General features: G+C 64.2%; 52 protein-coding genes and 1 rRNA gene (1 of these 53 running past the window's edge). 29 read left to right on the top strand and 24 right to left on the bottom strand.

All coding sequences use genetic code 11. From position 1 onward, the window contains the following. Positions 1–180 carry the 3' portion of a substrate-binding domain-containing protein gene (locus HWY05_RS30645; protein WP_176060672.1) on the top strand. Its footprint begins 603 nt before the window's first position, so 180 of the gene's 783 nt are visible here — the last part of the coding sequence; the start codon falls outside the window, past its left edge; its stop codon occupies positions 178–180. Positions 181–253: 73 nt separating this feature from the next. On the opposite strand, the gene HWY05_RS30640 is transcribed toward HWY05_RS30645, so the two are convergent. Both HWY05_RS30640 and HWY05_RS30635 read right to left on the bottom strand, forming a co-directional pair. Continuing rightward, positions 254–1,666, bottom strand: coding sequence for an FAD-binding oxidoreductase (locus tag HWY05_RS30640; RefSeq protein ID WP_176060671.1), 1,413 nt, complete (start codon positions 1,664–1,666; stop codon positions 254–256). Positions 1,667–1,687: 21 nt separating this feature from the next. Continuing rightward, on the bottom strand, positions 1,688–2,665 hold the full coding sequence (locus HWY05_RS30635) for a 2-oxoglutarate and iron-dependent oxygenase domain-containing protein (RefSeq protein WP_176060670.1): 978 nt from the start codon (positions 2,663–2,665) through the stop codon (positions 1,688–1,690). A 279-nt stretch (positions 2,666–2,944) separates the two neighbouring features. Here HWY05_RS30635 and HWY05_RS30630 point away from each other — a divergent pair, with 279 nt between their 5' ends. From HWY05_RS30630 to hutC (HWY05_RS30610), 5 genes are read left to right on the top strand one after another with little or no spacing between them, the layout of a single operon-like run. Next, complete coding sequence (locus HWY05_RS30630; protein ID WP_035556488.1) at positions 2,945–3,772, top strand: transporter substrate-binding domain-containing protein; 828 nt, start codon at positions 2,945–2,947, stop codon at positions 3,770–3,772. Positions 3,773–3,793: 21 nt separating this feature from the next. Next, positions 3,794–4,444: an amino acid ABC transporter permease gene (locus tag HWY05_RS30625; RefSeq protein WP_035556486.1), complete on the top strand. Its 651-nt coding sequence runs from the start codon at positions 3,794–3,796 to the stop codon at positions 4,442–4,444. Positions 4,445–4,463: 19 nt separating this feature from the next. Next, positions 4,464–5,126 carry an amino acid ABC transporter permease gene (locus HWY05_RS30620; RefSeq protein ID WP_176060669.1) on the top strand — a complete coding sequence of 221 codons (663 nt, stop codon included), beginning with the start codon at positions 4,464–4,466 and terminating at the stop codon, positions 5,124–5,126. Between the two features lie 19 nt (positions 5,127–5,145). Beyond that, the gene (locus HWY05_RS30615; RefSeq protein ID WP_279614187.1) at positions 5,146–6,015 is read left to right on the top strand and encodes an amino acid ABC transporter ATP-binding protein; all 870 of its coding nucleotides are present in this window, start codon (positions 5,146–5,148) and stop codon (positions 6,013–6,015) included. Next, on the top strand, positions 6,012–6,755 hold the full coding sequence (gene hutC, locus HWY05_RS30610; RefSeq protein ID WP_156126705.1) for a histidine utilization repressor: 744 nt from the start codon (positions 6,012–6,014) through the stop codon (positions 6,753–6,755). The genes HWY05_RS30615 and hutC (HWY05_RS30610) overlap by 4 nt, the downstream gene beginning before the upstream one ends. 67 nt (positions 6,756–6,822) lie before the next feature. On the opposite strand, the gene hutC (HWY05_RS30605) is transcribed toward hutC (HWY05_RS30610), so the two are convergent. From hutC (HWY05_RS30605) to HWY05_RS30570, 8 genes are all read right to left on the bottom strand, one after another. Then, positions 6,823–7,506, bottom strand: a complete 684-nt coding sequence (gene hutC / locus HWY05_RS30605; RefSeq protein ID WP_176060780.1) for a histidine utilization repressor — start codon at positions 7,504–7,506, stop codon at positions 6,823–6,825. Positions 7,507–7,604: 98 nt separating this feature from the next. Further along, positions 7,605–9,272, bottom strand: coding sequence for a histidine ammonia-lyase (hutH, locus tag HWY05_RS30600; protein WP_176060779.1), 1,668 nt, complete (start codon positions 9,270–9,272; stop codon positions 7,605–7,607). Between the two features lie 91 nt (positions 9,273–9,363). Continuing rightward, positions 9,364–10,155, bottom strand: coding sequence for an ATP-binding cassette domain-containing protein (locus HWY05_RS30595; protein WP_035556477.1), 792 nt, complete (start codon positions 10,153–10,155; stop codon positions 9,364–9,366). Between the two features lie 35 nt (positions 10,156–10,190). Further along, entirely contained in the window at positions 10,191–10,946 is a 756-nt protein-coding gene (locus tag HWY05_RS30590) for an ABC transporter permease subunit (protein WP_035556475.1), read from the bottom strand. Between the two features lie 14 nt (positions 10,947–10,960). Continuing rightward, positions 10,961–11,683: an ABC transporter permease gene (locus HWY05_RS30585; protein ID WP_035556473.1), complete on the bottom strand. Its 723-nt coding sequence runs from the start codon at positions 11,681–11,683 to the stop codon at positions 10,961–10,963. Positions 11,684–11,840: 157 nt separating this feature from the next. After that, positions 11,841–12,701, bottom strand: a complete 861-nt coding sequence (locus HWY05_RS30580) for a transporter substrate-binding domain-containing protein (RefSeq protein ID WP_035556471.1) — start codon at positions 12,699–12,701, stop codon at positions 11,841–11,843. A 333-nt stretch (positions 12,702–13,034) separates the two neighbouring features. After that, positions 13,035–13,715 (bottom strand): isoprenylcysteine carboxylmethyltransferase family protein, encoded by a 681-nt coding sequence (locus HWY05_RS30575; protein ID WP_176060668.1) that lies wholly within the window; start codon positions 13,713–13,715, stop codon positions 13,035–13,037. A gap of 12 nt (positions 13,716–13,727) precedes the next feature. Then, positions 13,728–14,564 carry an arylamine N-acetyltransferase gene (locus HWY05_RS30570; RefSeq protein WP_176060667.1) on the bottom strand — a complete coding sequence of 279 codons (837 nt, stop codon included), beginning with the start codon at positions 14,562–14,564 and terminating at the stop codon, positions 13,728–13,730. A gap of 409 nt (positions 14,565–14,973) precedes the next feature. Between HWY05_RS30570 and HWY05_RS30565 the strand changes: the two genes are divergently transcribed. From HWY05_RS30565 to HWY05_RS30540, 6 genes are all read left to right on the top strand, one after another. Continuing rightward, positions 14,974–16,497 (top strand): carbohydrate porin, encoded by a 1,524-nt coding sequence (locus HWY05_RS30565; protein WP_176060666.1) that lies wholly within the window; start codon positions 14,974–14,976, stop codon positions 16,495–16,497. A 100-nt stretch (positions 16,498–16,597) separates the two neighbouring features. Then, positions 16,598–17,737 (top strand): hypothetical protein, encoded by a 1,140-nt coding sequence (locus HWY05_RS30560; RefSeq protein WP_035556464.1) that lies wholly within the window; start codon positions 16,598–16,600, stop codon positions 17,735–17,737. A gap of 37 nt (positions 17,738–17,774) precedes the next feature. Further along, positions 17,775–19,175: a Dyp-type peroxidase gene (locus HWY05_RS30555; protein ID WP_035556462.1), complete on the top strand. Its 1,401-nt coding sequence runs from the start codon at positions 17,775–17,777 to the stop codon at positions 19,173–19,175. Positions 19,176–19,278: 103 nt separating this feature from the next. Next, the gene (locus HWY05_RS30550) at positions 19,279–20,310 is read left to right on the top strand and encodes an iron ABC transporter substrate-binding protein (RefSeq protein WP_035556459.1); all 1,032 of its coding nucleotides are present in this window, start codon (positions 19,279–19,281) and stop codon (positions 20,308–20,310) included. Next, positions 20,311–21,915, top strand: a complete 1,605-nt coding sequence (locus HWY05_RS30545; RefSeq protein ID WP_035556457.1) for an iron ABC transporter permease — start codon at positions 20,311–20,313, stop codon at positions 21,913–21,915. A gap of 47 nt (positions 21,916–21,962) precedes the next feature. Continuing rightward, positions 21,963–23,021 carry an ABC transporter ATP-binding protein gene (locus HWY05_RS30540; protein ID WP_111933523.1) on the top strand — a complete coding sequence of 353 codons (1,059 nt, stop codon included), beginning with the start codon at positions 21,963–21,965 and terminating at the stop codon, positions 23,019–23,021. Here the strand turns inward: HWY05_RS30540 and HWY05_RS30535 are convergent. Continuing rightward, complete coding sequence (locus HWY05_RS30535; protein WP_176060665.1) at positions 23,018–23,944, bottom strand: LysR substrate-binding domain-containing protein; 927 nt, start codon at positions 23,942–23,944, stop codon at positions 23,018–23,020. The two genes, HWY05_RS30540 and HWY05_RS30535, sit on opposite strands and share 4 nt — an antisense overlap. A gap of 103 nt (positions 23,945–24,047) precedes the next feature. Here HWY05_RS30535 and HWY05_RS30530 point away from each other — a divergent pair, with 103 nt between their 5' ends. After that, on the top strand, positions 24,048–24,968 hold the full coding sequence (locus HWY05_RS30530; protein WP_176060664.1) for a DMT family transporter: 921 nt from the start codon (positions 24,048–24,050) through the stop codon (positions 24,966–24,968). Positions 24,969–25,331: 363 nt separating this feature from the next. Further along, positions 25,332–27,470 (top strand): TonB-dependent siderophore receptor, encoded by a 2,139-nt coding sequence (locus HWY05_RS30525; RefSeq protein WP_176060663.1) that lies wholly within the window; start codon positions 25,332–25,334, stop codon positions 27,468–27,470. A gap of 105 nt (positions 27,471–27,575) precedes the next feature. Here HWY05_RS30525 and HWY05_RS30520 read toward each other — a convergent pair whose 3' ends face one another. Next, complete coding sequence (locus HWY05_RS30520) at positions 27,576–28,874, bottom strand: MFS transporter (RefSeq protein ID WP_176060778.1); 1,299 nt, start codon at positions 28,872–28,874, stop codon at positions 27,576–27,578. A 192-nt stretch (positions 28,875–29,066) separates the two neighbouring features. Here HWY05_RS30520 and HWY05_RS30515 point away from each other — a divergent pair, with 192 nt between their 5' ends. Genes HWY05_RS30515 through mdcH form a run of 8 tightly spaced genes read left to right on the top strand, consistent with a single transcriptional unit; the run spans position 29,067 to position 36,208 of the window. Then, complete coding sequence (locus tag HWY05_RS30515) at positions 29,067–29,840, top strand: GntR family transcriptional regulator (RefSeq protein ID WP_035556446.1); 774 nt, start codon at positions 29,067–29,069, stop codon at positions 29,838–29,840. An 8-nt stretch (positions 29,841–29,848) separates the two neighbouring features. Next, positions 29,849–31,534, top strand: coding sequence for a malonate decarboxylase subunit alpha (mdcA, locus tag HWY05_RS30510; RefSeq protein ID WP_035556444.1), 1,686 nt, complete (start codon positions 29,849–29,851; stop codon positions 31,532–31,534). 2 nt (positions 31,535–31,536) lie between these two features. Next, positions 31,537–32,562: a triphosphoribosyl-dephospho-CoA synthase gene (locus HWY05_RS30505; protein WP_176060662.1), complete on the top strand. Its 1,026-nt coding sequence runs from the start codon at positions 31,537–31,539 to the stop codon at positions 32,560–32,562. Continuing rightward, positions 32,550–32,873 carry a malonate decarboxylase subunit delta gene (locus HWY05_RS30500; RefSeq protein ID WP_035556439.1) on the top strand — a complete coding sequence of 108 codons (324 nt, stop codon included), beginning with the start codon at positions 32,550–32,552 and terminating at the stop codon, positions 32,871–32,873. Before HWY05_RS30505 ends, HWY05_RS30500 begins: the two co-directional genes overlap by 13 nt. Next, complete coding sequence (locus HWY05_RS30495; protein ID WP_176060661.1) at positions 32,870–33,754, top strand: biotin-independent malonate decarboxylase subunit beta; 885 nt, start codon at positions 32,870–32,872, stop codon at positions 33,752–33,754. The genes HWY05_RS30500 and HWY05_RS30495 overlap by 4 nt, the downstream gene beginning before the upstream one ends. Beyond that, complete coding sequence (mdcE, locus tag HWY05_RS30490) at positions 33,751–34,578, top strand: biotin-independent malonate decarboxylase subunit gamma (protein WP_176060660.1); 828 nt, start codon at positions 33,751–33,753, stop codon at positions 34,576–34,578. The genes HWY05_RS30495 and mdcE overlap by 4 nt, the downstream gene beginning before the upstream one ends. Continuing rightward, positions 34,578–35,276, top strand: a complete 699-nt coding sequence (locus HWY05_RS30485) for a malonate decarboxylase holo-ACP synthase (RefSeq protein ID WP_176060659.1) — start codon at positions 34,578–34,580, stop codon at positions 35,274–35,276. The genes mdcE and HWY05_RS30485 overlap by 1 nt, the downstream gene beginning before the upstream one ends. Beyond that, a complete protein-coding gene (gene mdcH, locus HWY05_RS30480) occupies positions 35,276–36,208 on the top strand; it encodes a malonate decarboxylase subunit epsilon (RefSeq protein WP_035556432.1) in 933 nt (310 codons plus the stop codon). The genes HWY05_RS30485 and mdcH overlap by 1 nt, the downstream gene beginning before the upstream one ends. A gap of 39 nt (positions 36,209–36,247) precedes the next feature. Here the strand turns inward: mdcH and HWY05_RS30475 are convergent, their stop codons facing one another. Continuing rightward, entirely contained in the window at positions 36,248–37,186 is a 939-nt protein-coding gene (locus HWY05_RS30475; RefSeq protein ID WP_176060658.1) for a LysR family transcriptional regulator, read from the bottom strand. A gap of 208 nt (positions 37,187–37,394) precedes the next feature. Here HWY05_RS30475 and HWY05_RS30470 point away from each other — a divergent pair, with 208 nt between their 5' ends. Both HWY05_RS30470 and HWY05_RS30465 read left to right on the top strand, forming a co-directional pair. After that, entirely contained in the window at positions 37,395–38,174 is a 780-nt protein-coding gene (locus HWY05_RS30470) for a putative hydro-lyase (RefSeq protein WP_176060657.1), read from the top strand. Between the two features lie 104 nt (positions 38,175–38,278). Next, the gene (locus HWY05_RS30465) at positions 38,279–39,580 is read left to right on the top strand and encodes an MFS transporter (protein ID WP_176060656.1); all 1,302 of its coding nucleotides are present in this window, start codon (positions 38,279–38,281) and stop codon (positions 39,578–39,580) included. Between the two features lies 1 nt (position 39,581). Here HWY05_RS30465 and yjfF read toward each other — a convergent pair whose 3' ends face one another. The 5 genes from yjfF to HWY05_RS30435 form a co-directional block, all read right to left on the bottom strand. Beyond that, complete coding sequence (gene yjfF / locus HWY05_RS30460; protein WP_035556425.1) at positions 39,582–40,682, bottom strand: galactofuranose ABC transporter, permease protein YjfF; 1,101 nt, start codon at positions 40,680–40,682, stop codon at positions 39,582–39,584. Beyond that, positions 40,679–41,722: an ABC transporter permease gene (locus HWY05_RS30455; protein WP_176060655.1), complete on the bottom strand. Its 1,044-nt coding sequence runs from the start codon at positions 41,720–41,722 to the stop codon at positions 40,679–40,681. Before HWY05_RS30455 ends, yjfF begins: the two co-directional genes overlap by 4 nt. Continuing rightward, on the bottom strand, positions 41,719–43,530 hold the full coding sequence (locus tag HWY05_RS38495) for a sugar ABC transporter ATP-binding protein (protein ID WP_244146739.1): 1,812 nt from the start codon (positions 43,528–43,530) through the stop codon (positions 41,719–41,721). Before HWY05_RS38495 ends, HWY05_RS30455 begins: the two co-directional genes overlap by 4 nt. Before the next feature lie 428 nt (positions 43,531–43,958). Beyond that, entirely contained in the window at positions 43,959–44,945 is a 987-nt protein-coding gene (locus HWY05_RS30440) for an ABC transporter substrate-binding protein (protein WP_035556420.1), read from the bottom strand. A gap of 294 nt (positions 44,946–45,239) precedes the next feature. Beyond that, positions 45,240–45,839 carry an alpha-ketoglutarate-dependent dioxygenase AlkB gene (locus tag HWY05_RS30435; RefSeq protein ID WP_176060654.1) on the bottom strand — a complete coding sequence of 200 codons (600 nt, stop codon included), beginning with the start codon at positions 45,837–45,839 and terminating at the stop codon, positions 45,240–45,242. Between the two features lie 197 nt (positions 45,840–46,036). Between HWY05_RS30435 and HWY05_RS30430 the strand changes: the two genes are divergently transcribed. Continuing rightward, positions 46,037–46,621 (top strand): malonic semialdehyde reductase, encoded by a 585-nt coding sequence (locus HWY05_RS30430; protein WP_035556416.1) that lies wholly within the window; start codon positions 46,037–46,039, stop codon positions 46,619–46,621. 22 nt (positions 46,622–46,643) lie between these two features. On the opposite strand, the gene HWY05_RS30425 is transcribed toward HWY05_RS30430, so the two are convergent. Further along, positions 46,644–46,973, bottom strand: a complete 330-nt coding sequence (locus HWY05_RS30425) for a hypothetical protein (protein ID WP_035556413.1) — start codon at positions 46,971–46,973, stop codon at positions 46,644–46,646. 389 nt (positions 46,974–47,362) lie between these two features. Here HWY05_RS30425 and HWY05_RS30420 point away from each other — a divergent pair, with 389 nt between their 5' ends. Continuing rightward, entirely contained in the window at positions 47,363–48,526 is a 1,164-nt protein-coding gene (locus HWY05_RS30420; protein ID WP_176060653.1) for a metallophosphoesterase, read from the top strand. Between the two features lie 15 nt (positions 48,527–48,541). On the opposite strand, the gene HWY05_RS30415 is transcribed toward HWY05_RS30420, so the two are convergent. Then, positions 48,542–49,066 (bottom strand): hypothetical protein, encoded by a 525-nt coding sequence (locus HWY05_RS30415; RefSeq protein WP_176060652.1) that lies wholly within the window; start codon positions 49,064–49,066, stop codon positions 48,542–48,544. A gap of 632 nt (positions 49,067–49,698) precedes the next feature. On the opposite strand from HWY05_RS30415, the gene HWY05_RS30410 reads away from it, so the two are divergent. Next, positions 49,699–50,406, top strand: a complete 708-nt coding sequence (locus HWY05_RS30410; RefSeq protein WP_035563008.1) for an MgtC/SapB family protein — start codon at positions 49,699–49,701, stop codon at positions 50,404–50,406. A gap of 174 nt (positions 50,407–50,580) precedes the next feature. Next, positions 50,581–50,835 (top strand): GlsB/YeaQ/YmgE family stress response membrane protein, encoded by a 255-nt coding sequence (locus HWY05_RS30405; RefSeq protein WP_007176844.1) that lies wholly within the window; start codon positions 50,581–50,583, stop codon positions 50,833–50,835. 90 nt (positions 50,836–50,925) lie between these two features. On the opposite strand, the gene HWY05_RS30400 is transcribed toward HWY05_RS30405, so the two are convergent. The 3 genes from HWY05_RS30400 to HWY05_RS30390 form a co-directional block, all read right to left on the bottom strand. After that, positions 50,926–52,440 (bottom strand): acetyl-CoA hydrolase/transferase family protein, encoded by a 1,515-nt coding sequence (locus tag HWY05_RS30400; RefSeq protein WP_176060651.1) that lies wholly within the window; start codon positions 52,438–52,440, stop codon positions 50,926–50,928. A 191-nt stretch (positions 52,441–52,631) separates the two neighbouring features. Further along, the gene (locus tag HWY05_RS30395) at positions 52,632–52,859 is read right to left on the bottom strand and encodes a hypothetical protein (RefSeq protein WP_176060650.1); all 228 of its coding nucleotides are present in this window, start codon (positions 52,857–52,859) and stop codon (positions 52,632–52,634) included. 260 nt (positions 52,860–53,119) lie between these two features. Beyond that, positions 53,120–55,294 carry an FUSC family protein gene (locus HWY05_RS30390; RefSeq protein WP_176060649.1) on the bottom strand — a complete coding sequence of 725 codons (2,175 nt, stop codon included), beginning with the start codon at positions 55,292–55,294 and terminating at the stop codon, positions 53,120–53,122. A 208-nt stretch (positions 55,295–55,502) separates the two neighbouring features. Here HWY05_RS30390 and HWY05_RS30385 point away from each other — a divergent pair, with 208 nt between their 5' ends. Beyond that, positions 55,503–56,495, top strand: a complete 993-nt coding sequence (locus HWY05_RS30385; RefSeq protein ID WP_176060648.1) for a LysR family transcriptional regulator — start codon at positions 55,503–55,505, stop codon at positions 56,493–56,495. Positions 56,496–56,740: 245 nt separating this feature from the next. On the opposite strand, the gene rrf is transcribed toward HWY05_RS30385, so the two are convergent. Further along, positions 56,741–56,852, bottom strand: a 5S ribosomal RNA gene (rrf, locus tag HWY05_RS30380); the annotation flags it as partial.

Here is a 56,852-nt window from a genome sequence, read left to right as displayed (position 1 = left end):
GGCGCCACGTTCGTCGGCAAGATTCCGGAATCGGTGCAATCCGTCACGCGCTATGCCGCGGGTATTCCTGTCGGCGCGCCGCATCCGCAGGAAGCGAAAGCGCTGCTCGAGTATCTGGCGTCGCCGGACGCGCAGGCGGCGGTCCGGTCGACCGGCATGGATTCGGTGCCCGCGCACTGAGGTCATTCCTGCCGCCACGGTGGGCCGGGGGCGCTCATTGCGCCCTCACCCACTCAACCCGCAACTTATCCCATCAAAACAGCTTGCCCGGATTCAGAATCCCGTGCGGGTCCAGCGCATGTTTGATCGCGGCCATGGCCGCCAGCTCCGCCGGCGAGCGCGAGATCGGCAAGAACTCGCGCTTGAGCAAACCGATTCCGTGTTCCGCCGACACCGAGCCGTGCAACGGCCCGAGCATCTCGTAGACGAACGCGTACACCGCATGATGCGTGACGCCGGGAATCGAATGACCGTCGACGGTCACATGCAGATTCGAATCGCCGATATGCCCGAAGAAATACGATTCATTGCCGGGCCAGCGCTGATCGAGCGCGGCGCGGCACCGGTCGACGAACGCGCCGATGCCGCCGATCGGCAGACTCACATCGAAATTGATCGCGTCGAGCCGCACCGGAAACTCCGCCGTGCATTCGCGGATCGCCCATAACGCGCGCACGTCGGCCACCGATTGCGCGATCACCGCATCGCGAATTGCGCCTTCATCGAGCGCTTCGGTCAGCACGGCGGCGAAACGCTCGCCGTCGTCGCCGGCATCGAAACTCGCATGCTCGATCAACGCATACAGCGGATGAGACTCGGCGAACGGCGAACGTGTACCCGTCAGCTTCACGCCGAAGTCGTAGAAATCCGGCCACATGATTTCGAACGCGCCGATGTCGTTGCCGAAACGCGTCGATAGACGGCGCAGCAGGCTCACCGCCGCGTCGTAATCGTCGAGCGCGACCAGCGCCGTATGACGCGCGGCGCGCGGCGGATGCAGCCGCAACACCGCGCGCGTGATCACACCGAGCGTGCCTTCCGAGCCGATAAACCAGTGCTTCAGGTCATAGCCGGTGTTGTTCTTCACCATCTTGCCGAGCGACGTCAGCACATCGCCATTGGCGAGCACGACCTCGAGCCCCAGCACCTGATCGCGTGCGGTGCCCGACTGGATCACGCGATTGCCGCCCGCATTCGTCGCGAGATTGCCGCCGATCTGGCACGAGCCGCGCGCGCCGAGATCGAGCGCGAGTTCGAAGCCGGCTTCCGCCGCGGCTTCCTGGGCCGTTTGCAACGTGGTGCCGGCGCGCACGGTCAGCGTGGCCGACGCGGCGTCGATTTCCTCGACACCGTTCAATCGTTCCAGCGACAACGCGATATCCGTGGCCCGCGCAATCGCCCCGCCCGCGAGGCCCGTCATGCCACCCTGCGGCACCACCGGCTGATGCGCCGCGTGGCAAATGGCCAGCGCGCGCGATACGTCTTCGGTAGTACGCGGCAGCAGCAACGCTGCCGGGCGCGTTGGGTCGTGACGCGTCCAGTCGGTCAATGCGCGATCGCCGATCTGCTCGCCCACGCGGACCGCGTCGTCGCCTAGCGCGGCGCGCAGTGCGTCGAGTGTCGACGCCAGCGGCGCCGAGTCGTTTGTCTTTCCGTTATCTGTCATGCAGGAGTTCCTTGCGCGCCTTCAGCTTTGCGCTTCTTCCGCGCGTTTCTTTCGATAGCCCATCGAATCGTTAATGCGCCCGAGAATATAGTCGCCCGCGGCGACCGGCTGATAGCCGATCTCGGCTTCGTTAGCGCCGAGTTCGCGCGGATCGACGCTCGCGCCGTAAGTCGGATCATAGAACGTTGCGATCGAATAGCGCTCGCGACCCGACGCATTGATCACGCGGTGCAAGGTGGAGCGAAAGCGGTCGTTGGTCCAGCGCGCCAGCAGATCGCCCACGTTCACCACGAAGCTCCCCTCCACCGGCGGCGCGTCGACCCACGTATCGTTGGCGATTTCGCGCACCTGCAGGCCGCCCACCTGATCCTGCCACAGCAACGTGATACAGCCGTAGTCGGTATGCGGCGCGACGCCGAACTGATCCGCGTCCGACTGGGGCGGTTGCGGCGGATAGTAGACCATCTGCGTGCGCTGCATCCGCTTGGTATAACGCGGCGCGAAGAAATGCTCGTCGACGCCGAGGCTCACCGCGACCGCGCGCAGCAGATCGGCGCCGCAGGCCGCAACCGACTCGTAGTAGCCGTACAACGCGGGACGCAGTTCAGGCATGAAGTCCGGCCAGTTATTCGGGCCACGCAGCGCCTGACCGGCGAGCACGTCGGGATCGTCCTCCGGCAGTTCGAGACCGATGCTGAAAAACTCCTTGTAATCGGGACGTTTGGCCTGGTACATGGTCGCATCGCCCAACGCATTGAACCCGCGATGCCGATGATTGACCGCCGCGCGCCGTTTGGTCTCCACGGGGAACGCGAAGAATTCGCGCGCCGCCTGTTCCGCGGCATCGATCGACGTTTGCGGCACGCCGTGATTGACGATGTAAAAGAAGCCGATCGTCGTACACGCCTCGTGAATTTCACCCGCCACGCGCTGCAAGGCCTGCGGGTCGCCCGCGCGAACGCCGGCAAGATCGATGATCGGAATGCGGGTCACAGGCATCGCGTGGCTCCCTGAAAGGCCGTTGCAATCTACTGACGAAAATACCGACGAAAAAGCGCCGCGCGCTTCGTGCATGTGCAGTTGTATATACCGCCAAAAGCACCCCCGCAAGTTGCGTTGCAATGCGCTGGGTTAGGGCTTTTCTCTAGTCGCCGGTTTATTTTTTTCGCGGGAAAAACGCGGTATATACTGCCTCGCATGACTCGCGCCGGGCTTGAACGCTGACCGCTCATCGCTCACCGATTTCGCGCGACACCGCTTTGCCCACCGGAGAATCCCATGAGTATCCTTGCAGGCTGGAAGTGTCGTCTGTTGATGTTGGCGTTGTGCGCGGCAAGCGTCACCGCGCACGCGGAAGATCAACTCGCCAAAGTGAAGAAAGCCGGCGAACTGGTGGTCGGCACCGAGATGCAGTTCGCGCCGTTCGACTTCCTCGAAAACGGTCAGCAATCCGGCTTCAATAAAGATCTGTTCGCCGAGGTCGGCAAGGAAATGGGCGTGAAGGTGCGCTTTATCGACCTGCCGTGGCCGAGCGTGCTGCCGGGTCTGGAAGCGGGAAAATTCGACATGGTGGGCGGCCCGCTGACGGTCACCAAGGCGCGCATGGAACGCTATACGTACACGCTGCCCATCGCCGACGCCACCGACGCGCTGCTCAAACGCGCGAACGACACCGCGCTCAAACAATCGTCGGATATCGCCGGCAAGACGGTCGGCGCGGGCAAGGGCTCGGCGCAGCTCGACCAGTTGAAGACCTACGTCGCGACGCTGCCGAAACCGCCTGAAATCCGCGAATACGTCGACAACAATCAGGCTTACGCCGACCTCGCCGCCGGCCGGATCGCAGCGGTCGCGAACTCCATGACCAACATTGCGTATGTGGCCAAGCAGCGCCCGGAGACGTTCGCCGTGGTGCAGCCGCCGTTCGGTGCAAAGGTGTACTTTGCCTACTGCCTGCGTAAAGACGCGGACAGCAAGCCGCTCGCCGACGCGTTCAACGCCGCGCTCGTGAAAATGCACAACGACGGCCGCCTCGCGGCGTTGCAGAAGAAATGGTTCGGCGTGGCGATGGATGCGCCGACCACGATGCCGATGCCGAACTATTGATCGCGTGAGAGTGCGACGCTTATGTTCAGCACGACCGTCTTCGTTCAGGGCTTGCCGCTGCTGTTGCACGCGGCGCTCGCCACCATCGGCATTTCGCTGACGGGGCTCCTGATCGGCTTCTTCGTCGCGATCGGCGTATGCGCCGCGCGACTCTCGCCGAAGCGCGCCGCCCGCCTGTTCGGCGGCGCCTACGTGTTCTTCTTTCGCGGCGTGCCGATGCTGGTGCAACTGCTGCTGGTGTACTACCTGCTGCCGTTCGCGGGCATCAACGTGTCGCCGATCGTCGCCGCGATCAGCGCCGTGTCGCTGTGCTCCGCGTCGTATATCGCCGAAATCCTGCGCGGCGGTTTCCTCAGTATTCCGCCCGGTCATCTCGAAGCCGCGCGCATGCTCGGCCTTTCGCCGTTCGACATGCTGCGGCGCATTCTCGTGCCGCAAGCCATTCGTTTGACGCTGCCTTCGCTCGTCAACGAAATGGTGCTGCTGATCAAGGCTTCGTCGCTGATCTCGGTGGTGGGTGTGGCTGAGTTGACGCGCACCGCGCAGAACATTGCCGCCAGCACGTACCGGCCGCTCGAAGCGTATCTGGCCGCCGGGCTGATCTACTTCGCGATCTGCGGCACGCTCGCGCTCGTCGCGCATGCCGCCGAATACCGGCTGCAACACGCCTGACCGACTCCGGACCCACGTCATGCAACAGTTCGATCCGACCGTCATCACGCACAACCTTCAGCCGATCGCCGCGGGTTTCGCGACGACGCTCGGCACGTGGATCGCGGGCGTCGTGCTCGGCCTGCTGATCGGCTTTCTGATCGCCGTGCTGCAACTCTTTTGCGGACGCTGGGTGCGCGGCGTATTGCGCTTCTATATCGAACTGTTTCGCGGCACGCCGTTTCTCGTGCAACTGTTTCTGCTCTACTACGGCGGCCCGTCGTTCGGCCTCACGCTCGAACCGATGACCGCCGGCGTACTGGGTCTCGGTCTCTACGGCAGCGCGTATTTCGCCGAGGCGTTCCGCTCCGGATTTCAGTCGGTGCCGCCCGGCCATCTCGAAGCGGCGTCGTGTCTCGGGCTCACGCGCTGGCAAGCGGTGCTGCGCATTCAGGCGCCGCAAATGCTGGTGCTGATCGTGCCCGCGCTGACCAACCTGATCATCGTGCTGAGCAAGGAGACGGCGGTGCTGTCCATCGTCACCGTGCCCGAACTCACCTTCGTGCTGACCGGCATCGGCTCGGCTACTTTCGCTTTCGTCGAAACCTTGCTGGCGCTGTGCGTGTGTTATCTCGCGCTGGTCGAGCTGACCTCGCGCGCGGGCATGTGGGCCGAGACCCGCGTCGCACGATTCATGGCATGAACGCATTCCGGACTCCCTGATGAACGCTATCGCCGACATGCCCTCCTCCGCGTCCACCGTCACCACGGCAACAAGCGCAGCCGCGCCGCTGATCGAAGTGCGCGACCTGCGCAAACGCTTCGGTGAAGTCGAGGTGCTGCGCGGCGTCGATCTCGAGATCGCGCGCTCCGAGGTGGTGTGCATCATCGGGCCTTCGGGTTCGGGCAAGAGCACGCTGCTGCGCTGCCTCGCCGCACTCGAGACTTACGATCAGGGCGACGTACGGATAGAAGGCGAATTGCTCGGCTATAGCGAGCGCAACGGCAAACGCGTGCGAGCCTCGCAAGGCGAGATCAATCGCGTGCGGCGCAACGTCGGCATGGTGTTTCAGCAGTTCAATCTGTGGCCGCACATGACGGCGCTCGGCAACGTGATGGAAGCGCTGCTGCGCGTTCGGCATCTATCGCGCGACGAAGCACGCCGCCGCGCCAATGCGATGCTCGACACCGTCGGCCTCGCGCATAAGGGCGACGCCTACCCGGCGAAACTCTCGGGCGGTCAGCAGCAACGCGTGGCGATTGCGCGCGCGCTGGCCATGGAGCCGCACATCATGTTGTTCGACGAGCCGACCTCGGCGCTCGATCCGGAGCTGGTGGGCGAAGTGCTGCAGGTGATGAAGCAGCTCGCGCGCGACGGTATGACGATGGCCGTGGTCACGCACGAAATGGGTTTTGCCGCCCAGGTCGCCGACAAGGTCATGTTCATCGACCAAGGCCGCATCGCCGTGCAGGGCGCGCCACGCGAAGTCTTTCACGACGCGGGCCAGCCGCGCTTGCGGCAGTTCCTGCAAAACTACTTCGACCGCAACGCGTTCTGGGCGCGCGGTCCCGACGACGCGCCGACGCCATGAACACGCGCGCCGCCACGGCGCCGGCCGCGCGCTACGAACAGGTCAAGCATCACATTCGCCGCATCATCGAATCGGGTGAGCGCCAGGCGGGCGACCGGCTGCCCTCCGAACTGGATCTGGTCGCGACGCTCAGCGTGTCGCGCATGACGGTGAATCGCGCGCTGCGCGAACTCGCCGACGAAGGGCTCGTGACGCGCGTATCCGGCGTCGGCACATTCGTCGCGCAAACCAAGCCGCAATCCACGCTGCTGATGATCGCCCATATCGGCGACGAAATCCGTTCACGGGGTCACGAATACCGCTACGACACGGTGCTGTCGCAACGCGAAACGGCGTCGGTGATGGTGTCGAACGCGCTGGGGCTCGCGCCTGGCGCGTCGGTGTTTCATGTGATCTGCGTGCACCGCGAGAACGGCTTGCCGGTGCAACTGGAAGACCGCTACGTGAATCCCGCGACCGCGCCCGAATTCTTGCAGCAGGATTTCGCCACGGTCAGGCCGTCCGAGTATCTGTATGCCGTGGTGCCGGCGCACGACGTCGAGCACGTTGTCGACGCGGGTCTGCCGACGCGTGCCGAAGCCGAACTGCTCGAAATGCGCGCCGAAGAGCCCTGTCTTACGCTAATGCGCCGAACGTGGACGAGCGGCGTGGCGGTGACCTTCGCGCGCTTCGTGCATCCGGGTTCGCGCTACCGGCTGGGTTGCCGGTTTTCGCCGGACCTGTCGCAGCGCCAAGGCTGATACCAGACACAACGCGCAAGGCGCAAGACGCCTAGGCGCTGAAAGCACTCAAAGCGCCCCAAGCGCGCTACACGTTCCCCGCCAGATGAAAACGCGACGCCGGGTGCCACAACTGCACCGACGTCGCGACATGGTCACCCACCCACGTCCGTCGCCATAGCTGCAAACACGGCTCGCCGATATCCATCATCAGATGACGGCGCACGTACGCGTCGGGCTTCTGCGCATAGATGCGGAATTCCGCGCGCTGGATCGGCGCGAGCCGCACCATGTAGTGATTCGGCGTCTCGACCGTGAAGTCCTGTTGCAGGTACTCGGGGAACACCTTCGGGTTGACGTAGCGGTCCTCGTACTGGATCGGTTCGCCCTCTTCGCTGTGCACGATGCACGAATGAAATGCGGGGCCGCCGGCGAGGCCGAGCGCTTCGAGCGCCTCCGGGTCGTCGCTCGGTTCGAGCGTCAGCACGCGCGCCGAATGACGATGCCCGCGTGCGGCGATTTCGTCGGCGATATTGCGGATCTCCAGCACGGTCGACTCGTAGCGCTGCGGCGCGACGAAAGTGCCGGAACCTTGCACGCGCGTCAGCACGCGTTCGGTGGTCAGTTCGCGCAGCGCGCGCGAGACCGTCATGCGCGCCACGCCGAATTCCTTGACGAGTTCGGTTTCGGACGGAATCAGGCCGCCCGGTTTCCAGTCGCCTTCGCTAATGCGCCGGATCACGTAGCGCTTGATCTGTTCATACGCGGGCATGGCCTTCGCCGGCGTCTCCTGACAGCGTTCCTGCGTCTCTGCGGGTTGCGCGTTTATCGTTGTGTTCACTGCGACCTCGTGGGTGGTACGCGGGTTGATCAAGCCGTACGCGCCCCGCCGTGCCCGTTGTCGAGCGACATGAGCGGGACGTTCGCAACGTTCGCGGCGGCGCGCACCTTGCCCGCCGCCGCCAGACTCGTGACGGTTGCAGGCGCAACCAGATTCGCGCCCTCCGCCGACGTGACCGGCCGAGGCCCAATGTTACCCGGGTTCGGCAGCGGTGGCGGCGTCTGATCGGCGATCAGGCGAAACGCAACGCTCATGTCGTGCGCGAGCGGCCGGTCGTCGCGATAGGTCGGCACGACGCGCCGCACGCGTTGCCATAGCGCCTCGGTGTGCGGCGCGCGCGGCGCGTCGATGCTTTGCAGGTCGTACGCTTGCGCGGCCGCCAGCAATTCGATCGCGACGATGCGCCCGGCGTTGTCGACGATTTCCAGCGCCTTCAGCGCGGCCGGCGTGGCGTGGCACAGGTGATCTTCCTGCAAGCCCGAGGTGATGCCGCCGTCGAGACTCGCCGGCAATGCCAGACGCCGGTTCTGCGCGACCAGCGAAGCCGCCGTGTACTGCGCGATCATGAAGCCGGAACACGAGCCGCCCGGCTGCGCGAGAAACGCCGGCAAGCCGCTCACCAGCGGATTGACGAGGCGGTCGAGGCGCCGCTCGGCCATGGCCGCGACTTGCGCGATCGCGGTGGCGAGGCTGTCCATGGCCAGCGCGATCGACGCACCCACCGCATGCGCCTGCGAATAGACGCGCGGCGCGTCCGGTGTCCCGGCGACGATCGGGTTATCGGTAATCGAAGCGAGCTCGCGATTGACCACGTCGGCGGTCGCGGCGAGCACGTCGCGCGCGGCGCCGTGCACGTGCGGAATGGTCCGCATGCTCAACGGGTCCTGGGTGCGCTGGCCGACCACCGCCGCCAGAATGCCGCTGTCGGCGAGCGCGATGCGCATCCGTTCGCCGACCTGGTTCAAACCCGGCGAAATGCGCAAGGCGAGCGAATCTTCATCGAACGCGGCGAGTTGGCCGCGCAGATTCTCGAAGCTCATCGCGGCGACCAGATCGGTCCAGTCGAGCAGACGCGCCGCGCGCGCCAGCGCCAACGCGGCCAGACCCGCGACGCACGGCGTGCCGTTGACGAGACTCAAGCCTTCTTTCGCTTCGAGCACCAGCGGTTCGAGCCCGAGCCGCTGCAACGCGTCGCGTCCCGTGAGCCGTTCGCCGCGATAGCGCACGTGTCCTTCACCAATGCAAACGAGCGCGATATGCGCCATATGACTCAGATAACCGACCGAGCCGAACGCCGGCACTTCCGGCAAACAATCGGCATTGAGCAGGGCCACCAGTTGATCCGCCACTTCGAGGCGAATGCCGGAGTGCCCATGCGCGAAGTTGTTGACGGCCGCGGCCATGATCGCGCGTGTCTCGGCGACACCGAGCGGCGCGCCGACGCCGACCGCGTGGCTCATCAGAATGTTGCGCGACAGGCTGCGCTGTTCGGCCGGCGAGACGATCACGTCGCACAACGCGCCCACACCCGTGTTCACGCCATACGCGCGAATGCCGCGCGCGACGATCTGCTCGACGAGCACGCGCGCCGCGGCGATGCGCGCGCGGGCGCCGGTGGCAAGTTCGAGCGGTTCGCCGGCGGCGACAGCCGCCACCTGAGCCCAGTCGAGAGGACGATCGGAACGGATCACGGCCATGGTAGTGCTCTGCTCAGTGGTGAGCCCGGCGACGCGGCCGGGCGAATACAGCATGCTCACGCAACCGGGCGACGCCGCCCGTCAATGCGGCTCAATTGGTAGTGCGGTCCTGATGGCTCGACACGAATTGCCGGAAGCGATCCGACTTGCACTCGACGAACACTTCGTCAGGCGTGCCGTCGGCTTCCACCTGGCCTTGATGCAGGAACATCACGCGATTCGATACGTGGCGCGCGAAACCCATTTCGTGCGTGACGACCAGCATGGTGCGGCCTTCTTCCGCGAGCGAACGCATCACGCGCAACACTTCGCCCACCAGTTCCGGATCGAGCGCCGAAGTCGGTTCGTCGAACAGCATCACTTTCGGATGCATGGCCAACGCGCGCGCAATCGCCACACGCTGCTGCTGACCGCCCGACAGATGCGCCGGATAGTGGCCGCGTTTTTCCGCGAGGCCGACTTTTGCGAGCAACGCTTCGGCCTCTTCGACCGATTCCGCGCGGCTGCGCTTTTGCACGCGCATCGGCCCTTCGATCAGATTCTCCAGCACGGTCATATGCGACCACAGGTTGAAGTTCTGAAACACCATGCCGAGTTGCGACCGCACGCGGTCCACCTGGCGGCGGTCGCTCGGTTGCAGCTTGCCGTCGCCGCGACGCTTCATTTTCAACTCTTCGCCGCCCAGCGCGACCGATCCGTCGTCGGGCGTTTCGAGCAGGTTCAGGCAGCGCAGAAACGTGCTCTTGCCCGAGCCGCTCGCGCCGAGAATCGAGATCACGTCGCCCTGATGCGCGTCGAGCGAAATGCCTTTGAGCACGTGGTGCTCGCCGAACGACTTATGAATGTTCTTGACCGACAGTGCGACGGGAGCCGTAGCGTTCATGGAATTCTCCAGATTCATTCGGGATGGCCGGCCGCTCAGGACGCGGCGCGACGTGCTTCGGATTTCGCGGACACCGCGCGATTCGGCGCGGCTTGCGCGGGCGCGGCGCGCAGATGGCGCGACAGACGCGTCTCCAGCATGCCGAGCAGGCGCACGATGACGAAGTTCAGGAACAGATAGATCAGCGCGGCGCAGATGAATACTTCGGTCGTGCGATAGGTTTGCTGGATGATCTGCTGCGCGACGCCGGTCACTTCCCACACGGTCACGAGGCTCGCGAGCGCGGTCGATTTGACGAGCAGCACGGCTTCGGTCGAATACGCCGGCAGACACTGGCGCAACGCGATCGGCCCGATCACGCGGCGCAACAGCGCGAAGCCCGACAGACCGATCGAATAGCCCGCCTCGATCTGTCCGACCGGCACGGCTATCAATCCGCCGCGAATGATTTCAGCGGTATAGCCGGCCGTACACAAAGCCAGCGATAAAACGGCGCACAGGTAAGGCTCGCGCAGCACCGGCCACAAAAAGCTCTCGCGGATCACGCCGAACTGACCCATGCCGTAGTACACGAGGAACATCTGGATCAGCAGCGGCGAACCGCGAAACACGAGGATATAAGCGCGCGCGAAACGGTTCGGCAGCCAGTGCGGCGACACCCGCATCGTGACGATCACGAGCGACAGCAGGCCGCCCAGAATCAGCGAACAGAAGAACAGCCCGAGCGTGGTCGGCACGGCGGCCAGCAGTTGCTTGAGCGTGTCGAACAGGAAGTCGAAATCGAAATGCATGATGACCGTCCTCGTCAGTTGCGCGCGAAGTTGCGCTTGAAGGACCGGCCCACGCGCGCTTCGGCGCGGTTGAAAACCCGGTTCGAGATGCTGGTCATGACCAGGTACAGCGCGCCGCCCACCACGAAGAACGTGAAGTACTGATGGGTGGAGCCCGCCGCCACCTGGCTGGTGCGCAGCAATTCGGCGAGTCCCGTGACGGAGATCAGCGCCGAATCCTTGAGGCTCAGTTGCCAGACATTGCCGATGCCCGGCAGCGCGAAACGCAGCACTTGCGGAATCAGAATGCGGCGCGCCATGGTCAGCGTCGGCATGCCGATCGAGCGCGCGGCTTCGAGTTCGCCACGCGACACGGCGAGCACCGCCGCGCGGTACACCTCGGCCTGGTACGCGCCGGAAATCATGCCGACCGCGAGCGCGCCGATCACGAACGGCGGCACGCCGACGAAGCCGTCCGCGCCGAACCACTGGCCGATGGTCGTCACCAGCGTGGAGCCGCCGAAATAGAACAGATAGATCACGAGCAGTTCGGGCACGCCGCGAAACACCGTGGTGTAGATATCGCCGATCACGCGCAACGTGCGAAACCGCGACAGCTTGGCCGTCGCGATCAGGCCGCCGAATACGGCGCCGACCGCGAGCGCGGCGAGCGTCAGCGCGACCGTCATCAAGGCCGCGAGCAATATCACGCCGCCCCAGCCATCCGGCCCGAAGCCGAGCATCTGTATCAGTGCCATTCCCTACCCCTCATCCATGACGTCGGATCGAATCCGTGGACGTGCGCGGCGCGTGGGTCACACACGCCGCGCAGGCCGTACTCGGAGAATCCCTTCGAAGGACCTTGCATCACTTCCGCGATGCAAGACCGGCGGGACTCACTGAGCGCTCAGCGAATCAAGGCGTGACGTCGGTCTTGAACCACTTGGCGGAGAGCTTCTTGACGGTGCCGTCGGCGAGCGCCGCGCTGATCGCGGTGTCGAACTTCGCTTTCAGATCGGCGTCCTGTTTGCGGAACGCGAGGCCTTCGCCCGGACCCCAGATCGGGCCGCCGATCTTCGGACCGGCCATCACGATCGACGCGGTTTCTTTCTTGTCGATGTTGGCGGCGTAGTACGTCACGTCGTCGAACGACGCGTCGATGCGGCCGTTGGCCAGATCCAGATCGCGCTCGGGCGAGGTCTTGTAGACGCGGATCGTGGCGACGTCCTTGAAGCCGTCGTTGATGAACTTGGTGTAGACCGTGCCCGACTGGATGCCGATGGTCTTACCCTTCAGTTGCTTGCGCAGTGCGTCGACGGTCGGCTGATCGGTTTTCGGATCGCCCGACAGTTTGACCACGCCCGCGCCCGGCGCTGCCTTGGGCAGCACCTTCGCGTCGGCCACCGCGAAGGTGGCCGGCGTGGCGGCGTACGGCTTCGAGAAGGCAATGATCTTTTCACGTTCCGGCGTGATCGAAATCGCGTCCATCAACACGTCGAACTTGCCCGCTTGCAGACCCGGAATCATGCCGTCCCAGTCTTGCGCCACGAGGTTGCATTGCAGCTTGATGCGCTCGCACAAATTCGCGACCAGCTCCGGTTCGAAGCCGCCCAGCTTGCCGCCCGGCAAGGTCAGGTTCCACGGCGCGTAACCGCCTTCCAGCGCGATGGTCACGGTCTTCCAGTCTTTAGCCTGCACCGGTGCCGCGAAAATTGTCGCCGCGCCGAGCACGGCGCCCATCAATGCTTTTGCTAACGTCGTGTGCTTCACTTTCACGTCGAAACTCCTTTGATTGAGGAAACCGTCGAACTGGATGTTCTAACCATCGCTGAATTTGTATAGACAAGTCTGCATGAGTCAAAAAGCCGTCGCAAGGGGTTCGGCGGGAAAATCCGCAGATCATCGGGTAAGCCCCTACCAATGCCTTCTGGCGGGGTTCTGCGAGACGGAACGTTGATTACAGAAGCGTCGTGACGCATGGAATGCGCGCGTCAGCGTGGTGCGCTTTGTCTAGACAGGTTGGTGCGTGATGAACCAAGGTGGGAGATGCGGACACGCGCGTGAGCCGCGCCTGACCTCACGCATCGAGCGACGACTCACGAGCCAGCGCTACCAGATGCGCGGTACGAAGCGGTATTTAACGCGGGAGGTGTAGGCGGGATAACCGTCGAGTTCGGCGTTCAGCAGGCGCTCTTCACGTACCGCGCGCCAGCCGATGCCGAGCACCATGATCGGCACGCAGGCAAGTCCCCACCACGAGCCGAGCAGCAAGGGCGTGCCGACGAACAGAAACAGCGCGGCGGCGTACATCGGATGACGCACGTACGCATAGGGACCGCTGTCGATCACCTTGTGGCCACGACTCGCCTGGATCTTCACGACGGGCGCGGCATAGCTGTTAGCGCGAAACACGGCGCGGCACATCACCAGACAAACGACGATGCACAGCGACCCGAGACTCACGAGCGCCACCGGTACCGGCGGCGACCAATGCAGGCGCACGGCGTCGACGCCCATCAGGACCAGCCACGCGCACCACACCAGCGACACGCTCACCATGAACACACGGTCCCAACGGCTTTGTTGCGCCTGCACGATCGGCGCGAGCCGTTCGGCCAGCAGCCCCGGATCGTGCCGCGCAAGCCACAGCCCGACCCACAGACTCAGCGCGCCCGTCTCGATCAGATACCACCACGCAGCGGGCCACGCGAGCGTGCCGGCCGCGCCGAACAGCAGCACGCCCATGGCGGCGAGCCAGAGCGTCGTTTGCAGAAGGAGACGCGTGATCATGCGGGCCAGTGTCTAAGCGCTGTGCGCCGGTGTGTGCACACGGTTGAACACCTCGACGAGATCGATGTCGCCGGTATTCAGGCCGAACTGATCGCGCAGGCAGGCCGCGAGTTCGTCCGCGCTGGCGAGTTGCCGTTCGCTGACGATCTCGCCGTCGGCGCCGCGTTCGTTCAACTGGTCGTTGCGCAGCGTGAGCCGGGTGTCGTCGAGCACGCGGCAAACAATCAGCGTGGTGGCAAAAATCGATTCCGGCGCCGTCGACGTGTACCAGTTCGAGGTTTCATAGTCGACCCACTCGACCGCGTGCAGATCGAAGCGATAGACGCGCGTCCAGCTTTCGTCGCGCGCCTGCACGTCGAGGTAAAGCGCGTTGTGCGCGGCATCGGCGAGGCGGAACGTGCCCAGCGGCGTGCGCTGCGCGAGGCCCGCGGCGAGACGCAACGGCGCGGTCAGCGTAACGCTGCCGAAACCGACGTCGACGATCCACGCCTCGTTCTCGAGGTCGATCCGCAGAACCATATGGGTGCGCGGCGGCACCTCGTCGGACTCACGGCCCCACAGTACGCGGGCGAGCAGCGGCGTGACCTTGAAGCCCAGTTGCATGAGCACGTTCGCGAGCAGCGCGTTCTGCTCGAAGCAGTAACCGCCGCGATGATTCGTGACGAGTTTGCGCTCGACCGATTCGAGGTCGAGCTTCACCGCGCGGCGCGTGAACGGATTCAGGTTCTCGAACGGAATGGCGCGCGGATGCAGCCGGTGCAGCGCCTGCAGCACCTCCAGCGTGGCCGCGCGCGGGCCGTCGTAGCCGATACGGGTGAAGTAATGGTCCAGATTCACGGTGTTTGACATCGGCATGGTCCCGGTTAGGTCTGAGGCGCTGAACGCTGATCGATTTTGTGCCGCGAGGCGGCTTCGGAAAAAGATCATAACGGTTGAGCAATCGCAACGCTTAAGCACGCCGACCTGTGTTATTGCAAACGCATTCGATAAGACCACAACCCTACGTTTTAATTACGTTTTAATTCTCTTTTCATTACGCGCAAATAGCCATTAATAGCAGTCCGTAAAGATCAAAGTTACATGTCAGTAATATTGATGCGAATCGTTCTCATTTGTGTTGACGCACCCATTTCGCATGCGTACGATCTCGCCATCTGCTGTGCCCGGCGTCGCGACCCGTCACAGCAAATCGCAGTCGTGACAGCAACGTCATACCGCGGTGATCAATTCAGTCGATACAACACAAACAAGGATTTCGATGAAGTTCGCCCAACTCAACGGACCCGCTGTTCAAGCGCGTCCGCTTCGCGATTCCGCCAGGCGTGCCGGCGTTATCAGCCGCTCGCGTCTGCCCTCCTTGCGGCGCGCCGCGCTCTTCACGGCATTGGCCTGGGCCTCGATGACAGCCGGCGTTGCCATGGCTGAAACCAATCCCGACGCGACCCCGGAAGCCCCTGAGGCCGACCTGAACATTCAGGCCACCCAGACCAATCAGTGGACGGGTGTCTGGAATCGCGCGACGCTGCTCGGCGATATCGGCGGTCTGCGTCCGTGGCTCGGCAAATACGGCGTGACCCTGCAGCTCACGGAAACCAGCGAAGTGCTGGCCAACGTGCGCGGCGGTCTCTCGAAAGGCGCGGACTACGACGGCCTGACGACCGCCACCGTGCAGATGGATACGCAGAAGGCCTTCGGTCTGCCGGGCGGTCTGTTCAACGTGAGCGCGCTGCAGATTCACGGCGCCAATCTGAGCGCCAACAAGCTCGGCACGCTGAACACGGCGAGCGGTATCGAAGCGCAGGACACCACCCGCCTGTGGGAGTTGTGGTATCAGCAGTCGTTCCTGAACAAGCGTATCGACGTGAAGATCGGTCAGCAAAGTATCGACCAGGAATTCATCACCAGCACGAACTCGGCGCTGTTCGTCAACACGATGTTCGGCTGGCCCGCGCTGCCTTCGTACGACATGCCGTCGGGCGGCCCGGCTTATCCGCTGGCCGATCTCGGCGTGCGCGTGCGCGGCCAGATCACGCCTTCGTTGACGGCGCTCGCCGGTGTCTTCGACGGCGACCCGCTCGGCAATAGCCCGAACAACAAGAGCGGCACCAACTTCAACCTGCACAACGGCACGCTGTTCATCGGCGAGTTGCAGTACGCGATCAACCAGCCGTCTGACGGCGAAATGGTCGGCGCGGGCGGCGGCGGCTTGCCGGGTACCTACAAGCTCGGCCTCTGGTACAACAACCAGAGCTTCGCCGACCAGCGTTTCGACAACACCGGTCTGTCGCTCGCGAATCCGGCCTCCAGCGGCATCGCCCAGAATCATCATGGCGACTACAGCTTCTACGCGGTCGCCGACCAGATGATCTGGCGCCCGGATCCGGACGAACCGCGCAGCCTGAACGTGTTTGCCCGCGTGATGGGCGCGCCCGGTGACCGCAATCTGGTCAGCGTGGCCGCGAACCTGGGTGTCGTGCTGAAGGCACCGTTCGCCGGCCGCGACAACGACAGCGCCGGCATCGCGCTGACGTACATCAAGATCGGCAACCACGTGAACGGTCTCGATCAGGACAGTCAGGCGTTCAGCGGCGGCCCGTACGGCGTGCGCACCAGCGAAACCACGCTCGAAGCCACCTATCAGTATCAGGTCAATCCGTGGTGGCAACTGCAGGCGGATGCACAATACACGTTCAACGCCGGCGCCGGCCAGAATCCGAGCGACCCGACGCAGCCGCTGCGCAACACGTTCGTCATCGGCGTGCGGACCAACATCACGTTCTGATGCCGCGCTCGCCTAACTTACACGCTACCGACAAATCGAATCCCATGCTTTCGATCATGACCGCAATCAACGCTTTGTGCGCCCGCACGGAGATCCAATCATGAACCAACCCACGCGCAAGTTCTCGCCGCGCGCCGCGCGGGCCCTGATCGCCGCCGCCGCTCTGACAACCGCCGCCGGCGCCTATGCCGAGCCGCAAGGTTTCCTGGAAACCATCAAGCACCACACCACGCTGATCAACACCGTGCCGGGCAACGGCGACCAGAACCCGTACGCGGTCGTGGTCGCGCCGGTCAGCGTCGGCACCGTCAAGAAGGGCGACGTGCTGGTGGGCAACTTCAACAACTCGACCAACCTGCAAGGCACCGGCAGCACGATCATCAACTACCATCCGGACACCAAAGAGATGACGGTGTTCGCGACGGTGCCGCGCGATCTGAAGGCGTGCCCCGGCGGCATCGGCCTGTCCACGGCGATGACCATGCTGAAGTCCGGCTACGTGATCGTCGGCAGCACGCCGAGCAATGACGGCACCACCGGCACCAAGGGCGCCGGCTGCCTGATCGTGATCGATCCGCAGGGCAAGGTCGCCTCGACCATCACGAGCCCGAACATCAACGACCCGTGGGGCAACATGGCGGTCGTCGACAACGGCTCGACCGCCACGCTGTTCGTCAGCAACGCCGGCTTCGGCGTGGGTAGCGCGGCGGGCGAACCGCCGGTGTTCAAGCAGGCCACCGTGTTGCGTCTGGACCTCGACGTGCCGGCCGACAAACCGCCGGTCGTGAAGAAGGAAACCGTGGTGGGCAGCGGCTTCGGCGCGCAGGCGGACAAGGGCGTGTTCCTCGTCGGTCCGACTGGCCTCGCGCTCTCGGGCGACCAGAAACTGCTGTACGTGTCCGACGCGATCGGCAACCGCGTGACGGAAATCGACGAACCGATGACGCGCGACACCAGCGCCGGCGTGGGCCGCCAACTGACCGCCGACGGCCTGCTGCACCGCCCGCTCGCGATGCTCACCGCGCCTAACGGCCACCTGCTGGTCACGAACGCGCTGAACGGTCAGATCGTCGAGATCGACCCGGCCACCGGCAAGCAGATTTACGCTCGCTGGATCGACACGGACAAGGCACAATCGCCCCCGGGCAACGGCGACCTGTTCGGTCTCGCGTTGACGCCCGAAGGCGACGGTTTCTACTACGTGCAGGACGACGTGAACACGCTGGTTCTCGCGAAGTAAGCAAAACACCCCACAGCGTAATGAAGGTGAAGTAGCCATGGCACACGATCAACCCCCGCGGCCCTCACGGCGCGGATTTCTGAAGGCGGGCGGCGCCGCGGTCGCCGCCGGCGCGAGTCTCGGTGCGGCGCAGGTCGCTCAGGCCGCGCTCGCCAGAACACCGGCGCACAGCGCCGATCCGCAACTGGCCGTCGAGCCGTTTTACGGTTTGCATCAGGGCGGCGTCGTCACGGCGCAGCAGAGTCACACGTACGTCGCCGCGCTCGATCTGACGACCGAGAAACGCGACGACGTGATCGCGCTGCTGCGCGCCTGGACCGACGCAGCCGCGCGTTTGACGCAAGGCAACACGGCCGCCCCGCTGTCGACCACCTCGACGGCCAAAGCCGCGCAGGCCGACGGCATGGTCGAAAACACGGCCAACAGCGCGTCCAACGGCAAATCCGGCGCTAAAGACGACGGCAGCGCCTACAGCCCGGTCAACGCGAAAGCCGCGCCCGATTCCGGCGACGTGCTCGGTCTCGGCCCTTGCGGCCTGACGATCACGTTCGGCTTCGGCCCGGGCCTGTTCACGAAAGACGGCAAGGACCGCTACGGCCTCGCCGCGCGCCGCCCCGCCGCGCTCGTCGATCTGCCGCGTTTCAACGGCGATCAACTGATCGAGCAGAAAACCGGCGGCGACCTGTTCATCCAGGCGTGCGCGAACGATCAGCAGGTCGCGTTTCACGCGGTCCGCCAATTGGCGCGCCTCGCGTACGGCACCGCCGCCATGCGTTGGGGTCAGGCGGGTTTCCTGTCGGGTCCGCGCGGTCAGACGCCGCGCAATCTGATGGGCTTCAAGGACGGCACCAACAACCCGTCCACCGCAAAGCCGCAGTTGATGAACGAGTTCGTGTGGGCCGGCGCCACCGCGGACGCGCCGTGGATGGAAGGCGGCACTTACACCGTCGTGCGACGAATCCGTATCACGCTGGAACACTGGGACAACACCGAGGTGGACTTCCAGGAACAGGTGTTCGGCCGTCACAAGTACAGCGGTGCGCCGATCGGCAAGAAGAGCGAGTTCGACGCGGTCGACCTGAAGGAAGAAGACAAGGACGGCAATCCGGTGATTCCGGAGAACTCGCACGTGCGTCTGTCGAATCAGGCCAGCAACAACGGTGCGCAGATTCTGCGCCGCTCGTATTCGTACAACGACAGCACGGATTTCTACATCGAGCGCTGGCCGCCATGGCGTCAGGAAACGGAGTACGACGCGGGGCTGATTTTTGTCGCTCACCAGAGCGACCCGCGTAAGGGCTTCATTCCGATCAACGACAGGCTCGCCAAGTTCGACATGATGAACCAGTTCACGACCCACGTAGGCAGCGCGGTGTTCGCGGTGCCGCCGGGCGCGAAGCCGGGTTCGTATATCGGCGCCGGGCTGTTCGAGGCGTAATAAAGGCCGGGTAGCATGCCGTGCCGGCGGACCGCCGGCACGGCGAACAAGCAAGCGACGCATCGAAAGATCAACAACAACATCACCAACGGAACACAGGATCATGGCTCAATCATGGTTTGGCACCCGCGTGCGCCTTATCAGCAGCGCAGCAGCGCTCACGCTCGCGGCTTTCGCGACGGTGCCTTCGGCGGCGCAAGCTGCGTCGATCACGGTCTATAACGCGCAGCACGAACAGGTCGTCAACCTGCTCGCCAAAGACTTCGAAAAACAGTCGGGCATCTCGGTCAAGATCCGCAACGGCGAAGGCCCGGCCATGGCCGCGCAGATCCTCGCGGAAGGCCCGGCCACGCCGGCCGACGTGTACTTCACGGAAAACTCGCCCGAGCTGATGCTGCTCGAAGAGAAGGGCCTGCTGAACAAGGTGGACAGCGCCACGCTCGCCACCGTGCCGGCACGCTTCAGCTCGCCCACAGGCTCATGGGTTGCGGTCACCGCGCGTGAAAACGTGCTGGCTTACAACACCACCAAGCTGCAACCGTCGCAACTGCCGCAATCGCTGTTCGATCTCGCCAAGCCGGAATGGAAAGGCAAGGTCGGTATCGCACCGAGCGACGGCGACTTCCTGCCGCTGGTGAGCGCCGTGCTCGCGCTGAAGGGTGAAGCGCAAACCGTGCAATGGCTCAAGGGCCTGAAAGCCAACGCGCAACTTTTCGACGACGACGAAGGCGTGGTGGCCGCCGTCAATCGCGGCGGTGTCGCGACCGGTCTGATCAACAACTACTACTGGGCTCGCCTGCACGCTGAAATCGGCGACGGCAAGACCCGCAGCGCGATCTATCACTTCAGCAACGGCGACGCCGGTGCAGCGGTGAACGTGTCGGGCGCGGCGGTGTTGAAGTCCGCGCACAACGCGGACGGCGCACAGAAGTTCCTCGCGTATCTGGTCAGCGATCGCGCGCAACAACTGATGGCGAATAGCCACGTGATGTTCGAATATCCGCTGCGCGCAGGTGTCGCGTCGGACCCGATCCTCAAGCCGTTCACCGAACTGAAGCCGCCGGCGCTGACCATCGAGCAGCTCGGCGACGACAGCCAGGCCGGCAAACTGTTGCGTCAGGCAGGCCTGCTGTAAATGAGTGAAGCCTTGTCAGCCGGTCCACCGGCTGTATCTACCGTCACGGCGCGCGCCCGTTCGCGCGCGCCGCGCGGTTTGTTCGCGGCAGCAGCAATCAGCGCTTTGCTGGTTCTGCTGCCGATTGCGTTTACGTTCTGGCGCGCCGCGAGCTTCGGCGCGGGTGAAGCGGTCGATCTGATCTTCCGCCCGCTGGTCGGCGAACTGCTGGTCAACACCGTGCTGATCACCGTCTCGACCACGCTGGTGTCCGCGGTGCTCGGCACGGCGGCCGCGTGGTTCGTCGAGCGCACGCATGTGCCTGGCCGTCGCGTGTGGGCCGTGCTCACCGCCGCGCCGCTCGCCATGCCCGCGTTCATCTCGAGCTATGCATGGGTGTCGTTGAGCCAGGATTTGCAGGACTTCAACGGTGCGCTGCTGGTATTGACCTGTGGATATTTCCCGCTCGTCTATCTGCCGGTGGCCGCCGCGCTGCGCAGCATGGACCCGGCGCTCGAAGAAAGCGCGCGCGCGCTCGGCTGCAGCCGCTGGAGCAGCTTCGTGCGGGTGGTGCTGCCGCAACTGCGGCCGGCGCTACTTGGCGGCATGCTGCTGGTGGCGCTCGGCGTGCTGTCGGAATTCGGCGCGTTCACGCTGCTGCGCTTTCACACCTTCACAACACAGATCTACGCGGAATTCCGCACCAGTTTCGACGGCGGCGGCGCCTCGCTGCTCGCCTGCCTGCTGATCGTGATCTGCCTGATCGTGCTCGCGTTCGAGTTTCGTGTGCGCGGCGCGGCGCGTTATGAACGCGTCGATCGCGGCACACGTCGCGCGGTGCTGCGCTACGACCTCGGCGCGTGGCGCTGGATCGTCGTCGCCGGCTTTGCGCTGCTGACGATGACCACGCTCGGCGTGCCGCTCGGCATGATCGGCTACTGGCTCACGCAGCCGGGTGCAGCGGCCGTCACACCGGCCGACGTGTCGCCCGAACTGCTGTTCAACGCAACCTTGTCGTCGGTCGGCTTCGGCCTCGCCGCGGCCGCGCTGACCACCTTGCTGGTGATCCCGCTCGCGTTCCTGCTGGTGCGCTACCCGACCCGTTTCGCAACGCTGTTCGAGCGCACCGTGTTTCTCGCGCAAGGCGTGCCGGGCCTGGTGATCGCGCTGGCGATCGTGTCGCTCGCGGTGCATGCGCTGCAGCCGCTCTATCAAAGCGCAACGCTGCTGGTGGTCGCCTACGCAATGCTGTTCATGCCGGTCGCGCTGGTCAGCGTGCGCGCCGCCTTCATGCAGGCACAGCCGCGCCTCGAAGAAACCGCGCGTGCGCTCGGCCTGAACTGGTCGCAGACGCTGTTCCGCGTGGTGCTGCCGTTGGCGGGTCCGGGACTCGGGGCCGCCGCGTCGATGGTGTTCATTTCGGTCGTCACCGAGCTGAACGCAACGCTGTTGCTCTCCCCCCTCGACACGCAGACGCTCGCCACCCAGGTCTGGGCCGACACGTCGACCATGGCGTTCGCCGCCGCCGCGCCTTATGCTGCGCTGCTCACCGGCATTTCGCTGTTCGCGTCGGGCCTGCTGTTCGCGCTGCTCGGCAAATCGGCGCTGCTCGGCGAACGCGGCTGATTCCATGCTGATGCCCATGCTCTACCTGCTTTAATCATCGGATTTTCATGAGCGAACTTCGTATCCGCGGACTGCAAAAATCGTTCGACGGTCACCCGGTGCTGCACGGCATCGATCTCTCGGTCGAGCGCGGCACCCTGCTCGCGCTGCTGGGCCCGTCCGGCAGCGGCAAGACCACGCTGCTGCGTCTGTTGTGCGGCTTCGAACGCGCGGATGGCGGCAGCGTCGAAATCGACGGCCGCAGCGTGGTCGGCGATAACCTGCATGTGCCGTCGGAACAGCGCCGCATTGGTTATGTGCCGCAGGAAGGCGCGCTGTTTCCGCATCTGTCGGTGGCGGACAACATCGTGTTCGGCTTGCCGCGTACGCAGCGGCGCGCGCGTCATCGCGTGGCCGAGTTGCTGGAACTGGTCGGCTTGCCGGCGGACTTCGGCACGCGTGCGCCGCAGCAGTTGTCGGGCGGTCAGCAGCAGCGCGTCGCGCTGGCCCGCGCGCTCGCGCCGTCGCCTACGTTGGTGATGCTCGACGAACCGTTTTCCTCGCTCGACGCTGCGTTGCGGCTCGAAACCCGCCAGGCGGTGGCGAGCGCGCTGGCCGCGACCGGCGCCACGGCGGTGCTGGTCACGCACGATCAATCCGAGGCTTTGTCGCTGGGCCACGAGGTCGCGGTGCTGTGGAACGGTCGCCTGATTCAGACGGCGACGCCGCAGACCTTGTACCGGCTGCCGGTCACGCGCGAGCTGGCTTCGTTTGTCGGCGAAGCGGTATTGCTGCCGGGCACGGTCACGCAGGATCGGGTGAGTTGCGAACTCGGCGATCTGCCGTTGTCCACGCCGATCGGCCAGGGCGCCGTGGACGTGATGGTGCGGCCCGAGCAGATCCGCCTGTTTCGCGACGAAGATCGGCTGGTCAACGACACCCGGGCTTACGACGCTATCGTCACCGAAGTGACGTTCCAGGGGCAGGACGCCGGTGTTGCGCTGCAAATGCAGTCCGGCACGCGAACCATGGTGCGCGCCCGCGTGCCGGGCTACCTGTCGCCGCAACCGGGCGAACGCGTGCGGCTGTCGGTGGACGGCGAAGTGACGGCCTACCCGCGCGCTTAAGCCTGCGCCGCGGTCGAACCCTTCGAGCGCGACTGCGAAGGGTTCGGCGCCGGCGATTGCGTCTGTGACCCCAGCGACAAATCCTGCATCATCTGCGCGGCCAGATAATCGCAGGTCGGCCGATCCGATTTGGCGCTGCGGGCCACCACGATTTCCAGCGGCGCGATCTTCGGCAAGCCTTGCGCTTCCCCGAGAATCGCCAGCCGCGACGGCACGCTGCAACGCGTGACCGCGATCACCGACAAACCCGCATCCACGGTCGCCACCAGCCCCATCAAACTCGCGCTGCTGAACGCCGCGCGATAGCGGATTCGCGCGCCGTCGAGCGCGGCCAGCGTATGCTGCCGCGCCACACAGCCGGGCTCGTACAGCCCCACCGGTAACGGCGACGCCGCCAGCACCGGCGTATCCACCGACGCCCCCACCCACACCATCGGCTCGCTGCGCACGAATTCGCCGCGCAGTTTGCGGTCGCGCGTGACGAACGCGAGATCGATCTTGTTGTCCGCCAGCATCGGCGCGAGCGACGTGCTCTGCGCGCAGACAATTTCGATCTCCACATGCGGATACAGCGTCGAAAAGCGCCGCAACACCGGCGACAGCAGCGACGACACATAGTCGTCCGGCGCGCCGAGCACCACGCGCCCGCTCACCTCGGGCCGCACGATCGCCGACCACGCCTCCTCATGCAAAGCCAGCACGCGCCGCGCGTATTCGAGCAGCGTATTGCCGGGCCGCGTCAGCGACAGATTGCGCGTGTTGCGGGCGAACAGCGTGGTGCCGAGCATGGTTTCGAGGCGCTTGATCTGCATGCTGACGGCCGCCTGCGAACGGTGCACCGTCGCCGACGCCTTCGTGAAACTGCCCGTTTCCACCACCGCGATAAAACTGCGCAGCAAATCGACGTCGAATTCGGGATGCATGATTTATCAATCCAGCTTATGGAATTGCTCAATTTAATTCGTTTGTCGGTGCCATGCAAGCCGCGCAATACTTGACGGCATCAACTCATGGAGACCCCTTCGCATGCCCCTCACCCAACGTCAACAAGGCGCCATTACGCTCGCCAGCGGCGGGCTTCTGATGGGCACGATCGGTGTCTTCGTCGAGGAAGCGCGGCTCGGTGCGCTGACCCTGGTGTTCTTTCGCTGCCTGTTCGGCTTTCTGTCGCTCGCCGCGTATTGCGCGTGGAAAGGCTATTTCACGCGCGCGCATTTCACGCGTCGCACCGTCGCGCTGGCGCTGATCTCCGGCGTGCTGATGGTCACGCAGTGGGTCGGCTTCTTCGACGCGATCCATCGCACCAGCATTGCGGTCGCGACCGTGGTGTTTCACGTGCAGCCGTTCTGGGTCGTGCTGATCGGCGCCGCGCTGTTCAACGAGCGTCTCGGCATCGACCGGCTCGGCTGGATCGCGACGGCTTTCGTCGGACTCGTGCTCGCGTCGGGCGTGGCGGCCACGGAGAATCTGCAAGGCCATACGAGCTATCTGATCGGGATCGGCGAGGCGCTCGCGGGCTCCGTGCTCTATGCGAGCGTCACGTTGATCGCCAAAGGACTCGGCGAGTTGCGCCCGCATCTGCTGACGCTCGCGCAGTGCGCGGTCGGCGTGGTGTGCCTGCCGTTTATCGCGCCGCTCACCGCTGTGCATATCGGTCCGATGCAATGGTTCTGGCTGGTGGGCATGGGCGTGCTGCATACGGGGCTCTCGTACGTGCTGATCTACGGCGCGCTGCCGAAGCTGACCACGCCGATCATCGCCGTGCTGCTGTTCGTCTATCCGCTGACCGCGATCGTGGTCGATGCGGTCGTCTACGGACGCGCGCTGTCGATGCCGCAACTCGCGGGCATGGTGTTGATCGTCGTCGCGAGTCTGGGGGTTAATCTCGGCTGGCCGCTGCTGACGTTGCTGCGGCCCGGCGCGCGAGCGCGGCGCCATGCGGATTGAAATTACAAAAACCTGTGTTTTTCCATTCAATTAGCACAGTCGAGAATCGTTCTCGTTTATAATTTCAGGATATTACAAGCCGGACACGGACACTGATCCGGGTTCTGCTGTATCTCCCAACCCCACATCGACATGCCATTCCGAGGCAGCCGATGTCACGTCCGCACCCTTCGTGCGCTGACGCACGGCGCCCCGGCCGTTTCAATTTCGAACTCATCCGATCGCTTCAGGGGAATTCACCACCTTCGTTTTAATTGACCGACCACACGACGGGCTGCTTTGCCGTGCGCGCGCGCTTATGCGTGCGCTTTTGCTGTACCCCAAATCGATAACTCCACCGATCCACACGCCAAGAACGTCTTCATGAACGTCAAAAAGAAAACTTACCGCGCGCTGCTGCTCGCTACCTCGCTTGCCAGCGCCCGGCCTTTGCTGGCTCAGGAAGCCGCACCCGTCGCCGGGCCGGCCGACAACACGTTGCCCGCGATCGCCGTCAAGGCCGCCGCCGATCGCTCGTACGACAGCAGCACGTCGAACACCGCGACGAAGATGAACATGTCGCTGATGGACGTGCCGCAAACCGTCAACGTCGTGCCGCGCGCGCTGCTCGACGAGCAGAACGCGACCTCGTTGCAGGACGCGTTGCGCAACGTACCGGGCATCGGCTTTTCCGTCGGCGACGGCCAGCGCGACCAGATCACGTTGCGCGGCTTCAACAACATCACCGATCAATACGTCGACGGTATTCGCGACGATGCGCTCTACTACCGCGATCTGTCGAACGTGGAACGCATCGACGTGTTGAAGGGACCGGCCGCCGTGCTCTATGGACGCGGCTCGGCCGGCGGCCTGATCAATCGCGTGTTGAAGAAACCGGGCGCGAATCCCGAGCAGTCGGTCGGCGTGACGCTCGGCACCGAAGGCGAACGGCGCGGTGAATTCGATCTCGGCTGGAATGCGAACGACGCCGCGCGTTTTCGCATCACGGGCGCGGCCGAGAACTCGAACAGCTTTCGCGACCAGTTCCAGTTGAATCGTCAGGCCGTGGCGCCGTCGGTGCAATTCCGGATCGATAAAGACACAACCCTCAATCTCGAAGCCGACTATCTGCACGATCGCCGCACGTCGGATCAGGGCTTGCCGGCCTATCTCGGCCGCCCGGTCAACGTGCCGATCAACACGTATTACGGCTCGTCGAATGCGGCGAACACGTCGTATAACGATGTCGATGCGAAGAGCGCGACCGCGTCGCTCGATCATCGCTTCAACGATTCGTTGTCGCTGCACACCGCCGTACGCGCGTACGACTTTTCGCTCGAACGCAAAAACTACGTCACGTATGAGCCGATCAAGACCGCGCTGAATCCGGTCGTGACGCTCGATCAGAGTACCCGCTTCCGTCAGGATCACGGCGTGGACGGTCTGTTCGAGTTGACGCAGAAAACCACGCTGTTCGGCATGAAGCACGAGCTGCTGTATGGCGTCGAGCTCTCGCAACAGCAGAAGTTCGACACCATCTACTCGACCACCAAGGTCGCGACCTACAACCTGTACAACCCGCAGTTGGTGAATCTGCCGGGCGTGACGCCGGGCGTGCCGGCCAAGACGAATGCGGCGACGGTGTTGGGGCTGGCCGGCGTCTACGCGCAGGACCTGATCTCGCTGACCGAGCACTGGAAGATTCTCGCCGGCCTGCGCTTCGACTATCTGACGCAGACGCGCAACGACTACACGTCGGCGCACGTCAATCTGGACCGTACGGATCGCGCGTGGAGTCCGCGCGTCGGTTTGATTTACGAGCCGCTCGACTGGGTGTCGCTGTACGCGTCGTATAGCCAGTCGTTCTCGCCGCTCGCCGATACGCTGATCAGCAGCGGCGCGTTCGCGAACGGTTCGGCGCTGGCGCCGCAAAAGACCACCGCCTTCGAAGTCGGCTCGAAATTCGACCTGGGCCGCGCGAGCGCGAGCGTCGCGCTGTTCGATATGAAGCAGACCAATCAGCAGATCGCCGATCCGGCCAACCCGACCTACGCGCTGCCGATTGGCACGCAGCACACACGCGGCCTGGAACTGTCGATGACAGGCGAAATCGCGCCGAAGTGGTCCGTCTACGCAGGCTACGCGTACCTGAACGGCAATGTGGATGGCTCGCCGCAAGCGAGTTCGGCCGGGCTGCTACTGAACCAGAACACGCCGGGACTGATGCCGCGTCACAGCGCGAGCGTGTGGATCAAGCGCGATCTGAAGTACGGCTTCTATGCGGCGGGGGGCGCGCAATTCCAGTCGGCGCGTTATACGTCGGCTAGCGACGCGGTGACGTTGCCGTCGTTCGTGACCTTCGATCTCGGCGCGGGTTATCACGGCAAGAACGTCGACGTCGCGTTGACGCTGGATAACCTGTTCGACCGCAAGTACTTCATCGCGGCGCACGGCAATGCGGATATGTACAACATGCCGGGCGCACCGCGCACGCTGACGGCGTCGGTGAGGTGGAAGATGTAAGGGGGTCGGCGCGCTGGGCGCGCCGAGGGTGAGAATGAAAAAACCAGCGCTTCGGGAGAGGCGCTGGTTTTTTTGTTTAATCGTCGTAGTGGAAGCGGCAGGCGATCACTGCGGCAACACCTCCCCCTTCGTCTCCGGCGCGAACGGAATGATGAACAGCCCGATCACAAATGCAAGCGCCGTCAACGCCACCGGCAGGCCGAGCGTATGCATATGCAGCACCGCTGCGCCGAGCAGAAAGTTGACCCCGGCCCCGACAAAACGCCCGAACGACGTGCAGAACGCGAACGCTGTAGCCCGCACACGGGTTTCGAATTGCTCCGGCAGCCACAAGCTGAACAGCGCAAAATTACCGCCGAAGAAACCCAGCACGAAGAGCCACGCGATAAACGGCGCAAGTCCGTTCGGCAGATAGAAGGCCCAGCCGAAACTGCCGACGATCGCGATCGCCATCCCCGCGAAGTACACCGCCAGCGTCTTCTTGCGACCGATCCGTTCGGCCATCGGCGGCAACGCGAGACAGCCGAGAATCGTCGCGATAGACAGCAGCCCCGTGGCGAGCGAAGCGGTTCTGATCGCGTCGTTCTTCGCCATGCCGGCCTTGGTCGCCAGTTGAATCACCGCGGACGGCTCATACACCGCGCCGGCCCACAAACCGATGATCGCGATCGTCAGCAGCATGCACGCCACCCACGTACGACGCCGATACGCCGGCCCCATGATTTCGCGCAGCGGCCTCGCACGCGCCGCGCCGGCTTCGGCCTTCTGCCACTTGTCCGTTTCCTTCACACGCAGCAACACCAGAATCGCGACCACCACCGGCACCGCGCCGGTCAGGAACATCACGCGCCAGCCGTAGTGCACGCCGACCGTATAGTTGAGCGCAGCCGCAAGGAAGAACCCGGCGTAATACCCCGTCTGCAGATAACCCGCGCCCATCTTGCGGCGGTCTTCCGGCCAGGATTCCGCCACATAGGTGCCGGCCAGCGCCCACTCGCCGCCAATCCCCACCCCCGCGATAAAGCGGTAGATACCCAGCTCCCACACGTTATGCGACGTCGCGGCCAGCCCGGTAAAGATCGCGAACGTGAAGATCGTGCCGGCCAGCACCTTGGTGCGGCCAAAGCGATCCGCCAGCGGCCCCCAGATGAACGACAGGCCCCAGCCGACCAGAAACAGCGCGAACAGAATCGACCCGGCGAGGCCGACGTTCGCCGGCGTGGCCGCATATCCGGAACGCGGCAACAACTCGGTCAAGGCGGGTGTCAGCACGAGCGCGTAGATGAACGAGTCCATGCCGTCGAGCGTCCAGCCTGCCCACGCGCCCCAAAACCCGGCGATCTGCGAACGATTGAGCGGCGTGCGCCGCCGCGTGACCGACGTGCGGTCGGTTAGTGAATTCATCATGCTCCTCCGGCCCTGCAGTTGACGTACGGGTTGGCGTCCATAAAGGGAATCGATGAAACGACGCGCGGCGGCTTGAACGAACCGCGCTGTCCTCATACAACACAGAGGAACGGTGCGCGGCGAGCCGGGAAAAACTTTCCGGATTTGCCCGTCTATAAGCGCGCTTTTTTATATATAATATTCAATATTATGAGCGACGCAATAGATGGTTTTCCCCTGGACGCCTCCGCGCGCAGCCCGCTTTTACCGGCGGCGGCGCCCCGTGAGAGCACGTCCCGCATGATCGCGGAGGCGCTGCGCGCCGCGATTGTCGACGGCACGCTGGCGCCTGGCGCGCCGCTGCGGCAGGACGCAATCGCGCGGCATTTCTCGGTCAGCGCAATTCCCGTGCGCGAGGCCTTGCGCCTGCTCGAAACCGAAGGCTGGGCGAAAGCCGCCATGCACAAAGGCGCGACGGTCGCACCGTTGTCGGCGGATGAAGCGCGCGAAATCTACGAGATCCGTTCGGCGCTGGAGAGCCTGGCCATCGGTCTCGCGATTCCCCATCACACGGCCGCCACGCTGCGCGAATCCGCGAAGCTGTGCCGCGCCGCCGAACGCGAACCGGACCCGGCGCTGTACGTGGCGCGCAACGTCGCGTTCCATATGAGCCTGTATGCGCCTGCCGCCCGTCCGCAACTCGAGGACATGATCGGCACGTTGCATCGGCGCGGCGAACGCTATCTGCGGCTGAAGCTGGACTTGCCGTCGCGCAAGGGCGAATCGGACCATGAGCACACCGCCCTGCTCGACGCCGTGCAGCGCCGCGATATTCCCGCCGCGCAGGCACAGGTCGTCGCGCATCTGCTCGGCACCGGCGACCTGCTTCACCGTTTTCTGACCGAACGTGCGCAGGCCGAAGCCGCGCTCGCAAATCAACCCAAGCCGCGCGGCCGACGCCCGCGTCTTGCCACCGGGAGTTGACTGAGCCGATGAACCGACCTGCCGAAATCACTGCTGCTTCAGCCGCTGCATCGCCGCCTGCCGCACGCTCGTGGACCACGCGCCGCGACGAAAAGAACCGCCGCCTCGCGGCCATCGCGCCCTGGCTGCAAGACGGCGTACTGCCCACCGACCGCATCGTCGATGCCCTCGAAACGCTGATCCAGCCCGGCGACCGCGTTGCGCTGGAAGGCGACAACCAGAAACAGGCCGACTTCCTGTCGCGTTCGTTCGCGCAGGTCGATCCGCAAAAAATTCACGACGTGCATCTGCTGATTTCGAGCATTGGGCGCCCTGAGCATCTGACGCTGTTCGAGCGCGGCATCGCGCACAAGGTCGACTTCTCGTTCGCCGGGCCGCAGAGTCTGCGGGTCGCGCAACTGCTCGAAGACGGCCAGCTCGAGATCGGCTCGATCTACACCTACGTCGAGTTGTACGCGCGCATGTTCGTGGATCTGACGCCGCACGTCGCGCTGCTGTGCGCGGAAAAGGCCGACCGTCACGGCAATCTGTACACCGGCGCGAATACCGAAGACACCCCCACCATCGCCGAAGCCGCCGCGTTCCGGCATGGCATCGTGATCGTGCAGGTCAACGAGATCGTCGACGAACTGCCGCGCGTCGACATTCCCGGTTCGTGGATCGACGTGGTCGTGCAGGCCGACCGGCCGTTCGCCGTCGAGCCGCTGTTCACGCGCGATCCGCGCCATATCGGCGACCTGCAGGTGTTGACCGCGATGATGGTGATCCGCGGCATCTACGAGCCGTATGGCGTGACGTCGCTGAATCACGGCATCGGCTTCGACACCGCCGCGATCGAACTGCTGCTGCCCACGTATGGCGAAGCGCTCGGCCTGAAGGGCAAGATCTGCCGCAACTGGACGCTCAATCCGCATCCCACCATGATTCCGGCAATCGAATCGGGCTGGGTCGACAGCATCCATTGCTTCGGCAGCGAAGTGGGCATGGAGGCGTATATCGAAGCGCGTCCCGACGTGTTCTTCACCGGCAACGACGGCAGCCTGCGCTCGAACCGCGTGCTGTGCCAACTGGCCGGGCAATACGGCGTCGACCTGTTCATCGGCTCGACCTTGCAGATCGATGCGGACGCGAATTCATCCACCGTGACACGTGGCCGTCTGGCCGGTTTCGGCGGCGCGCCGAACATGGGCCACGATCCGCGCGGCCGGCGTCATTCGAGCGAAGCGTGGCTCAAGCTGCTGAAAGATCAGGGCCCGGTGTCGCGCGGGCAGAAGCTCGTCGTGCAAATGGCCGAGACGTACAAGAAAGGCGGCGAGCCGACCTTCGTCGATGAACTCGACGCGGTCGCGGTCGGCGCGAAAAGCGGCATGCCGATCGCGCCGGTGATGATCTACGGCGACGACGTCAGCCATGTGGTCACCGAGGAAGGTATCGCGCATCTGCACAAGGCCGAAGGCATCGACGAGCGGCGCGCGGCGATTGCCGCCGTGGCCGGCGTTACGCCCATCGGGCTGCGCGCGAAGCCGGAGAAGACGGCGGAGTTGCGCCGGCGCGGCATCGTCGCGTATCCGGAGGACCTCGGCATTCGACGCGGCGAAGCGAAGCGTTCACTGCTGGCGGCGCGCAGCATCGACGATCTGGTGACGTGGTCGGGCGGTCTGTACACGCCGCCGGCACGCTTCAGGAGCTGGTAAGCATGGCGCCCGCTGCGTTGTTGAAGCGTGTCGAGCGGTCGTCCGCGCGGGTTGCCGTGCGGGTTGCCGTGCGGGAGCGCGGCGCGCGGTTCGGATGCGTCGACGTATCGTCCTCGCCCGCCGCGCGTGCCGAATCGCGCGCCGCATTGCTCCACGCATTCCCTTCCGATGCGCAACTCGCCCGTTACGCAGTCAACGCGCTGATCGATGAAGTCCAGCTCACGCCCAAGCCCGCGCTAGTGGATCAGCGCGGCAGCGGCGCGCATCGCGACCTCGATCTCGCGCTCATGCTGCGCTCGGCGCACTCGCTCGAACCGACCTTCGCGGCGCTCGCGCACGCGGCGCGCCGCCGCGGCGAGCCGTCCGCGTTGTTGCGCGCCGAACTGGCGCAGATCGGCCGCAGCGGCGAGCAGGACATGCTCCAGGCCACCGGCGGCAGCAACGCGCATCGCGGCGCGATCTGGATCGTCGGCCTGCTGGTTGCGGGCGCAACGATGACGACCAGCGGCGGCGAAACGACCCGGCCGCAAGCCTCGCCAATCTGCACAAACGCCGCGCAAATCGCCTGCTTTCCGGACCGCTTCGCCGCGCCCTCCGACAGTCACGGCGAACGCGCACGCCAACGCTATCAGGTAGGCGGCGCGCGCCGCGAAGCGCAGGACGGTTTCCCGCATGTGATCGACGTCGGCCTGCCCGCCTTGCTCGCGGCGCGCGCGCGAGGCGTCGACGAAAACGCCGCGCGTGTCGACGCACTGCTCGCGATCATGGCCTCGCTCGACGACACCTGCCTGCTGCATCGCGCGGGTTTGCCGGGCTTGCACGCCGGCCAGCGTGGCGCGCAACGCGTGCTAAACGCCGGCGGCAGTTCCACGCCAACCGGTCGCGCCGCCCTCGCCGCGCTCGAACACGAATTGCTGTCCCTCAACGCATCGCCCGGGGGCGCAGCCGATCTGCTCGCCGCCACCCTTTTTCTCGACATGCTGGCGCATCACGACGCCGGCGGGAGCCAGGACTCATGGAACATCTGACCTTCGACTATCCGGCGCAACGCGCCGTCACGACCCGCGCGCATGTCGGCGTGGTGGGTTCGGGCGATCTGGAAGTGCTGCTGTCGCCCGCCGATTCCTCCGCGGCCGCGGCCGCGTTGAGCGCGCATGTGGTCGTGCGCACTAGCGTCGACGGCTACAGCCACATCTGGAAAAGCGTGCTCGACCGCTTCTTCACCCGCTACGACGGCGCCGCGCAAATCGAAATCAACGACTTCGGCGCGACGCCCGGCGTGGTCGCGTTAAGACTCGCGGAAGCCGTCGAAGCCGCCGAAGAAGGAGACGCCGCATGAATACCGTCGAGGATCTTCAACCCACGCCGATGTTGCGCGACAGTTTCATCGAACTGCCGGCGCGCGAACGCGCGCGCTCGCTGCTGGATGCCGGCAGCTTCCGCGAACTGCTCGGCCCGTTCGACCGGATCGAATCGCCGTGGCTGCCGCTGCAAGGCGTCGTCTGCCAGGCCGACGACGGCTGCGTGATCGCGCGCGGCACCATCGACGGCGAGCCCGCCGTGGTCGCCGCGATCGAGTCCGCGTTCCAGGGCGGCAGCATCGGCGAAGTATCGGGCAGCAAGATCGCCGCCGCGCTCGAACTGGCGCTGCGCGACTGCGAGCGCGGCAAGATCGTGCGCCCGGTCGTGCTGTTCGAAACCGGCGGCGTGCGGCTTCAGGAAGCCAATCTCGGCCTCGCGGTGATCGCCGAAATGCAGGCGGCGATCGTCGCGTTGCGCCGGCATGTCCCGGTGGTCGGCGTGATCGCGGGCATGGTCGGCTGCTTCGGCGGCATGTCGCTCGCGGCGTCGTTGTGTTCGTATCTGGTCGTCACGAAGCAGGGGCGACTCGGCATGAACGGCCCCGAAGTGATCGAACAGGAAGCCGGCATCGACGAACTCGATGCGAGCGATCGCCGCCGCGTGTGGCAACTGATCGGCGGTGAACAACGCGCGGCGACCGCGCTCGCCGATCAACTGGTCGACGACGATGCCGACGCCGTGCGCGCCGCGGTGCATGCCGCGTTCGTTCAAGGCGTGCCGGCCGCGCATCGCAGCGCACAGGTCGATCTGTTTCTGAACCGCCTCGCGCAAATCGATCCCGCCACCGTCACGCCGGAAAGCATGCGCGAGGTCTTCAATCAGCAAGCCGCGACCGAGCCGCGCAAGGAGCAAGCATGAGCGATCCCACTCTCACCCCGTTGAGCCGCGGCGCGCGCTGGTTTCACGCGCTGGCCGGCGAACCGTCCAGTGCCGCGCCCGTGTGGAGCGGCGACGCGTCGCTCGGCGGCGAGACCGCGCGCTTCGTGACCGTCGTGCCCGATCCCGCCAACCGCTTCCCGCGTGCGACGGATAACGTCGTCGGTCTCGAACAGGGCTGGCTGCTTGCACGTGCCGTACGCGAAGCGATCGCGCAAGACGCGGCGAGCGGTACGCGCCGCCCGATCGTCGCGATCGTCGACGTGAAAAGCCAGGCGTATGGCTATCGTGAAGAAATGCTCGGCATTCAGCTCGCCTGCGCGGCCGGTGTCGATGCATACGCAACGGCTCGCGACGCGGGGCATCCCGTGGTTGCGCTGATCGTCGGGCCGGCCATGTCGGGCGCATTTCTCGCGCACGGCTATCAGGCCAACCGCATCGTCGCGCTCGACGCGCCCGGCACGATGGTCCACGCCATGGGCAAGGAAGCGGCCGCGCGCGTCACGCGTCGTACCGTCGAAGAGCTCGACAAGCTCGGCGAAACCATCGTACCGATGTCGTATTCGATGGCGTCGTTCGCGAAGCTCGGCCTGCTCGATCAACTGATCGACGGCGTCGATGCCGATGCACCGAGCGCCTCGCAAATCGAACACGTGCGCCAGGTGTTGAGCGAACAGATTCGTAGCGCGCGCAACGATCGAAGCAAGGGCCTGTCGCATCGGCTGGAATCGGCGGCGGCGCAGAAGAATCGCGCGGCGTCGATCGAAGTGCGCCGGCGTCTCGCCGAACAATGGGATGCCGCCTGATGCAGACGTGCGCGGCCCCGCCGTTCGCCATCGAACACGCGTTGTCGTGCGATACGCGATGGCAGCCGCACGATCTGTTGCGCCTGCGCCATTTGCAGAGCGTCGACGATGAACCGCCGTGGGTCCGCGAAGCGTTCGCACGCGCGCCGGTTGCGGTCGTGAGACGAGCGCTGGCCGCTGACGGCTTCGTCGCAATCGGCGTGCGTGGTGCGGGACGCGCGCAGCGTTATGGCACGTGGGCGCGCGTTGCCGACATCGAAACGGCCGTGCCGCCGGAGGCGCTTGCGCAATCCAAACCGCTTGCCGTGCGAGGCGATCTGGCTGCTTTCGTCGCGCTCGCCGCGTTGCAACGCGATGCGGCGGGTCCGCTGCACGGATTCGTCTGGGGCCCGACGGGCAGCGCCGGATTTGAACTGGCGACGCAAGTGCCCACGGTGACCGCTTCGAGCGATCTGGATCTGCTGATCCGCACGCCGGAGTCGCTCACGCGAGACCACGCGCTTGCGTTGCTGACTCAATTGCAAACGCACGCGAAAAACGCCGGCATTCGCGTGGATGCACAACTCGAGACTCCCGCTGGCGGTGTCGCGCTAGCCGAATGGGCAACGGACAAAGCCCGCGTGATGGCGCGTCATGCAAGCGGCCCGCACCTGATCGCCGATCCGTGGACTATCACTCAGCGCGGTAAGTTCGCCTGATGCTCGCGCTGATCTTCCCCGGCCAGGGCGCGCAAACTGACGGATTCCTGCACCGTCTGCCGTCGCATCCTGCCGTACGCGACACGCTCGACGAAGCTTCCCACGTGCTCGATGCCGATGTGCTGACGCTCGACACACCGGACGCATTGCGCTCGACGGTCGCCGTGCAGATCGGTTTGACGATCGCGGGCGTGGCCGTCACCCGTGCGTTAGCCGCCGAACAGCTCGCCCCTGAAATCAGCGCGGGTTTGTCGGTCGGCGCTTATGCGGCGGCGGTGAGTTGCGGCGCGGTGCGCTTCGACGACGCGTTGAAGATGGTGCGACGACGCGCCGAATTGATGGAAACGGCGTACCCGTCGGGCTACGGTCTCGCGGCGGTATCGGGCTTGACCGAGCACCAACTGGAAACACTCGCCGCGCAGCACGCGGACGAAGCGCAACAACGCGTGTATATCGGCAACGTCAACGCGCCGCGCCAGATCGTGATGGCGGGCGCGAACGACGCGCTGGACCGGTTCATTGAGCGCGCGCTCGCGGCAGGCGCGCGCAAAGCCACCCGGCTCGCGGTGAGCGTGCCGTCGCATTGCGAGTTGCTCGCCCATGCCACGGATGAACTGGTGACCTACGCACAGCAGGTGCCGTTTCACGCGCCGCGCAGCACTTACATCGGCAATCGCGGCGCGCGTTCGCTGCACACAGCGGACGCCATCCGCGACGATCTCGCGACCAATATGCGCCACACCGTGCGCTGGTTCGACGCGCTGACCGTGATGCAGGAAATGGGCGCCCGCGTGCTGATCGAAGCGCCGCCCGGGCAGGTATCAACGGATATCGTGCGCGAGTACTTTCCGGATAGCGCGGCGCTTGCGGCAAGCGGTTTTTCGTTCGAACGACTGGTGGCAACCGCGCGGCGGCGGATGGAAATGCGTTGAGTCGAACGTGGATGCCCGCTGTCGCAATGCTCCCTTGCCTCACCGCTTCTCGATCAACTGCCGCCCCATCGCCTTCGCGTACCGATCGCACGCGCTTCGCGCCACCCGTGACGCCGCCAGCACGCCGACATCCGCATCGTCGCGGTAATACATCGCCACGTTGATCGGCGGCGGCAACGGGCGCACCTGCAACTGCGCCAGTTCGCCGCTACTCAGGTAAGGCTCGACGAACAGCGCCGGCACCGCGGCAATCCCATAGCCATCGCGTAGCAACTTCACGATCACCGCCACCGACGGCATGCACGTCACCTGCGTCCCGGCGAGCGGCACTCCCGCCCGCTTCGCGAGCGTCTGCACGATCGCTTCGACCGCGAGTTGCGGCGCCGTGCCTCGACCGAACGTCAGCACCGGTTTGCTCAACAGCGTCTGAACGTGTTTCGCGCGGCCGGCGGGAATCAGGTCGCGGCGCGCAATCCAGCGCACCGGGTAGCTCGCCAGCAACGCCGACACGATCGACGTTTCGTGCTCGGCGGTTTCCTCCACCTGAATGACGAGATCCAGTTCGCCCGCCCGCAGTCGTGGACCGAGCACCGCGCTCGAATCGACGGTGAGGTCCACGACGATACGGTGATACTCCGCGTTCAGCATCCGTATGTAGTCCGGCAGCCAGCTATGCACCACCGTTTCGATGACGCCAAGCCGAAGCCGCGTGGCCAGTTGCGTTTCGTCCTGCGCGGCCAGTTGCAGCGAGCGCGTGGCCTGCACCACGGAGCGCGCATGCGCGAGCAGCCGTTCGCCGTTCGGCGTGAGCCGAAACTCCGCCGCCTCGCGTTCGATCAACTCGACACCCAGCTCGGCCTCCAGCGTTTTGATACGTAGCGAAATTGCCGCGGGCGTGGCGTGCATCGCTGCCGCGGTCGCGCGAAAACTGCCCAGCCGGGCGAGCGTCAGAAACGTTTCGACGAAGCGGGTATTCATTGCGGACGCTCTCCAGTTAGCGACGATCGGGCACGCGATCATCGCCGCAAACACGCCGCGAGTCATCCCGATAGCGTTAAGTTTAATTTAACGAAACGCAATAAAAACTCGCTGGAAGGATATTTTTGACGTTACTAATCTGGCTCTATCGCTGGCCCATTGATCGGGCCAAATCGGCGACGTCATCGACCTGGAGCCAAGCACGTCCATGCCTTACACCCCATCCGAGTTTCGTCAGCAGATTCGCACGCGACGCCTGTCCGGTCCGACCGCCGGCTATTGCGGCGACTACGCGCAAGCCAATCTCGCGATCCTCCCGAGCGAGTACGCCGGCGATTTCCTGCGCTTCTGCATGCTCAATCCGAAAGCATGTCCGCTGCTCGGCATCGGCGAACCGGGCGACTGGCGCGTGCCCGCGCTCGGCGCCGGTCTGGATATCCGCAACGACGTACCCGCGTTTTACGTGTACCGCCACTGCGAACGCGCCGAGGAAGTCCGCAGCCTCGACGAATTGTGGCGCGATGATCTGGTGGTGTTCGCGATCGGCTGCTCGTTCTCCTTCGAAGAAATGCTGCGACGCGAAGGCATCGCGCTGCGCCACATCGAACAACAGGTCAACGTGCCGATGTATCGCACGCGCGAACGCAACGTGCCGGCCGGCGTGTTCGGCGGCAACCGCGTCGTCTCGATGCGGCCGATGAAAGCCGTCGACGCGATCCGCGCGATCCAGATCACCAGCCGCTTCCCCGCGGTGCACGGCGCGCCGGTTCATATCGGCGACCCGTCGCTGATCGGTATTCGCGATCTGGCACGGCCCGATTTCGGCGACGCAGTCGAGGTGCGCAGCGATGAACTGCCGGTGTTCTGGGCTTGCGGTGTGACGCCGCAAGTCGCGATCGAAAGCGCGCGCTTGCCGTTCGCGATCGCACACAAGCCTGGGCACATGCTCGTGACCGACATTCCCAACACCTCGCTCGCGGTGCTGTAAGCGCGGCGTTTTGTTGGCCCATTGGCCCCATCGGCCTGATCGCCTCAACCCCAAGCCGCGCGCCAGCACAACGCGCGGCCAACCATGACGACCGGAGTTCAAGCATGGAAACCGAAGCGCAGTTGACCGCAGACGCCGAGCGCTACGACGCATCCGGCACAGGGAAAGGCCCGTTCGCGTGGTATCGGCAGACCTCCGCGAGCGAGAAGCGCGCGTTCTGGAGCTGCAAGATCGGCTACATGCTCGACGCGATGGACACGCAGTTCCTCAGCTTCGTGATCCCGACGCTGATCGCGACATGGGGCATCACACGCGGCGACGCCGGTCTGATCGGCACGGTCACGCTATTGAGTTCCGCAGTGGGCGGCTGGGCGGCGGGTGTGCTGTCGGATCGCATCGGCCGGGTGAAGACCTTGCAGATCACGATTCTCTGGTTCGCGATTTTCACGCTGGCTTGCGCGCTGGCGCAAAATTTCTCGCAGCTGCTGTGGGCACGCGGCTTGATGGGGCTCGGCTTCGGCGGTGAATGGACGGCGGGCGCCGTGCTGATCGGCGAGGTGATCCGCGCGCGCGACCGCGGCAAGGCCGTGGGTCTCGTGCAGGCCGGCTGGGCGATCGGCTGGGGCATCGCGACGCTGCTGTTCATGGCCGTTTTCTCACTCGTGCCGGCCGACTACGCGTGGCGTGTGCTGTTCGCGATCGGCATTGCGCCGGCGCCGTTCGTCATCTGGATTCGCCGCTTCGTCGACGAACCGGACGTGCATCGGCAGCAGAAAGCGGCACAGGCCGCCACGCAAACGCGTACCTCGTTGCTCGATATCTTTCGCGCCGAGATCGTCTGGACGACGCTGCGCGCGTCGGTGCTCGCGACCGGCGTGCAAGGCGGTTACTACGCGGTCACCACCTGGCTGCCGACGTATCTGAAAACCGAACGGCATCTGAGCGTGATCGGCACCGGCAGCTATCTCGGCGTGGTGATCGTCGGCTCGTATTGCGGCTATCTGACGGGCGCGTATGTCAGCGACCGGTTCGGCCGTAAGCGTGCGTTCATCGGCTTTGCACTGGCGTCTTGCGCGATCGCGCTGCTTTACACGCAACTGCCGCTCGATAATCTGTCGATGCTCGTGCTCGGCTTTCCGCTAGGGTTTTGCGCATCAGGCATTTTCTCGGGTATGGGCGCCTTTCTCACCGAGTTGTTTCCCACGCGGATTCGCGGCTCCGGCCAGGGGTTTTGCTATAACGTCGGCCGGGCGGTCGGTGCGACCTTTCCGTTTTTGATCGGCTACGTATCGCAAACCATGACGCTCGGTCACGCGATCGGCGTGTTCGCCGCGGCGGCATACGGGGTGGTGATTCTCGCCGCGCTGACGTTGCCCGAGACCAAAGGGCGGGAGCTTGCGGCCTGATTCAAGCCTGCTCCGGCGCGCGGCCAATCACATGGGAATCCGACGACGCCGGTCCGTCGCTATGTCCGCGTTCACGTCCCGCCGTGACCACGGCCGCATCGGTGCCGCCAGGCCGCCGCACCGATTTCGCGTGCCGCTCGATCAGCCGCTGCAGGAGGCAGAACGCGCACAGCAGCGCGCCGATCACGATACGGGTCCACCACGAGCTAAGTGTGCCGTCGAACGTGATCAGCGTCTGGATCGTACCGAGAATGCCGACGCCGAACAGCGAGCCGATCACATAGCCCACGCCGCCCGTCAGCAGCGTGCCGCCGATCACCGTCGCCGCGATCGCATCGAGTTCCATGCCCTGCCCTTGCAAGCCATAGCCCGACAGCACGTAGAACGTAAACACCGCGCCGCCGAGCGCCGAGCAGAAACCGCTCAGCGCGTACACGCCGATGCGTGTGCGCGCGACCGGCAAGCCCATCAGCAACGCCGAGCGCGCATTGCCGCCGACCGCGTACACGTTGCGGCCAAAACGCGTGAAATGCGCGACATAAATCGCCGCCAGCAGCGCGACCAACGCAATCAGCACGTTCGCCGTGACCGAGCCCACGCCGATATCGAGCCGGAACGCGGAGATTTTCTGGAAGGTCGGATCGGTGATCGTGATCGACTGCGTCGTGATCAGAAAGCACAACCCGCGCGCGAAGAACATGCCCGCCAGCGTCACGATAAACGCCTGCAAACGGAAGAAGTGAATCAGCGCGCCCTGCACCGCGCCGAACACCGTGCCCATCAGCAGTACGATCGGCACGATGAGCCAGACGGATAGATGCAGATGTTCGGACAGCACCGCTTCGACGATAGTGGTCAATGCAACGACGGAGCCCACCGACAGATCGATCCCGCCGGACACGATCACGAACGTCATACCGATCGCGACGATCAGCAGAAACGCGTTGTCGATCAGCAGATCGAGCAGTACCTGCCACGAGAAGAAACCGGTGTACATCACCGAGCCGAAACCGAATAGCGCGCAGAACAGCAGAATCGTGACGGCGATCGGCAGCGTGCGCGGATCGACCAGATGAGCCAACGCGTCGAAGAGCCGCCTCATCGCGCCACCCCGCGTTGCCTGAGCAGCGATCTGCCGAACGACACGGCGAGCGCGCGCGCCGCCGGCGACTGGATCACGCTCACCGCGAGCACCACGGCCGCCTTGACGACCAGCGTCGCCTCCGGCGGCACGCCGATCGAATACGTGGTGTACGTGAGCGTCTGAATGATCAACGCGCCCAGTACGGTGCCCGCGAAACTGAAGCGGCCGCCGAGCAGCGAGGTGCCGCCGAGTGTCACCGCGAGAATCGCGTCGAGTTCGAGCAGCAGGCCGGCGTTGTTGCCGTCGGCGCTGCGCACGTTCGAGCTGATGAGAATGCCCGCCATGGCCGCGGTCAATCCCGAGAACCCATAGACCGCGAAAACCAGCGCTTTGGAGCGCAGCCCGACCAGACGCGTCGCAACCGGATTGATGCCGATCGCGCGAATGAACAGGCCGAGCGCGGTGCCTTCCACGAGCGCCGCGGTGGCGAGTACCGCGACGGTGGCGATCCAGACCGAGCACGGCACGCCCAGCCAATACCCGCCGCCGACGAACAGATAGCCCGGCGCGCCGATCGGAATGATCTGCCCGGCCGTCAGCAATTGCGCGACGCCGCGGCCGGCCACCATCAGAATCAAGGTTGCGATGATCGGCTGCATGCCGACGAACGACACCAGCAAGCCGTTCCACATGCCGCTCAACACGCCGACGAACAACGCCGCCGCCAACGCCTCTGCGACGAGCTGCGCGCTCGGCTCGGGTTGCGTCGCGAGTATCGTGGCCGCCGCGGCGCCCGCGATCGCCACCACCGCGCCGACCGAAATGTCGATGCCGCGCGTGGCGATCACCAGCGTCATGCCGGTGGCCACCAGCACCAGCGGCGCGGCGCGATTCAGCACGTCGATGGGCGCGCCGAACAGGTGACCGTCGAGCATGCGCAGCGACAGAAAGTGCGGATTGACCCACAGGTTCAGGCCGCACAACAACACCAGCGTGACGCACGGCCAGATCAACGGACGCTCGGCGCCGTCGCGTACGAACCAGTTCGCGAGTTTCATTCGCCGCTCCCCGCGATGAGTCGATAGATGTTGTCTTCGTTCGAGGCCTTGCCCGCGACCTCGGCGATCTTGCGACGGTCGCGCAACACCACGACGCGATGGCTGACGCGCAGCACCTCGCTGATCTCCGACGAAATGAACAGGATGCTCAGACCGCTCGCGCACAGCGCCAGCAGCCGGTCCATGATGTCGAACTTGGCGGCGACGTCGATGCCGCGCGTGGGTTCGTCGAGGATCAGCAGGGTGGGATCGGTGGCGAGCCAGCGCGCCAGCAGCGCTTTCTGCTGGTTGCCGCCGGACAGCAAGCCGATCGGTTGCTCGGCGTCCGCGGCCTTGATGCCGAGCCGCTCGATCCATAGGTCGGCCAACTCGCGCGCACGTTGCCGGCTGATCTTGCGCCACCAGCCGCGCCTTGCTTGCAGCGCCAGCAGAATGTTTTCGCGGATCGACAGTTCGGCGACGATGCCTTCCTTCTTGCGGTCTTCCGCGCAATAGCCGATGCCGTGACGGACCGCATCGCGCGGCGAGCGTAGTTTCACGGCGCGGCCTTCGATGAGGATCACGCCGCTGTCGGTGCGATCTGCGCCGAAAAGTAATCGCGCTGTTTCCGTGCGGCCTGAGCCGAGCAGGCCGGCGAGTCCCAGGATCTGGCCTCGTTGCAGGTCGAGGTCGATCGGCTGCAGCGTGCCGCGGCGGCCGACGCCTTGGAGTTCGATGAAGGGGTGGGTGGCTTGGGTTGCCTCGGTTGGCTGCGTTTCCTCGGTTGGCTGCGTTTCCTCGGTTGGCTGCGTTTCCTCGGTTGGCTGCGTTGCCTCGGTTGCTTGGGTTGCTTGGGTTGCTTGGGTTGCTTGGGTTGCTTGGGTTGCTTGGGTTGCTTGGGTTGCGTTTACGGTCTGCTGTCTGAGCGGCGGCCTCTCTTGGCTCTCGTAGCCCTCGTAACTCGCATGACCTTCATGCGCGGCTTCGCGCAAGCGCGCGCTCATGCGCTCGTGGCCGACCATCTTCGCGACCAGTTGATCCGCAGGCAGATCGCGCGCCAGATACTCGCCTTCTCGCTCGCCATTGCGCATGACCGTGATGCGGTCGGAAATGGCATACGTCTGTTCGATAAAATGCGTGACGAACAGAATCGCGATACCCGACTGCTTAAGATGACGAAGTATTTTGAAAAGCTGGCTCACTTCACCATCGTCGAGACTCGAAGTCGGTTCATCGAGAATCAGTACGCGCGCGTCGACCGACAACGCCCGCGCGATCGCCACCATCTGTTGCACCGCGATCGGGTAGGCGTCGAGCGAACGGGTGACGTCGAGCGACACGTCAAGGCGCGCAAGCGCAGCCTGCGCACGGCGCTTGATAGTGGGCCAGTCGATCGCACCGAAACGGCGCGGGTGCCGCCCCGCGAAAATGTTCTCCGCCACGGAAAGGTTCGGGCACAGGTTCACTTCCTGGTACAAGGTGCGCACGCCCGCCGCTTCGGCTTCCTGCGGCGAGGCAAACGCCACGACTTCACCGCCGAGACGGATCGTGCCGGCGTCAGGCGCGACCACGCCGGTCAGCACGTTGATCAAAGTGGATTTGCCCGCGCCGTTCTGCCCCATCAACGTGTGGATCTCGCCGGGGAACAGACGAAAATCGACCCGCTGCAGCGCTTTGACGCCGGGGAAGGTCTTGGTGACCGCGGTGGTGGCGAGGATGGGGGCGCGGGTGTCGGCGTTGCTCGCGTTGGCCGCGCCTGTTGCATCGCCCGTTCGATGAGCGACTGCGCCCGTAGCCTGCGGATTCGGTTCGGAAGCGGGATGCGTCATAGACCTCGCTCGATCGGTGGTGCAGCGGTTCGATGGGCGCCTGTGGCTTGCTGCGTCGCTTCTAAAGTTCTCGCAGCGCCCGGCGACAGGCAACGACCGTCAGCGGCATTTGGCGTCGGTTAGCGTCGGTTGGCGGCCTTCGACGATTTTCGCCCAGGCTCGGCGTCATTCAGCGGCGTACGTCGCCTCCCGGCGTCACTCGGCGGCCTTCGACGACTCTCGCCCAGGCTCGGCGTCATTCAGCGGCGTAAGTCACCTCTCAGCGTCACTCGGCGGCCTCCAGCAACCCTCACCGGAAAATAGACCGCCCGCTGCCGAAGCAACCGGGCGGCCAGGCACCGCTGGAGAAACCTTGTCGCTCAATCCGAACTTCACTCGCCATGCCCCGCCGTTTCCTCAGTAACCCTGAGTACTTTGTGGCATCGGCCTCAGTACTTACGCGTCGGCAGCGTCTGCGCCGCGACACTCATTGGGAACACCGTCTCCTGCGTGAGAATGCGCTTGGGCAACGGCTTGCCGGCCACGACATCCTTCACCGCCGACATCAACTGCGGTCCCAGCAACGGACTGCACTCCACGTCGACGTTCATCTTGCCCGCGGCCATCGCCTGGAAGCCGCCCTTGGTGGCATCGAACGAAACGACGGTGATGTCCTTGCCCGGATGCATACCGGCCTCCTCCATCGCCTGGATCGCGCCGAGCGCCATATCGTCGTTATGCGCATAAACTACATTTATTTTATTTCCATAAGTTTTTATAAACGCTTCCATGACCTGCTTGCCGCCGGCCAGCGTGAAATCCCCGCTTTGCGACGCGATGATCTTAAATTTCGGATCGTTTTTGATCACTTCCAGCAAGCCGGAATGCCGGTCATTGGCAGGCGCCGAGCCGACCGTTCCCTGCAGTTCGGCGATGTTGATAGGACCTTGTTCGCTTTTATAGTGATCTTCGAGCCAATGTCCGCCGCGACGTCCTTCTTCCATGAAGTCGGAGCCGATCATGGTCACGTAGAGCGAGGTGTCTTTCACGTCGATATTGCGGTCGGTCAGGATCACCGGAATCTTCGCGGCTTTCGCTTCCAGCAGCACCGGTTCCCAGCCGGATTCGACGACCGGCGAGAACGCGATCACATCGACTTTTTGCGCGATATAAGAGCGGATCGCCTTGATCTGGTTTTCCTGCTTCTGCTGGGCATCCGAGAATTTGAGCTTGATCTTCGCGTCCGCCGCCGCGGACTTCACGGACTCGGTGTTGGCGGTTCGCCATGCGCTTTCCGCGCCGACCTGCGCGAAACCGAGGGTGATCTGTTTGTCTTGCGCGTATGCGCCCGGCGCGGTCAGCGTTAGCGTACCGATGCCCGCGCAGAGTGCGAGCGCGCCCAACGCACGACATGCGGCGCGTCGTGTATTCGCCATGACTGTCTCCTGATCGTTGTAGTGTCGACGACCCATCGAACCGGCCGGTGTTTGCGGCCCTCACGGTGCGTGGATCGTGATGTAGCGTAGTGTGTGGGGCGTTAACCGTCCAATCCTATGATTCGCGTTCGCGATACCAATTTTGGTATGAGCGACGGGATCGGGTTCGAGGCCGGTTGGTGGGGTTTTCCGAGTATTTGCCGAATGTTTGCCGAATGGCCGCAGCCAGACACGCTGCCGCCAATTGCTCGCCTTAGCAGCAGGCGCAGCGAGCCCGCCCAGTGGAGCGGCACCTCACCGCGGCGTCACCCAGCGAAACGTCAAATTGATCCGCTCCCCGGCCGCGCGCGGCTCCTTCGGCACCCGGTGCCGCCAGTCCGCCTGCGTGTCGCCCTTCATTACGAGCAGGCTGCCGCCCTTCAGCGAGAACGACTGCACGACACCGGTTTTGTTGTGGCGCAAATCGAATGTGCGCGCGACGCCCAGGCTCACCGACGCAATCACCGGACGCACGCCGAGTTCAGGCTCGCGATCCGCGTGCCAACCCATGCTGTCGGCGCCGCTGCGATAGCGGTTGAGCAGCACGCTATTAAAGCGCGTCTCGCAGACGGCTTCCACCGAGGCCTTGAGTTCGGCGACGGTCGACGTCCACGGCTGCGGCACGTTGCGAATGCCCGAGTAGACATAGACGGCATCCGGCTCGCCCTGCCAGGCCGTCAAGCGCGGCAACGGCACGCGACCGGCGGGTGTGCCGATCACGTCCTGACGCCAGGCGACTTCGTCGATCAGTTGCGTCAAAGCCTGCGCCGCGAGGGCGGGCGTCAGCCAGTCGGGATACCAGTCGACGTCGGGCGTCGGCAGGTCATCGGCAGAACCCGCGAAAAGATCCGTCATGAGATGGTCTGATACCAATGCGAATGCTGAATGAAGCTGAAACGATGGCGTACGCGAAGCGCGCGGGTGGAAACCTTGGCTATTATGGCGGCACCGAAGACGTCGTTGATACGCGCGGCTTGCGCTGTCATCCGGCGGCTTCATCCGGATTTTTCGGTTCATGCCTTTAAATTCTTAGACCTTTCAAGGACTTCACCATGACGCTATCCGACCAGGCACTCGATCAACTCTTTCGCGAAGCGCGCACGCATAACGGTTGGCAGGCGAAACCGGTCGACGATGCCGTGCTCAAACAACTGACCGAACTGGTGCTGCTCGGCCCGACCTCGGCGAATTCGAGCCCCGGCCGCTTCGTGTTCGTCAAAACGCCGGAGGCTAAGGAAAAGCTGCGCCCGGCGTTGTCGGCGGGCAATCTTGACAAGACCATGGCCGCGCCGGTCACGGTGATCGTCGGGATGGATATGGCGTTTTACGAGCATCTGCCGAAACTGTTTCCGCACGCGGACGCGCGCAGCTGGTTCGTCGGCAACGACAAGTCGATCGCGGACACCGCCTTTCGCAATTCGACGCTGCAAGGCGGCTACCTGATTCTCGCCGCGCGGGCGCTCGGTCTGGACACGGGCGCGATGTCCGGGTTCGACGCCGCCAAGGTCGACGAAGCCTTCTTCGCCGGGACGACCGTCAAGTCGAACTTCCTGATCAATCTGGGTTATGGCGACCCGTCGAAACTGTTCGCGCGCAGCCCGCGCTTTGCTTTCGACGAAGCCGCCCAGATCGTCTGATACGTACCGAGCGCCGTCGCGTTCAGCTGAAGAGCGCGACGTAGAACACCACGGCGCCGATCAACGCACCGACGAAGCAGAAGCCTTCGCCGGCGTCGTCGCCATTCGAACGCACCCATGCGCCGACGACGCCGAACAACCCCGCGATACCCAGCGCCACGCAGAGCATCACGACATCGAACAGCGCGCTCCTGCCCAGCTCCGAGAAGTCGATACCGCGCACGCTGTAGTACAAGCCGATCGCCATCAGCGAGATGACGACGAGCGGCAGCATCACACGCTTGCCCTCACGGCCGACATGATGGGCGTGGTGCCCGTGATGCAACTCGTTGTCTGATCTGAGTAGTCTCATGATGCCCCTCCCGCTTTGCCCTCTTCCGGCGCCCCATCCAACGGACGCGAACCGCCGCATGGCCGCGTCTGCGCGCGCGGTCGCCCTGTTACAAGGCCGTTCTTTTTGAGCATAGTCCACGCGCGGACACAATTCAAAGCCCATTTAATTAGGTTGCCACGGCAATCAGATCCCGCTAAGGAAGCGCCGCGAATGCTGCAATGCGCCAGGCGTTTGGACCATATCCGGAAACAGCGACCGAGGCGCTGTAGCGGTGAATTTGGCACCGCCGGCAAACCGCTGCGCATGCCGGTAGAATGATTCGACTCGTTCGGCATGGCGTTACCGCGGCCCACGAGTCGCCGCCGGTCCTCTGCTCGTGCCGGCCCCTTCCCGCCTCCGTGGTCCCTATGCGCCGCTCATCGTTTCTTGTCCGCATCATCCTGATTGGCATCCTGCTGCATATCTACGTCGGCTTGCGTCTGATTCCGGACATGCCGGTCGACACCACCGGCCGCTGGTTGTGCGCGCTGTGGCTCGTGCTGTCGATCTTTCTGATTCCGCTCGGCATGCTGGCGCGCACGATCAAACGCCAGCCGCTCGGCGACCGGCTCGCCTGGGTCGGCCTGCTGGCGATGGGTTTCTTCTCGTCGCTGCTGGTGCTGACCTTCGCCCGCGATCTGATGCTCGCCTCGCTGCTGACCGTCGATGCGATCTGGCCGTACACCATCAGCATCGCGCATTGGCGCACGGGCTCGGCGGCGGCCGTGCCCTTGCTCGCCCTGCTCTCGACGCTGGTCGGTCTCTTCAACGCCCGCCGCCGCGCGAAAGTCGTGACGATCGACGTACCGATCGACGATTTGCCGCCCGCGCTCGACGGCTTCACGATCGTCCAGATCAGCGACATTCACGTAGGCCCGACCATCAAGCACCGCTATGTCGATGCGATCGTCGACGCGGTGAATCGGTTGAAACCGGATCTGATCGCCGTAACCGGTGATGTGGTGGACGGCAGCGTGCCGCAACTGACCCGGCACACCCAGCCGTTGTCACGTCTCAGCGCGCGTCATGGCGCGTTCCTCGTGACCGGCAATCACGAGTACTACGCCGGCGCGAACGCGTGGATCGCCGAGTTCCGGCGCCTGGGCCTCAACGTGCTGCTCAATGAACATGTGATCGTGGATCACGACGGCGCACGCGCCGTGATTGCCGGCGTGACCGACTATTCGGCGGGACATCACGATCCGTTGCATCGTAGCGACCCGGTTGCGGCGCTAGCCGGCGCACCAGGCGATGTACTGATCAAGGTGCTGCTCGCTCACCAGCCGCGTTCAGCCGAAGCCGCGGCCGCCGCGGGTTTTACGCTGCAACTGTCGGGGCATACGCACGGCGGCCAGTTCTTCCCATGGAACTTCTTCGTGCGGTTCCAGCAGCCGTTCACCGCCGGCCTCGCCCGCCTGAACGGTCTATGGGTCTACACGAGTCGCGGCACCGGCTACTGGGGCCCGCCGAAGCGCTTAGGCGCACCGTCTGAAATCACACGCCTGCGCCTCGTGCCCGGCGAGCCGGACTAACACGTCGCCCGTCGATTACTGCGCGGGCGCGACCGCCACGTCGACCTGCTGCGCGAACGCCACCATTACCTGCATGCCCGGCGTCACACCGGCGACCTTGGCCGGTTCGCGGCCCTGGATATGAAACACCGCGCCGTTCGGGCTTTTCAGCGCCATGATGCCGGACGCATGGTCGATGCTTTGGACCTCGGCCGTCACGTTGTGAACCGTGTTCGGCTGCGCGCTTTGCGCGCCGGCGCTGTGACCGTCCGCACCGCGCGTCACGCTGACCACCGCATTGCGCACCATACGGATGTGGACCTTGCCGCCCTGTCTGATCTGCGCGAGGTTCGCCGGGTCGGTGATATCGAACGACGCTTCGCCGCCTTGCGCGTCGAGCACGGTCACCGAATGTTTCACCTGGTCGACCGATTTCACGAGACCGTCCGCCTGCAGCGTGCTGCTGCCTTCAAACGGCGCGGGCAGACCGGCGGCGAACGACACGAGCGGAGCGGCTGCGATCAACGCACCGGCAATGACGCCAAGAGCTTTAGCTTTCATAGATTCCTCGATTGGGGTGAAGGGCGATTAACGGGCAACGCCGTGCGGATGGATTGCGCCGTCGCCATTGCGCGACGCGAGCACGACTCGTTTCGAAGCGAGCGAATAGTCTGTTTTCCAGGACGGCTTCCGTCAATATTCGGAGTCCGTATTGATGCATGGATAATTCCGCACACACCACCCCACTCTTCCCAGGCCCACGACAAAACGTTCTCCAACACACGTCGTCACAGCTTGACTTAACTTTGCAGAGCTGCCTAAAATTCGGCCAGTTCATCTAACCGGAATCACGATCTTGGACAGTAGCAGTTGTACCAGTCGAGCTTCGATTCGCCCGATCGCCTGATCGGCAAGATTTCCGCGTCAGTCTTTTTCTGTCGCCGTCTTGCCTTCGGGCCGACGGTGCACGTCGTTGATACCCTCGCGTTGATATTCTCGCGTTGATACCCTCGTACTGCCAGTGAAGTGCCGCGTGGCTCAACGCCATGCCGACACGGATGCATTACAGCGCCGCAAGCCTCGCTTGCGTGCTTCGTCACGCCTGTCCGCCGCCGCATTCCATCGAGGAAAGCGTGCTGCTGTCATGCGTTGGGTTCACACTGTGCGAACACGCGCCTCAACCTTTCTTTACGATGACAATTGAATTCGTCTGGCGGCTCTTCGCCGCTTTCGCCTGCGGCGTCGCGATCGGCCTCGAGCGGCAGATGCGGCAGCGCAATGCCGGCCTGCGCACCATCACGCTGGTCGCGAGCGGCGCGTGCCTGTTCGTTACGCTGGGCGTGCTGACCGGCAACGGCACGGCCGGTATTACGCAGATCGCGGCGTATGTCGTGTCCGGCGTCGGTTTTCTCGGCGGCGGCGTGATCATGCGCGACAAGGGTTCCATTCAGGGGATCAACACCGCGGCGACCTTATGGTGCTCGGCCGCGGTCGGCGTGCTGTGCGGCGCGGGTCATTACGGACCGGCGCTGGCCGGCACGGCGGTCGTGCTGCTGACCAACACGGTGTTGCGCGAAGTGAGCCGCATGATCAACGCCACGCCGGTGTCCAACGCGGATCTGGTGCGCGAGTATGTGCTGACAATCGTCTGTCGCGAAGCCGATGAGATCCACATTCGCACCGCCGTCTCCAACTCGATGTATTCGACGCCGCTCTCGTTTCAAAGCCTGACGAGCGAAGACGTCGACGACGATTCACAACGCATTCGCGTCACCGCGATCGTCAAGCTGCATCCTAAAGATCAGTCGAAGCTCGAACAGATGGCCAGCCGCATCAGCATGGAAAAGAGCGTGTCCAGCGTCAGTTGGACCGCCAGGGAAGCGGAGCCGACGCCTGAATGAGCGGCCTGAATGAGCGCCGCGTGTAAGTCCCCCATATTCGCGCGCATCGTCTACACTTAGCTTGCAATAGATTCAGACAATGTTAATTCCGCGTCCTGAATATGGACTGTCCCATAAGCTTCGACTAAGCTCTGTCACCGTGAATTTTTCACACTCAACTAGGGAGTCTCGATTATGGAACACGGCATCATTGCATGGCTCATCATCGGCGCGATCGCTGGCTGGCTGGCAGGCGTGCTCGTCAAGGGCGGCGGCTTCGGCCTGATCGTCGACATCATCGTCGGGATTGTCGGCGCGTTTATCGGCGGCTGGCTCGCCGGCGTGCTGCATATTTCGCTGGGCGGTGGCTGGATCGGTTCGATCATCACGGCGGTGATCGGCGCGGTCATTCTGCTGTTTCTTATCCGGCTCATCCGACGCGGCACCTGAGTACCGCATCTGCGCATCTGACATAACGGCGTCAGCGGCGAAAGCCGTCTGACGCCGACATGGCTTGCAAAGTTAGCCAGGCCAACTGATTTAAAGTCCCGCCTCTTCCGCCGGCAACATCGAGCCGGTATCGCGCAGCCGGATATGCCAGGCAAATGCCTGATCCAACTGGTGCGGCGTTTGTCCCCCCCGCTTCAAAGCGTCCCGATAGTAGTCGCGCAGCAGATCGCGATACAGAGGATGCGTACAGTTCTCGATAATCAACACCGCCCGTTCCCGCGGCGCCAATCCGCGCAGATCGGCGAGGCCCTGCTCCGTCACGACGACGTCGACGTCATGCTCGTTGTGATCGCAATGCGGCACCATCGGCACGACGCTGGAAATGCGGCCGCCTTTCGCCATCGACTTGGTGGCGAAGATCGCGCACGACGCATTGCGCGAGAAGTCGCCCGAACCGCCTATGCCGTTCATCATGTGCGTGCCGCCCACATGGGTCGAATTCACGTTGCCGTAAATGTCGAATTCCAGCGCGGTGTTCAACGCGATCAAACCGAGCCGACGAATCACTTCGGGGTGGTTGCTGACTTCCTGCGGACGCAGGACGAGACGGTCGCGATAACGTTCGAGCTCGCCAAACACCTGCGCCTGGCGCGCGGCCGACAACGTGATCGACGCGCCGGACGCAAAGGTGACCTTGCCGGCGTCCATCAGATCGAAGGTGGAATCCTGCAGCACTTCCGAGTAGATTTCGAACGGCTCAAACGGTGCGTCGACGAAACCGGCCAGCACCGAGTTCGCAATCGTGCCGATACCGGCCTGCAACGGCGGCAGGTTTTTGGGCATGCGCCCAAGCGCCACTTCGTGCTGGAAAAATTCGATCAGATGACCGGCGATCAACTCAGTTTCCTGGTCAGCCGGCAGCACGGTGGACGGACTGTCGGCCATGTTGGTGATGACGATTGCCGCGATTTTTTCGAACGGAATCTCGATAGCCGGCGTGCCGACCCGGTCTCGCGGAGACATGATCGGCAGCGGCTCGCGGTGCGGCCGGCGGCCCGGAATCCAGATGTCGTGCAAGCCCTCGAGCGCGAGCGGCTGCGCGAGATTGAGTTCGACGATCACCTTGTCCGCGAGGATCGCGAAGCTCGCCGAATTGCCGACCGAGGTGGTCGGCACAATGCCGCCGGTCTCGGTGATCGCGGCGGCTTCGATAATGGCGAGGTCGAGTTTGCCGAGCTGGTTCGCGCGCAGCATCTCGACGGTTTCGGATAGATGCTGATCGACGAACATGACTTCGCCGCGATTGATCGCGTCGCGCAAGGTCTTGTCCACCTGGAACGGCAAGCGGCGCGCCAGCACGTGCGCCTCGGTGAGCATGCGGTCTACGTCGTGACCGAGCGATGCGCCGGTCATCAACGTGATCTGCAGCGGCTTGCCTTCCTGGCGCACCCGCTCGGCGAGCGCAACGGGAACGGCCTTCGCGTCGCCCGCGCGCGTGAAGCCGCTGGCGCCGACGCGCATGCCGTCCTTGATCAGCAGCGCTGCCTCAGCCGCCGACGTGATTTTTCCGCGCAACGCGGCACAACGAATCCGGTCTTGGTACATGAAACTGAGTCTCTCCATAGTCACCAGTCCAGTCTACCGGTGCGTACATCTGCGGTACGCTCCGCTCGGTAGCCGGATTGTCGCACCGACCGCGGCGTCAAGGTGCAACGGCGTCGCGGTCAGGCTTTTTGTCGCTCGATCAATCGCGCGACGGGTCTTGCAGGTACGGCGTGTGTTGCACGTGGCGCTGTTTAGCTGCCGAAGTAGAGATTGCAGAAGCTCACGGGGCCGACGCACTCTTCGGCCCTGACATTCGCTTTAGCGCCCGGCACCGCGACGCGGCCTTGCTCGGCGACGCCGTTCGCGCGCTGGGCGCTCGCTTGGGCAAGCTGTTGTTCGGGGGCGGCCGGCGCCGTTTGTGCGTGGGCGACAACTGCGGACAAAGAGCAGGCAATCAGGGCAATCTTCAACACGTTCATTTCGTTCTCCAGGGCTTACGGTTACTGCTCGGCGGTGACTTGTGGTGACTGCGTGGCAGTGATCAAACTATATGGCTGCGGTCCCTGTAGATAAACGGGGCTAGGCGGAAGTGATATTTCCATCTGGTGGAAGGATCGAAGCGGGCTCGTGGCGATGCGTGTGGTTGGCGTTGTGTCGCGGAGGTTGTCTCGCTGAGCGCTGGCAGTACCCTGAGTACCGATGCACACCGTTAAACCGCGCGAACTACGCGCCGCAATCGTCACGCATTGAAAGGCGCGTCCTTATCGAGCAATGCCGTACGAATGAAGTGCAGACAGCTCAGGATCCGCTGCACGTCATGACGTTTATCGCGCTCGACATGCACGATGCCTAGAACATCCTGCGCGATCCAGGTCGCCGCGCGGACAGACACCAGCGCACGTTCGAGCGCCTGCGCGTTCGGACGCGCGAAGAGCCGCGCGAGGTCGTCGCAAGTACGCTCGAGGGAAGCGTTCCAGCGCGGATGAAGCGCCGCCGCATAATCAGCACGCGCCGTTTCGTTGCGCAGATCGATGACCGCGTGGCCTACTTCGAGCGTGGCGAGCATCCAGCGCAACGCATCCCGTCGACGCCTCGAACGCCGCGTCAGCAGCATGCGCAACTGGGCGGTCAGGTCATGCGTGCTCGACTGAAACCGCTGGTTGAGACCGGGCAAATCGTCCTTGCATGCGGACACGACCTGCGCGCGCAAATCGCCCATGATCCGTTCAACGAGCCAGGGCATATCGGCGGGAAAAATCACCGCAAAAGCCAACGCCGCGACCAGCATCGACGCTGTCAACGCGATGCCGTTGTTGATCAGCAGATCCGGCGCGTACGTCACGACATTGTCCGGTCCGGCAAGCAGACAGAAGAACACCGAAAAGCCGATGCCGTACCCCGCCGCGCGCTTGCGCGTCGCGATGAACGCACCGAGCGCCAGCACGGGCGCGAGCATCGCGCAGAGCAGCGGAAAGCCGTCGATATTCGGATACACGTAGCACGTGAAGAGGTAACCCGTCATGGTCGCCAGCACGGCGCCGGCCGCCATCTGCATGGCCATCTTCGATGCATTCGGCGCAGTGGACGTCAGCGCGCAAGCCAATGCCGCGCCGATCACGGCAAGACCGCCGCTCGGCCAATCGGTCTCGATCCAGAACCAGCCGACGATCGCCATGACCGCGGCGGAGCGGATAAACGTGAACGCGACGACAAAGCCGTTCGTCCGGCTCACGTAGCGGCTAGCGTTGCGTTGCCGCGTCTCCGCCGGTTTGCGCCGCGCGGCTAACGACGCGTAAGTCTCCGAATAGCGGATCCATTCGTCGACGAAGCGGTACAACAGTTCCGCCGACGTATCGAAGTCCGCCAGCGATTCCGTGGGCGCGGGCTCCAGCGGCCGTCTCGTTTCACGCACGCGACGTGGCAAGCTCGCCTGAAAGCGCCGCAAACGGCTAGCGACGCCGGTCGCATCGGCCATGGCGAGTGTCCTGGAGGGCGGCGAAAGGAGTCCGGCCAGCTCATCGAAATACGGCTTTATCGCGCCGACTTTCGACTCCGAACCATTGGCTCGCAGACGTTTAAGCAGTTGATGTAGGGCATGCAGACGAGCGCAGGCGTCCATGAATTCGCCGTTCAAACGGCCGAGATGCTGACTGCGTGAACGCATCGCCGGATCTTCGAAAGTGGCGAACGTGCGGGTCGCTTCGAAGCCGACGATTTCGTCGACGAGGTCCGCAAAACGCCGCTCGAACTGGCCTCGCTCGATGCCGCGATTCAGCACATCGGCGGCGAACGCAGTAAAATTTGCGTAGCGGGTTTGCAGCGCGCGACGCAGCGCGAGACTGGATCGCTGCGGCACGATCAACGCGCTCACCGCGCTCGAACACACAATGCCAACCGCCACCTCCGCCGCGCGCGTGAGCGCCGCCAGAAACAGATCATGCGGCGCCGTGACGTTCGGAATACCGATCAGCGCGGCGGTATAACCCGCCAGCACGAAGCCGTACCACCTGAAATGCCGATACCGGACCGCCGCCGCGATACACGCGCTTACCCAGCCGATCATGCCGAGCATGTACAACTCGGGCTGCTGGACGAACAGCGCGCCGAGCGCCAGCGCGGCGAGCGTGCCCACCGCGGTGCCGAGAATCCGGTAGAAACTCTTCGCGAGCACCATGCCGCTGAACGGTTGCATCAGCACGAACACCGTCGTCATGGCAATGCGTGGTTGCGGCAGATCCAGCAGCATCGCAATGCCCAGCGCCAACAGACCCGCGGCAACGGTTTTCAGCAGATGCAGCCAGATCAGACCGTCGCTGTTTGCCCAATCGCGAAGCGCCGGACTAAGCCTGTGCAACATGACGTTCCACTGCCGGCGGAAGTCCGCCGTCGGTCTGATCGCATGTTGACGTTTCATCGGAAAGCTGTGCGCTCCGGTTTGCCACAAAGAGAAGCGCCGGTGAACAGGATGATGCAGATGCGCACCGGCAAGCCAGGCGCCGATTGTAGGAGCATGCAATGCGCACATTAAGAGGACTGCGGCTAAACGTCCCTTCCAGAACGAACAACAATGCGCTTGCCCGGCAGGCGGACAATACGGCCTCAGCCGTGAAATAGAAGGATCGATGGATACGTTACAAAATATGCGAGTGTTCGTACGCGTGGTCGAAGCTGGTAGTTTTACCGGCGCCGCGCAGTCGCTTAATTCGACGACCGGCGCGATGTCGCGCGCGGTCTCGGAACTCGAAGCTCACCTACGCACCCGCTTGCTAAACCGTTCGACGCGACGACTCGCCCTCACCACGGCCGGCGAGCGTTATCTGACACGATGTCAGCAGATACTCGCCGATGTCGGCACTGCAGAAGAAGAAGCGAGTTGCGCACACGAACGACCAAGCGGCGCGCTACGCATGCATAGTTTTGCCAGCATCGGCCAACACTACGTGCTGCCGGCCATTTCGCGCTATCGCGCGCAATATCCGGAGGTGACCGTCGAGTTGACGTTGTCGCAGCGCATGCCGGATCTGTTCGAAGGCAGTGCCGACGTCGCGGTGATCGGTGCGTCGACGCTACCCAATTCGGATCTCGTGTCGCTGCCGCTGGGGACGACTTTTAGCATTTTGTGCGCGTCGCCGGGTTATGTGCGCACGCATGGCGCGCCGCAGAAGCCTGCAGACCTCGCGCATCACGAGTGTCTGATTCTGCACACGCCGGCATTTCCGCCTCACGATTGGCTGCTCGACGGCCCGAATGGCAGCGAGATGATGGAAGTGAATGGGCCGGTGCATGTCAACATCGCCGAATCGCTGATTGTGGCGATTCGAGAGGGAATGGGGATCGGCATGGTGCCGCTTTACGCGGCGATTTCGGGATTGCGTGACGGCACGTTATTGCGTGTTTTACCCGAATATACGCTACAGAAGATGAATGTTTACGCGCTGTATCCGTCACGCAAGTTTATCGACGCGAAGACACGGACATGGGTTGAATTCTTGCGCACACACCTGCCGAAAGTCATTGCACGCGATGAGGCGTTGCTGGCCGAAGTCGGCCAGATGACTATCGATGCGACGGTTCCGGCAGGCTCAAGCGGTACAGGCAACATTAGCGCGCAGTGATATCGAGCTGACGACAGGTGCCGCAGGGGTAGTTTGATGTCGTTTGGGCCCTGCGGGCCGCGTTGGATGGTTGGAGCTAAGCGCGCGGCAATCTAGGTGTGCCGTTGTTTGCGCGTGTATGAGTCTGTGCGGTTCTTTTTGCACGCGTGATTGCTAGTGTGCGGTGGCGTATGTCGTGCTATTTCCACGCCGTAAACGACAGAAACCCCACCTTTTAGGGTGGGGTTTCTGCTTTCTGCTAGGGAGCCTGACGATTACCTACTTTCACACGGGCAATCCGCACTATCATCGGCGTGGAGTCGTTTCACGGTCCTGTTCGGGATGGGAAGGGGTGGTACCGACTCGCTATGGTCATCA

The organism is Paraburkholderia sp. BCC1876 (assembly GCF_902833695.1).
Taxonomy (GTDB): Bacteria; Pseudomonadota; Gammaproteobacteria; order Burkholderiales; family Burkholderiaceae; genus Paraburkholderia.
Note: the sequence above shows the minus strand (reverse complement) of the source record. Positions and strands in the feature narration are given on the sequence as shown.

Excerpts from the sequence above, each read along its gene's own strand:
- HWY05_RS30640 (WP_176060671.1), bottom strand. The coding sequence starts at position 1,666 with ATGACAGATAACGGAAAGACAAACGACTCGGCGCCGCTGGCGTCGACA.
- HWY05_RS30635 (WP_176060670.1), bottom strand. The coding sequence starts at position 2,665 with ATGCCTGTGACCCGCATTCCGATCATCGATCTTGCCGGCGTTCGCGCG.
- HWY05_RS30630 (WP_035556488.1), top strand. The coding sequence starts at position 2,945 with ATGAGTATCCTTGCAGGCTGGAAGTGTCGTCTGTTGATGTTGGCGTTG.
- HWY05_RS30625 (WP_035556486.1), top strand. The coding sequence starts at position 3,794 with ATGTTCAGCACGACCGTCTTCGTTCAGGGCTTGCCGCTGCTGTTGCAC.
- HWY05_RS30620 (WP_176060669.1), top strand. The coding sequence starts at position 4,464 with ATGCAACAGTTCGATCCGACCGTCATCACGCACAACCTTCAGCCGATC.
- HWY05_RS30615 (WP_279614187.1), top strand. The coding sequence starts at position 5,146 with ATGAACGCTATCGCCGACATGCCCTCCTCCGCGTCCACCGTCACCACG.
- hutC (WP_156126705.1), top strand. The coding sequence starts at position 6,012 with ATGAACACGCGCGCCGCCACGGCGCCGGCCGCGCGCTACGAACAGGTC.
- hutC (WP_176060780.1), bottom strand. The coding sequence starts at position 7,506 with ATGCCCGCGTATGAACAGATCAAGCGCTACGTGATCCGGCGCATTAGC.
- hutH (WP_176060779.1), bottom strand. The coding sequence starts at position 9,272 with ATGGCCGTGATCCGTTCCGATCGTCCTCTCGACTGGGCTCAGGTGGCG.
- HWY05_RS30595 (WP_035556477.1), bottom strand. The coding sequence starts at position 10,155 with ATGAACGCTACGGCTCCCGTCGCACTGTCGGTCAAGAACATTCATAAG.
- HWY05_RS30590 (WP_035556475.1), bottom strand. The coding sequence starts at position 10,946 with ATGCATTTCGATTTCGACTTCCTGTTCGACACGCTCAAGCAACTGCTG.
- HWY05_RS30585 (WP_035556473.1), bottom strand. The coding sequence starts at position 11,683 with ATGGCACTGATACAGATGCTCGGCTTCGGGCCGGATGGCTGGGGCGGC.
- HWY05_RS30575 (WP_176060668.1), bottom strand. The coding sequence starts at position 13,715 with ATGATCACGCGTCTCCTTCTGCAAACGACGCTCTGGCTCGCCGCCATG.
- HWY05_RS30570 (WP_176060667.1), bottom strand. The coding sequence starts at position 14,564 with ATGTCAAACACCGTGAATCTGGACCATTACTTCACCCGTATCGGCTAC.
- HWY05_RS30565 (WP_176060666.1), top strand. The coding sequence starts at position 14,974 with ATGAAGTTCGCCCAACTCAACGGACCCGCTGTTCAAGCGCGTCCGCTT.
- HWY05_RS30560 (WP_035556464.1), top strand. The coding sequence starts at position 16,598 with ATGAACCAACCCACGCGCAAGTTCTCGCCGCGCGCCGCGCGGGCCCTG.
- HWY05_RS30555 (WP_035556462.1), top strand. The coding sequence starts at position 17,775 with ATGGCACACGATCAACCCCCGCGGCCCTCACGGCGCGGATTTCTGAAG.
- HWY05_RS30550 (WP_035556459.1), top strand. The coding sequence starts at position 19,279 with ATGGCTCAATCATGGTTTGGCACCCGCGTGCGCCTTATCAGCAGCGCA.
- HWY05_RS30545 (WP_035556457.1), top strand. The coding sequence starts at position 20,311 with ATGAGTGAAGCCTTGTCAGCCGGTCCACCGGCTGTATCTACCGTCACG.
- HWY05_RS30540 (WP_111933523.1), top strand. The coding sequence starts at position 21,963 with ATGAGCGAACTTCGTATCCGCGGACTGCAAAAATCGTTCGACGGTCAC.
- HWY05_RS30535 (WP_176060665.1), bottom strand. The coding sequence starts at position 23,944 with ATGCATCCCGAATTCGACGTCGATTTGCTGCGCAGTTTTATCGCGGTG.
- HWY05_RS30530 (WP_176060664.1), top strand. The coding sequence starts at position 24,048 with ATGCCCCTCACCCAACGTCAACAAGGCGCCATTACGCTCGCCAGCGGC.
- HWY05_RS30525 (WP_176060663.1), top strand. The coding sequence starts at position 25,332 with ATGAACGTCAAAAAGAAAACTTACCGCGCGCTGCTGCTCGCTACCTCG.
- HWY05_RS30520 (WP_176060778.1), bottom strand. The coding sequence starts at position 28,874 with ATGAATTCACTAACCGACCGCACGTCGGTCACGCGGCGGCGCACGCCG.
- HWY05_RS30515 (WP_035556446.1), top strand. The coding sequence starts at position 29,067 with ATGAGCGACGCAATAGATGGTTTTCCCCTGGACGCCTCCGCGCGCAGC.
- mdcA (WP_035556444.1), top strand. The coding sequence starts at position 29,849 with ATGAACCGACCTGCCGAAATCACTGCTGCTTCAGCCGCTGCATCGCCG.
- HWY05_RS30505 (WP_176060662.1), top strand. The coding sequence starts at position 31,537 with ATGGCGCCCGCTGCGTTGTTGAAGCGTGTCGAGCGGTCGTCCGCGCGG.
- HWY05_RS30500 (WP_035556439.1), top strand. The coding sequence starts at position 32,550 with ATGGAACATCTGACCTTCGACTATCCGGCGCAACGCGCCGTCACGACC.
- HWY05_RS30495 (WP_176060661.1), top strand. The coding sequence starts at position 32,870 with ATGAATACCGTCGAGGATCTTCAACCCACGCCGATGTTGCGCGACAGT.
- mdcE (WP_176060660.1), top strand. The coding sequence starts at position 33,751 with ATGAGCGATCCCACTCTCACCCCGTTGAGCCGCGGCGCGCGCTGGTTT.
- HWY05_RS30485 (WP_176060659.1), top strand. The coding sequence starts at position 34,578 with ATGCAGACGTGCGCGGCCCCGCCGTTCGCCATCGAACACGCGTTGTCG.
- mdcH (WP_035556432.1), top strand. The coding sequence starts at position 35,276 with ATGCTCGCGCTGATCTTCCCCGGCCAGGGCGCGCAAACTGACGGATTC.
- HWY05_RS30475 (WP_176060658.1), bottom strand. The coding sequence starts at position 37,186 with ATGAATACCCGCTTCGTCGAAACGTTTCTGACGCTCGCCCGGCTGGGC.
- HWY05_RS30470 (WP_176060657.1), top strand. The coding sequence starts at position 37,395 with ATGCCTTACACCCCATCCGAGTTTCGTCAGCAGATTCGCACGCGACGC.
- HWY05_RS30465 (WP_176060656.1), top strand. The coding sequence starts at position 38,279 with ATGGAAACCGAAGCGCAGTTGACCGCAGACGCCGAGCGCTACGACGCA.
- yjfF (WP_035556425.1), bottom strand. The coding sequence starts at position 40,682 with ATGAGGCGGCTCTTCGACGCGTTGGCTCATCTGGTCGATCCGCGCACG.
- HWY05_RS30455 (WP_176060655.1), bottom strand. The coding sequence starts at position 41,722 with ATGAAACTCGCGAACTGGTTCGTACGCGACGGCGCCGAGCGTCCGTTG.
- HWY05_RS38495 (WP_244146739.1), bottom strand. The coding sequence starts at position 43,530 with ATGACGCATCCCGCTTCCGAACCGAATCCGCAGGCTACGGGCGCAGTC.
- HWY05_RS30440 (WP_035556420.1), bottom strand. The coding sequence starts at position 44,945 with ATGGCGAATACACGACGCGCCGCATGTCGTGCGTTGGGCGCGCTCGCA.
- HWY05_RS30435 (WP_176060654.1), bottom strand. The coding sequence starts at position 45,839 with ATGACGGATCTTTTCGCGGGTTCTGCCGATGACCTGCCGACGCCCGAC.
- HWY05_RS30430 (WP_035556416.1), top strand. The coding sequence starts at position 46,037 with ATGACGCTATCCGACCAGGCACTCGATCAACTCTTTCGCGAAGCGCGC.
- HWY05_RS30425 (WP_035556413.1), bottom strand. The coding sequence starts at position 46,973 with ATGAGACTACTCAGATCAGACAACGAGTTGCATCACGGGCACCACGCC.
- HWY05_RS30420 (WP_176060653.1), top strand. The coding sequence starts at position 47,363 with ATGCGCCGCTCATCGTTTCTTGTCCGCATCATCCTGATTGGCATCCTG.
- HWY05_RS30415 (WP_176060652.1), bottom strand. The coding sequence starts at position 49,066 with ATGAAAGCTAAAGCTCTTGGCGTCATTGCCGGTGCGTTGATCGCAGCC.
- HWY05_RS30410 (WP_035563008.1), top strand. The coding sequence starts at position 49,699 with ATGACAATTGAATTCGTCTGGCGGCTCTTCGCCGCTTTCGCCTGCGGC.
- HWY05_RS30405 (WP_007176844.1), top strand. The coding sequence starts at position 50,581 with ATGGAACACGGCATCATTGCATGGCTCATCATCGGCGCGATCGCTGGC.
- HWY05_RS30400 (WP_176060651.1), bottom strand. The coding sequence starts at position 52,440 with ATGTACCAAGACCGGATTCGTTGTGCCGCGTTGCGCGGAAAAATCACG.
- HWY05_RS30395 (WP_176060650.1), bottom strand. The coding sequence starts at position 52,859 with ATGAACGTGTTGAAGATTGCCCTGATTGCCTGCTCTTTGTCCGCAGTT.
- HWY05_RS30390 (WP_176060649.1), bottom strand. The coding sequence starts at position 55,294 with ATGAAACGTCAACATGCGATCAGACCGACGGCGGACTTCCGCCGGCAG.
- HWY05_RS30385 (WP_176060648.1), top strand. The coding sequence starts at position 55,503 with ATGGATACGTTACAAAATATGCGAGTGTTCGTACGCGTGGTCGAAGCT.